This is a genomic window from Palleniella muris (assembly GCF_004792655.1).
Taxonomy (GTDB): Bacteria; Bacteroidota; Bacteroidia; order Bacteroidales; family Bacteroidaceae; genus Prevotella; species Prevotella muris_A.
In genome coordinates this window covers 57672-115342 of the sequence record NZ_SRZC01000005.1, presented here as the reverse complement: position 1 = coordinate 115342, position 57671 = coordinate 57672, and the positions used below count along the sequence as shown (strand labels likewise).

Annotated in this window: 43 protein-coding genes and 2 pseudogenes (2 of these 45 cut by a window edge); 27 read left to right on the top strand and 18 right to left on the bottom strand. The window is 50.7% G+C overall.

The genetic code is table 11. The annotated features are described in order from the left end of the window. The 4 genes from E5358_RS04345 to E5358_RS15270 form a co-directional block, all read left to right on the top strand. Window positions 1-386, top strand: partial view of a glycosyltransferase WbsX family protein gene (locus tag E5358_RS04345; protein WP_135939063.1) — the 3' portion only. It extends 700 nt beyond the left edge of the window; 386 of the gene's 1086 nt are visible here — the last part of the coding sequence; its start codon lies off the left edge, out of view; it ends in the stop codon at window positions 384-386. A gap of 5 nt (window positions 387-391) precedes the next feature. After that, window positions 392-1453 (top strand): glycosyltransferase family 4 protein, encoded by a 1062-nt coding sequence (locus E5358_RS04340; RefSeq protein WP_135939062.1) that lies wholly within the window; start codon window positions 392-394, stop codon window positions 1451-1453. Between the two features lie 3 nt (window positions 1454-1456). After that, complete coding sequence (locus tag E5358_RS04335) at window positions 1457-2215, top strand: glycosyltransferase family 2 protein (RefSeq protein WP_135939061.1); 759 nt, start codon at window positions 1457-1459, stop codon at window positions 2213-2215. A gap of 735 nt (window positions 2216-2950) precedes the next feature. After that, complete coding sequence (locus tag E5358_RS15270; RefSeq protein ID WP_277821158.1) at window positions 2951-4714, top strand: pectate lyase; 1764 nt, start codon at window positions 2951-2953, stop codon at window positions 4712-4714. Window positions 4715-4884: 170 nt separating this feature from the next. Here E5358_RS15270 and E5358_RS04325 read toward each other — a convergent pair whose 3' ends face one another. From E5358_RS04325 to E5358_RS04315, 3 genes are all read right to left on the bottom strand, one after another. Continuing rightward, window positions 4885-6027, bottom strand: coding sequence for an ATP-binding protein (locus E5358_RS04325; RefSeq protein WP_135939060.1), 1143 nt, complete (start codon window positions 6025-6027; stop codon window positions 4885-4887). A gap of 353 nt (window positions 6028-6380) precedes the next feature. Then, window positions 6381-6593, bottom strand: coding sequence for a hypothetical protein (locus E5358_RS04320; RefSeq protein WP_135939059.1), 213 nt, complete (start codon window positions 6591-6593; stop codon window positions 6381-6383). A gap of 166 nt (window positions 6594-6759) precedes the next feature. After that, window positions 6760-9171, bottom strand: coding sequence for a hypothetical protein (locus tag E5358_RS04315; protein ID WP_135939058.1), 2412 nt, complete (start codon window positions 9169-9171; stop codon window positions 6760-6762). A gap of 410 nt (window positions 9172-9581) precedes the next feature. Here E5358_RS04315 and miaB point away from each other — a divergent pair, with 410 nt between their 5' ends. Together miaB and E5358_RS04305 are read left to right on the top strand one after the other, a co-directional pair. Next, on the top strand, window positions 9582-10931 hold the full coding sequence (gene miaB, locus E5358_RS04310) for a tRNA (N6-isopentenyl adenosine(37)-C2)-methylthiotransferase MiaB (protein WP_135939057.1): 1350 nt from the start codon (window positions 9582-9584) through the stop codon (window positions 10929-10931). A gap of 131 nt (window positions 10932-11062) precedes the next feature. Then, window positions 11063-12064, top strand: coding sequence for an aldo/keto reductase (locus E5358_RS04305; RefSeq protein ID WP_135939056.1), 1002 nt, complete (start codon window positions 11063-11065; stop codon window positions 12062-12064). Window positions 12065-12231: 167 nt separating this feature from the next. Here the strand turns inward: E5358_RS04305 and E5358_RS15545 are convergent, their stop codons facing one another. Together E5358_RS15545 and E5358_RS15540 are read right to left on the bottom strand one after the other, a co-directional pair. Then, the gene (locus tag E5358_RS15545; RefSeq protein ID WP_422121060.1) at window positions 12232-12645 is read right to left on the bottom strand and encodes a hypothetical protein; all 414 of its coding nucleotides are present in this window, start codon (window positions 12643-12645) and stop codon (window positions 12232-12234) included. A gap of 93 nt (window positions 12646-12738) precedes the next feature. Beyond that, a pseudogene (locus E5358_RS15540) lies at window positions 12739-12825 on the bottom strand (hypothetical protein); the annotation flags it as partial. Between the two features lie 155 nt (window positions 12826-12980). On the opposite strand from E5358_RS15540, the gene E5358_RS04295 reads away from it, so the two are divergent. From E5358_RS04295 to E5358_RS04280, 4 genes are all read left to right on the top strand, one after another. Then, entirely contained in the window at window positions 12981-15125 is a 2145-nt protein-coding gene (locus tag E5358_RS04295) for a S8 family serine peptidase (protein ID WP_135939055.1), read from the top strand. Window positions 15126-15472: 347 nt separating this feature from the next. Next, the gene (locus E5358_RS04290; RefSeq protein ID WP_135939054.1) at window positions 15473-16438 is read left to right on the top strand and encodes a PCMD domain-containing protein; all 966 of its coding nucleotides are present in this window, start codon (window positions 15473-15475) and stop codon (window positions 16436-16438) included. A 68-nt stretch (window positions 16439-16506) separates the two neighbouring features. After that, window positions 16507-17631: a BamA/TamA family outer membrane protein gene (locus tag E5358_RS04285; RefSeq protein WP_277821156.1), complete on the top strand. Its 1125-nt coding sequence runs from the start codon at window positions 16507-16509 to the stop codon at window positions 17629-17631. Between the two features lie 120 nt (window positions 17632-17751). Then, the gene (locus E5358_RS04280; protein ID WP_135939052.1) at window positions 17752-19431 is read left to right on the top strand and encodes a phosphoethanolamine transferase family protein; all 1680 of its coding nucleotides are present in this window, start codon (window positions 17752-17754) and stop codon (window positions 19429-19431) included. A 169-nt stretch (window positions 19432-19600) separates the two neighbouring features. Here E5358_RS04280 and E5358_RS04275 read toward each other — a convergent pair whose 3' ends face one another. The 3 genes from E5358_RS04275 to ychF form a co-directional block, all read right to left on the bottom strand. After that, window positions 19601-20047, bottom strand: a complete 447-nt coding sequence (locus E5358_RS04275) for a hypothetical protein (protein WP_135939051.1) — start codon at window positions 20045-20047, stop codon at window positions 19601-19603. 13 nt (window positions 20048-20060) lie between these two features. Continuing rightward, window positions 20061-20963, bottom strand: coding sequence for a prolipoprotein diacylglyceryl transferase (gene lgt / locus E5358_RS04270; protein ID WP_135939050.1), 903 nt, complete (start codon window positions 20961-20963; stop codon window positions 20061-20063). A 119-nt stretch (window positions 20964-21082) separates the two neighbouring features. Then, complete coding sequence (ychF, locus tag E5358_RS04265; RefSeq protein ID WP_135939049.1) at window positions 21083-22183, bottom strand: redox-regulated ATPase YchF; 1101 nt, start codon at window positions 22181-22183, stop codon at window positions 21083-21085. Window positions 22184-22585: 402 nt separating this feature from the next. On the opposite strand from ychF, the gene E5358_RS04260 reads away from it, so the two are divergent. Genes E5358_RS04260 through E5358_RS04230 form a run of 7 tightly spaced genes read left to right on the top strand, consistent with a single transcriptional unit; the run spans window position 22586 to window position 29192 of the window. Then, window positions 22586-23203, top strand: coding sequence for a TetR/AcrR family transcriptional regulator (locus E5358_RS04260; RefSeq protein ID WP_168354579.1), 618 nt, complete (start codon window positions 22586-22588; stop codon window positions 23201-23203). Continuing rightward, window positions 23200-24486: a TolC family protein gene (locus E5358_RS04255; RefSeq protein WP_135939047.1), complete on the top strand. Its 1287-nt coding sequence runs from the start codon at window positions 23200-23202 to the stop codon at window positions 24484-24486. Before E5358_RS04260 ends, E5358_RS04255 begins: the two co-directional genes overlap by 4 nt. Then, the gene (locus E5358_RS04250) at window positions 24483-25379 is read left to right on the top strand and encodes an HlyD family secretion protein (RefSeq protein ID WP_135939046.1); all 897 of its coding nucleotides are present in this window, start codon (window positions 24483-24485) and stop codon (window positions 25377-25379) included. Before E5358_RS04255 ends, E5358_RS04250 begins: the two co-directional genes overlap by 4 nt. A 19-nt stretch (window positions 25380-25398) precedes the next feature. After that, window positions 25399-26304: an ABC transporter ATP-binding protein gene (locus E5358_RS04245; protein ID WP_135939045.1), complete on the top strand. Its 906-nt coding sequence runs from the start codon at window positions 25399-25401 to the stop codon at window positions 26302-26304. Further along, window positions 26291-27031: an ABC transporter ATP-binding protein gene (locus tag E5358_RS04240; protein WP_135939044.1), complete on the top strand. Its 741-nt coding sequence runs from the start codon at window positions 26291-26293 to the stop codon at window positions 27029-27031. The genes E5358_RS04245 and E5358_RS04240 overlap by 14 nt, the downstream gene beginning before the upstream one ends. Before the next feature lie 17 nt (window positions 27032-27048). Beyond that, window positions 27049-28107, top strand: coding sequence for an ABC transporter permease (locus E5358_RS04235; protein WP_135939043.1), 1059 nt, complete (start codon window positions 27049-27051; stop codon window positions 28105-28107). Beyond that, complete coding sequence (locus tag E5358_RS04230) at window positions 28104-29192, top strand: ABC transporter permease (RefSeq protein ID WP_135939042.1); 1089 nt, start codon at window positions 28104-28106, stop codon at window positions 29190-29192. The genes E5358_RS04235 and E5358_RS04230 overlap by 4 nt, the downstream gene beginning before the upstream one ends. 95 nt (window positions 29193-29287) lie before the next feature. On the opposite strand, the gene E5358_RS04225 is transcribed toward E5358_RS04230, so the two are convergent. Continuing rightward, window positions 29288-37093, bottom strand: coding sequence for a S8 family serine peptidase (locus E5358_RS04225; protein WP_135939041.1), 7806 nt, complete (start codon window positions 37091-37093; stop codon window positions 29288-29290). A gap of 396 nt (window positions 37094-37489) precedes the next feature. Between E5358_RS04225 and E5358_RS04220 the strand changes: the two genes are divergently transcribed. Then, window positions 37490-37744: a hypothetical protein gene (locus E5358_RS04220; RefSeq protein WP_135939040.1), complete on the top strand. Its 255-nt coding sequence runs from the start codon at window positions 37490-37492 to the stop codon at window positions 37742-37744. 116 nt (window positions 37745-37860) lie between these two features. Next, a complete protein-coding gene (locus tag E5358_RS04215; protein ID WP_135939039.1) occupies window positions 37861-38757 on the top strand; it encodes a hypothetical protein in 897 nt (298 codons plus the stop codon). A gap of 207 nt (window positions 38758-38964) precedes the next feature. Here the strand turns inward: E5358_RS04215 and E5358_RS04210 are convergent, their stop codons facing one another. The 5 genes from E5358_RS04210 to aroQ all read right to left on the bottom strand — a co-directional run bounded on the left by E5358_RS04210 (window position 38965) and on the right by aroQ (window position 42969). Further along, on the bottom strand, window positions 38965-39468 hold the full coding sequence (locus E5358_RS04210; protein ID WP_135939038.1) for a DUF4833 domain-containing protein: 504 nt from the start codon (window positions 39466-39468) through the stop codon (window positions 38965-38967). 28 nt (window positions 39469-39496) lie between these two features. Next, window positions 39497-40540 (bottom strand): YeiH family protein, encoded by a 1044-nt coding sequence (locus tag E5358_RS04205; RefSeq protein WP_135939037.1) that lies wholly within the window; start codon window positions 40538-40540, stop codon window positions 39497-39499. Window positions 40541-40598: 58 nt separating this feature from the next. Next, a complete protein-coding gene (locus E5358_RS04200) occupies window positions 40599-41798 on the bottom strand; it encodes a BaiN/RdsA family NAD(P)/FAD-dependent oxidoreductase (protein WP_135939036.1) in 1200 nt (399 codons plus the stop codon). Between the two features lie 78 nt (window positions 41799-41876). After that, window positions 41877-42557: an O-methyltransferase gene (locus tag E5358_RS04195; RefSeq protein WP_135939035.1), complete on the bottom strand. Its 681-nt coding sequence runs from the start codon at window positions 42555-42557 to the stop codon at window positions 41877-41879. After that, window positions 42550-42969 (bottom strand): type II 3-dehydroquinate dehydratase, encoded by a 420-nt coding sequence (gene aroQ, locus E5358_RS04190; RefSeq protein ID WP_135939034.1) that lies wholly within the window; start codon window positions 42967-42969, stop codon window positions 42550-42552. Before aroQ ends, E5358_RS04195 begins: the two co-directional genes overlap by 8 nt. Before the next feature lie 142 nt (window positions 42970-43111). On the opposite strand from aroQ, the gene E5358_RS04185 reads away from it, so the two are divergent. Further along, window positions 43112-44065 carry a site-specific tyrosine recombinase gene (locus E5358_RS04185; RefSeq protein WP_135939033.1) on the top strand — a complete coding sequence of 318 codons (954 nt, stop codon included), beginning with the start codon at window positions 43112-43114 and terminating at the stop codon, window positions 44063-44065. On the opposite strand, the gene E5358_RS04180 is transcribed toward E5358_RS04185, so the two are convergent. From E5358_RS04180 to E5358_RS04170, 3 genes are all read right to left on the bottom strand, one after another. After that, complete coding sequence (locus E5358_RS04180) at window positions 44037-45296, bottom strand: four-carbon acid sugar kinase family protein (protein ID WP_135939032.1); 1260 nt, start codon at window positions 45294-45296, stop codon at window positions 44037-44039. The two genes, E5358_RS04185 and E5358_RS04180, sit on opposite strands and share 29 nt — an antisense overlap. After that, window positions 45289-46569, bottom strand: coding sequence for an MFS transporter (locus E5358_RS04175; RefSeq protein ID WP_135939031.1), 1281 nt, complete (start codon window positions 46567-46569; stop codon window positions 45289-45291). Before E5358_RS04175 ends, E5358_RS04180 begins: the two co-directional genes overlap by 8 nt. A gap of 125 nt (window positions 46570-46694) precedes the next feature. Further along, window positions 46695-47540, bottom strand: coding sequence for a beta-keto acid cleavage family enzyme (locus E5358_RS04170; protein WP_135939030.1), 846 nt, complete (start codon window positions 47538-47540; stop codon window positions 46695-46697). 267 nt (window positions 47541-47807) lie between these two features. Here E5358_RS04170 and E5358_RS04165 point away from each other — a divergent pair. After that, window positions 47808-48431 (top strand): annotated as a pseudogene (locus E5358_RS04165) (cation diffusion facilitator family transporter); the annotation flags it as partial. 246 nt (window positions 48432-48677) lie between these two features. Here the strand turns inward: E5358_RS04165 and E5358_RS04160 are convergent. Next, complete coding sequence (locus tag E5358_RS04160) at window positions 48678-48947, bottom strand: HU family DNA-binding protein (RefSeq protein WP_135939028.1); 270 nt, start codon at window positions 48945-48947, stop codon at window positions 48678-48680. Between the two features lie 357 nt (window positions 48948-49304). On the opposite strand from E5358_RS04160, the gene E5358_RS04155 reads away from it, so the two are divergent. From E5358_RS04155 to E5358_RS04130, 6 genes are all read left to right on the top strand, one after another. Beyond that, entirely contained in the window at window positions 49305-50210 is a 906-nt protein-coding gene (locus E5358_RS04155; RefSeq protein WP_135939027.1) for a rhomboid family intramembrane serine protease, read from the top strand. A 49-nt stretch (window positions 50211-50259) separates the two neighbouring features. Continuing rightward, on the top strand, window positions 50260-51336 hold the full coding sequence (locus E5358_RS04150) for an endonuclease/exonuclease/phosphatase family protein (protein ID WP_168354578.1): 1077 nt from the start codon (window positions 50260-50262) through the stop codon (window positions 51334-51336). A gap of 296 nt (window positions 51337-51632) precedes the next feature. After that, window positions 51633-54647: a protein translocase subunit SecDF gene (gene secDF, locus E5358_RS04145; RefSeq protein ID WP_135939025.1), complete on the top strand. Its 3015-nt coding sequence runs from the start codon at window positions 51633-51635 to the stop codon at window positions 54645-54647. Window positions 54648-54812: 165 nt separating this feature from the next. Continuing rightward, window positions 54813-56090, top strand: a complete 1278-nt coding sequence (locus E5358_RS04140) for an O-acetylhomoserine aminocarboxypropyltransferase/cysteine synthase family protein (RefSeq protein ID WP_135939024.1) — start codon at window positions 54813-54815, stop codon at window positions 56088-56090. 484 nt (window positions 56091-56574) lie between these two features. After that, a complete protein-coding gene (locus E5358_RS04135) occupies window positions 56575-57375 on the top strand; it encodes a gluconate 5-dehydrogenase (RefSeq protein WP_135939023.1) in 801 nt (266 codons plus the stop codon). 71 nt (window positions 57376-57446) lie between these two features. After that, window positions 57447-57671 carry the 5' portion of a GNAT family N-acetyltransferase gene (locus E5358_RS04130; protein ID WP_135939022.1) on the top strand. Its footprint extends 324 nt past the window's final position, so only the first 225 of its 549 coding nucleotides appear in the window; its start codon is at window positions 57447-57449; the stop codon falls past the right edge of the window.

Genomic DNA, 57671 nt, shown 5'->3' with positions numbered 1-57671 from the left:
AAATACACAATTTCTCATGGTTCCTACGAAAAATTACAAGCATGGTGCTGAGATGTCCGAGGATGATGAAGTATAAGACAATATGGCCACGCCTTATCAGCGACCTTGAACGGCACGACGAAAGATACATACCTGTCATTATGCCAAACTGGGACCATACGCCACGCAGTGGAAGGAACGGTGACCTGTTTGTCGGCTCAACACCGGAAGAATTCAAGAAGCACTGCAAAGATGTGCTGTCCTCCGTAAACGAAAAGAAAACTCCATTATGCTTCATAAAATCATGGAACGAATGGGGCGAAGGCAACTACATGGAACCTGACATGAAGTTCGGCAAAGGATACATCAAAGCCTTGAACGAAGCCTTATCCGAGTTAAAAGACTAACGAATATGAGAATACTATATGACAATATAATCTATGCACTACAACGGTGTGGTGGAATCTCTGTTGTATGGACAAACCTTATCAGCAGATGCTTAGAAAAAGGTAACGACCTCTCGTTCATAGACTACGATAACGACAACATCTCACGGAAACAGGTGGACTTGTCTTCTGCAGAAATCATAAAAGGTCATCTCTCTGTCCCGTCACTGCAACGTCTCATAAACCCATCAAAGAGCATTGTCGACAGTAAGGAACCATTCATCTTCCACTCAAGCTATTACCGCACTCTCGCACATCCTTGTGCCGTGAACATCACCACCGTCCACGATTTTGTGTACTCCTTCTATGAGAAGAATCCGATAAAGAAACACCTTCTCTGCCGTCAGCAGTATGCGGCGATAAGAAAGGCGGATGCGGTGGTGTGCATCTCAGAAAGCACAAAGAACGATTTGCTGAGGCTGCTTCCCGATGTGCCCCCTGAGAAAGTACACGTAATTTATAACGGAGTCGACAACCGTTTCCACAGACTGCCTGGCACAAAGTACAAGGACTATTTCCTGTTTGTAGGCCACAGAGGTGGATATAAGAATTTCGCCGCTATCATCCAACCCATAGCCCAATGCAATTTCGGGCTGAAGATTGTAGGACCGGCTCTGACACATGAAGAAATGGAACTCATGAAGCAGCATAAACTTAATTACACATACTGCGGACGTGTCTCAGATGAAGAGCTCAACAAACTGTATAATGAGGCTTTCTGCTTCATCTATCCATCCTTATATGAAGGATTCGGATTACCTGTCCTGGAAGCTCAGATGGCAGGATGTCCCGTACTGGCGATGAACACATCGTCTCTGCCGGAAGTCATCGGAAACAAGGATTTGCTGCTTGACAACATTACAACCGAGATTCTGCAGGAGAAAATATCACTTCTGAAAGACCCTCTGGCAAGAAAAGGAATTGTCAGTAAGGGACTTGAAAACACTGCCCGTTTTTCTTGGGACAAGATGACAGAGGAATATCTTGCACTGTACCAATACGCCATAGGTGAATTTCATGAGCAATAAGCTATGACAATATCCATTATAACCGCATCCTACAACAGTGAACGAACTATTGCTGACACTATTGAATCGGTGCTTGCACAAACATATAAAGACATTGAATACTGGATTATCGATGGAGCATCCACAGATAAGACCGTAGAGATTGCAAAGAGATACGAACCGCAGTTCGCTGGCAGTATGCGCATCATAAGCGAACCTGACAAAGGCATCTATGACGCCATGAACAAAGGCATAGCAATGGCAACGGGAGATATTGTGGGCATGCTGAACTCTGATGATTTTTTTACCGCCGACGATGCCTTGGCAACAATAGCAGAGACTTTTGACAGAAACGACGATATTGATGCCATATATGGAGACATTCATTTCATCAACGAAGGACATCCGGAGAAGTGCGTACGCTACTATTCCAGTGCGCCGTTCCGCCCATGGATGCTGAGATTTGGATTCATGCCTGCCCACCCGTCGTTCTATGTCCGACGTGATGTCTACAGGAGATGCGGCACATTCTCCTTGGACTACCGCATAGCCTCCGACTATGACCTCTTGGTCCGCCTGATATACAAGCAGCGCATAAAGACAAAATACATAAAGAAGGATTTTGTCACCATGCGCACCGGCGGCATAAGCACAAAGAATATGCGCAACAGATGGTTGATAAGCAAAGAGAATGTCACGGCATGCCGCAGAAACGGACTGTACACAAACATTTGCTTTATCTCACTGAAGTATCTGTACAAGATTTTTGAGTTCAGGAGATAAGCTATTCCGTACATATCATTCAAAAATAGTATATTCCGGAACAGAAAACAAGTTTTTTCTCAATTATCTGTTCCTGAATATACTGTTTTTTTATAAGTAAGCAAGCTCCATTGGCAAATCTATGCTTTGTCATTCTTTCTGTAATATAACGTGAGTTCGACTAATTTGCAATTATCTTTTGAAACTAAGACGCTGCCTCACTCTGCAGAGTCTCTATTGGCATGTTTTTATAATGTGAGGCACCGTTTTACGGTGCTGTCGGAGAGCCTGTATTACCCGGCATGCTGCTTTGGGCAGCATACCGGGTTAGCAAAGAGCCACCGTTTCACGGTGCTTTGGCAGCATTTTATCATTATTGTAGGATAGTAGGCAATTCGTCGAACTCACGTTAATATACTTTTGCATAGGGGTAAATTCTTTTGGAAAGCAGGGGAAAAACATTCATATATAGTAATAATGTGGGCTTAAATTTGGCTGTTTCGGACAAAAGGCATAACTTTGCATAAGAAACTCACGTTCGGAAGACTTCAAACAAGTTTGGTCTCCGCTCACTTAACCGTTTCTTTGCATAAGAAACTCACGTTCGGAAGACTTCAAACAAGTTTGGTCTCCGTTTGTAAAACCATTTCCGGACGACACTGTAATTCCATAAGAACCATAACCGGCAAAATAACAAAACTAAAACATAAAACAAACATCATGAGAAAACTTTTCCCAACACTTCTTCTCGCACTCATGGCTGCAACGCCGTCCGTGGCACAGCAGCCGGCATTCCCGGGTGCGGAAGGATTCGGCATGTACACCACAGGCGGCAGGGGAGGCAAGGTGCTCCATGTCACCACCCTTGAGGACGAATACACAAACAAGGGCTCGCTCCGCTGGGCTGTGGCTCAAAGCGGTCCGAAGACCATTGTCTTTGATGTCTCAGGAACGATAAACCTTAAGGCTCCACTCAATGTGACTGCCAACACAACCTTGGCAGGACAGACAGCTCCCGGCGACGGTATCTGCATAGCAGGATGGCCGGTGACCGTCAAGGGTGACAATGTCATCATACGTTATCTCCGCTTCCGTCTCGGCAATGAGAATGTTGCAAAACATGAAGGGGACGGTCTCGGCGGCATGGACCGCAAGGATATTATCATTGACCATTGCTCTGTCTCATGGTCCATCGATGAGTGCCTTTCCATCTATGGCAGCAAGAACATCACCGTGCAGTGGTGTATCGCCGACCAGAGCCTTGTAAACTCGGGGCACTCGAAAGGCGCGCACGGCTATGGTGGCAACTGGGGCGGCTCGGGAGCGTCCTATCATCACAATCTTATGGCTCACCACACTTCCCGTGTGCCACGCCTCGGTCCGCGTCCCGGAACTCAGACGGATGAGCGCATGGACATGCGGAACAATGTCTTCTACAACTGGGCAGGAGAGGGCTGCTACGGGGGCGAGGGCATGAACGTGAACATCGTCAATAACTACTACAAGCCGGGACCTGCCACAGCGACAGTGGCAGAGGCACGACGCTACCGCATTGCCAACATCGGCATACGCACTGTTGACTACTGCCTTGACAAGAAAAAAATCGCATCAAGCTACACGTCTGCCACCGGCATTGCTGCGACGGACAAGGATGTCAGCGGTTCTGCATCAGGCGGAAAGAACTATGTCACAATCAAGGGCAGGAAATTCGAGATTGACATGGCGACAAACAAAATCGATGTTGACGGCAAGAAAGTTACCATAACATGGAACGACTGGAAGAAGATGCTGCACAAGTGGGGCACGTTCTATGTCGACGGCAATGTGAACCCTGACTACGCAAGCAGAATCACTCCGCAGGACCAATGGACTTACGGCATGTATGCACAGGTTAACACCGGAAAGGTGGACGGCACATTCACCGAGGATGTGAAGAAGGCAATGCGCCTCCAAGAGCCTATCGACTATCTGCCTGTCACCACGCATACTGCGGAGCAGGCTTACACGAACGTACTCGAGTATGCAGGAGCATCGCTGTGGCGTGACTCACACGACACATACATCGTGGGTGACGTGCGCGACAAAAAGGCTTCATACACAGGAAAGGGTCTTGCCTCCGGCTTTGTCAACACTCAGGATGAGGCAGGCGGATTCCCTGTGCTGAAGGAAGAGAAGCGTGCGGATGATTTCGACACGGACAAGGACGGCATGCCGGACGCATGGGAGCTTGCCAACGGACTGAACCCTAACGACGCCGCTGACGGTGCACTGGTGCAGAGCGACGGCTACACAAACCTTGAGCATTACCTTAACTCTCTTGTGGCGCACATCACCGCGGCGCAGAACGCGAATGCCATGACAGGCATCGACTGCATCACGGACAACACGGTGGACGCCATGCCTGCAAACACGAATATATACACCATCGACGGCCGTTGCGTGCGCAGGAATGCTGACAGCCTTGACGGACTTGCCAAGGGTATGTATATCTACAAAGGCAAGGCTGTGGTGGTTGACTAATCGTAACCTTACGGACAGAAAATCAGAAGGTGACCTTTCACACAATGAAAGGTCACCTTTTTTCATATAAAGTGTCATGGTTTACCGGGTGAAAGGTCACCTATATTCCTGTTCTCTTTTCTCAATCCTGTTTCTGTAGGGTTTTGTGTCCGGGAAATAATGTTTCTTTCCTACCACATCATGCCGAGAAGCCACAGAGGAATAGCGTTGCCGGCAGGATAGTCAGTGTTGTCGCGAAGGACATAGTCGGCGTTTTTGGGTTTCTTGCTTTTCCCACCGACCTCCAATGTAATTGAGTTCTTGCCGAGTGCGGCAATGTAATCTCCTTCCTTCTCGTTGCGCATGGCGGAGACAGAATAGCCGGCTTGGGTGAGGCAATTGACAACGTAAGCTTCTCTTTCTGTATCTTGGTGAGCATCCAAAACCATGTACGCACATGGATCGGCAAACAGCATTTTTGCTCCGACACTTCTTGCTTTTGTATCATTCTGCAATCTGATTACTCTCAGTAACTCAACATTCTCCATAATAAAGATAAGCTGGTAAAGCTTTTCTGCTCCGATTCCCCAGTCCGAGCATAAAGATGATACCTGCACACGTGGGACAGAACTGTCAGACAGTGTTCCGATTATCGCACGCATGACACGCAAGTTATTATCCGAAATGCTTGGCAGGAAGAAAGGGATGTCATTGCTTAGAATCTTATCAATTATTGCCATATAGCGAGCCTCGAAATTATTCTCTTGATAAAATGGACGTGTGCCATGACTGCGGTAATTGCGGAAGTGGTTAAGCAGTTCCGCATCCGGTTGCACAGGCAATAAGGTGTCACCTATATTGTATTTGTCATATTTTTCTCCGGTTTCAAGATGCATATATTCACGGAAAGACATCAAAGGCATTCTGATAGGGACATAACGGCGCGAAAGGTCTCCGGTCCCGGTCCGTAACACTAACGAAGAAGAGTCCGACACCCAAATCTTTTTGTTGGGAAAATCATCATACAATGCTTTCAGGTGTATGCTCCACTCTGATGCATAATGGATTTCGTCAATTATGACACCCTCATATCCCTGCATGAATATGTCGTTGACAAGGTCATAGAGAGGTGAGGTGATTACTTTAGGATTATCGGCTGAAAAATATAACATCCTCTTGCCTTGTGAGTGTTGGCACAAGCAAAGATGCTGCCCAATGTGAGAGATTATCCCCTTTCTTGTGTATGTCTCATGCAGACAAAAAAAATGCGCACCCTTATCGGCCGTCACGGCTTTGGGATGCGCTTCCTCTCTCTTTCTCACACTATAAACCATTTTATAAATTATTGTAGGATGCGGACAAATACCGTGAACTAAGCCTTAAAAGGCGAAGCCCACGGAATATATGTTTCTCATGATATAAGATAATGTATTGCTTCATTACAGTCCTGCGGATGTCCGCAGAACGGTGCTTCGTAACGTTTGTTCTTCCACTTATCCGATGTAATACACGTATTCCTACGGTTTGTGTCGCAGAGAGATGCTTCCCGGCTTATGCAGTCATGCATAGGCACGGAAATATGTGTGCAGGAATGTCTTACGCTCTGTCATAAGATGAGGGGATTGTCTGCTTATAGGTCTTTCGGATGATAGGCGACATTCCTGCTTCCACATATATGTGTTTGTTATTACAAATCCAGTTCCCAAGGCCCTGAGAACGGGTTTTCCTTGGCTCCGCCGGATTTTTCTCCCGGGTTGCCCTCTATGACACTGCCACCATCGCCGGTAGGGTTGCCCTCCTCATCATAGACATTCCATGATGTAGGATTACCCATGAGGTTTTCCATGTCCATGGGGATTATTTTTATTTCGGGAGCTATATAAGGTTTTTTCTTTTTCATTGTCTTTTCTTCTTTTGTTGTTTTGTGTTCCATAGTTTTCTGATAAGTAACTGTTGCAAATTACTTTATATTTAAGTTGTGTTTTAGTATAAATTAATTTTCAACAGTTACTTAAGGATTTTTCATGAGGATGCGCCATGAGGGCACATCCTCATATTATAGGTGATTATCTTACAGAAACCTTCTTTCCGTTGACGACATATATTCCGCTTGGGAGGCCGCTGAGGTCTGTGGTGCCTCGGCGGACAGCCTGTCCCCAGAGGTTGTACACAGCCGCAGTGCCACATACTGCGGTGCCGGCAGTGATGCCTTCTATGACCGTCGTGTTGTCAATGATGCCGCCAATGCCGAATGCCAGAGAGTGGCGCTTCGCAGGAGTAGTGCCCTGATCCTGGTCCACTATCCACCAGCTGTAGCCTGGGACCGGGAATGGTGAGGTGAGGTGGTAGATGTCTCCTCCGTAGAAGATGTAGGAGTTTGCAGGTGCGTCTGTCGAGCCCTCGAAGGTGGCGTAGATGTCAAGACGGCAGTTCTGGAATTCTGCACCCTTGAGTCCGTAGGACTTGTCGTTGACGTACTTTCCTCCTTCGTAGTCAAATGCGTGGAATCCCTTAAGATTCTCCGGGTTGAGATTCAGAACGCTTTCAATCATATTGTTTTTGTTGAGCGAAACCTGGGGTATGATGTAGTATGGCGGAGCAATGTTCGACAGATTGACGTCACCGACATCCGCTGTCCCCTCGGTTATGACGCTTCCCTCGCCCGGATTGATTATGTAGCACTCACCGCTCTTCATGACAATGTCGTTGTCTGCTTTTTCGTTGAGGGGCACGAGTGAGAACTCGATGCGTCCGGCATGCTCGGAAGTGTGTGTGCACTCTGTCAGCTTTGCCAGCTTGACATTCACGGAGAATGCTTTCTGCAGCTGCCATTTCTTAAGGTCTACAGGCAGGCAGATGCTGTTCCACTTGCCAGTGGTGAAGGTGCGCTTGAAAATCAGGGCTTTGTTGGCATAAGATGCCGTGTAGTCCTCCTCGGACGTATTGTTTCCCGGTTTCTTGAAGTTGTTCCAGTCCTCGCTGAGTGCGAAGCTCTCTCCAAGGTATTTCAGGCGGAAGTCGTCGACATAGATATAGTCGTTTTCAGCAGCATCGGCATTGTCGGTGTTCGGGCTCACCATGTCTTTTGTCATCTCAATGCCGACTTCAAGGACTTTGCTCTTGCCTTCAGGGATGTTTGCATAAATCATGACAGAGTTCGGGTAGAGTCTTGAATAGAACAGCACTCCCGCCTCTACCTTGTTGGACACTTTCCCGTCACTTATGTCATCGGCAAGGAAAGCATTTCCTTTATAAACGACTGCCTTGAATGTCTCTTCATTGAAATCCACCTTGCCCAGTCTTTCTGGAGCCTCTCCATATGACTTTCCGAGCAATGGGGTGGTTGCCCATGCTGCCGAGCCTTTCACTGGGTCTTTTCCGTTGTCGTCAAGGAATTTCGCATACAGGTTGGCATAAGGAGCCTGTTTGTTCTCGTCATTGAAGAATCCCTGGCATTCAAGCATGTACCATCCTGTTTTGCTCAGTGTGACAGTCTGGTAGAGCTTGTTCCCCTTCTCTGCCTTTCGGAGTCCGGCACACTGGAACATGCCGAAATTAGGTGCCAGCTGCGCAAGAAAACCGCCTGTGTCTCCATTATGGATATGTGCAAAGGCTTGTTCGTATCCTGTAACATATTCAACCTTTCCTTCTGTCCGCCATCCTCTTCCGTATACAGTCTTGTATTCATTGTAGATGTTCGAGATGTTGAAGCCCTGTGCACGCATGAGGAAAGAGGCGTCGGCAAGAGTGTTCATCTTTCCTTTGTAATCCTCGGTGAACAGTGCTTCCATGTTCTTGTCAGAGACAATTTTCCAATACGTATACTCTTCAGCGATTCTGAGGTTCTGGCGTTCTGATTCCGTCAATGCCCTGACAAGGTTGTTGTTTCCTTTTTCGAAGACATTGACAATCATCGGGCAGTTTGCACAAAGGTAGTATTTGCTGTAGTTCTGCGAGATGTATATCCTGTAGACATTGTCATCAGTGACTGAATTTACCTTTTCAAAATAGAAGTCAGGGTTGTTCAGGGAGGTATAGTTTACGTTTCTGTCATAGTACAGTCCTCGTCTGGTAAGGCTTTTGTCGTTCACAAAAGCCAGGACGGAACCGGTAGCATCGCCTCGCGGATTGGCGAATGGGCCTCGGATGTAGTAGGCACTGCTTTTTTTGCTTTTTGAGAAAATAAGCGGCAGTCCCACTGTGAATGTCGCAGTACGTGTGCCCCAGTATCCTCCGGCATTGAGGAACATGTCCTTGCCAACGTTGTAGAGGAGGATTCGGGTTGCTTGGGTGTTGGTGATGTCCGGTATGTCGTCTGCCCTGTTGGCTAAAGTCACTTCACTAAGTGCCATGCCTTTTCCCTTGTAGTCTGCTGCTTCGGCATCACCTTGTGCAGCCAGGCGTTGTGGAATGGCAATGGATAAGAGGCACATGAGACAGATGCGGATGAATTTCTTGTGGGATACATTTTGTTTCATGATAATCCAAATTTTATTTTGTTATTTATATGATGTTGTTCAATAAAGGCATTTATGTATTAGTATTCTTTCTCGCTCTTTCCACTTGCTGCATAGTGTTAATAATCAGCATTTGTGGCAATGCTTTTATTTTCATTTTGTAAAGGTAGCAATTCTTTTGACTATTCTTATCTTCTTTAGGGGGGTAACAAATATTAACAAACAAGCCTTGTAATTTATATTAATTAACAATACGGTGTCTGCTTTTGGTACAATGTCATGCTTGAAGTAATATCATGGAATTTATGTCTGGACTGCTGCCTTTTATTTCAGGATTTGATGTGCCATGTTGAAAAAAATGTCGGAGGTGTGTGTATTATCGGGAAAAATGATTACTTTTGCAGATGTTTCCAAAACTTATAGAACAAAGTATGAAGAAATTATTCATTGAGACCTACGGCTGCCAGATGAATGTGGCAGACTCGGAGGTTGTTGCCGCTGTCATGGGAATGGCAGGCTACGAATTGTGTGAGTCGGTGGAAGACGCCGACGCGGTGTTCCTTAACACGTGCTCCGTGCGTGAGAATGCGGAGAACAAGGTGCTGCATCGTCTGGAGACGTTGCACAACATTTATTGCAACAAAGGGCGCAAGGTCATTCTCGGTGTGCTCGGCTGCATGGCGGAGCGCATGAAGGAGGAACTGTTGGAGAAGCATCATGCCAGTCTGGTGGCAGGGCCTGACTCCTATCTCGCCCTTCCCGACCTCATCGCCCGGTGTGAGTTGGGGCAGAAAGCCATAGACACAGAACTCTCGCTGACAGAGACTTACAAAGACATTCTCCCTCAGCGCACCCGCGGACAGCGGTTGTCAGGCTTTGTGAGCATCATGCGCGGATGCAACAACTTCTGCCATTACTGCATCGTCCCTTACACCCGAGGCCGTGAGCGCAGCCGTGAGGTGGAGTCCATCCTCAACGAATGCCGTGACCTCAGTGAGCGCGGGTTCAGGGAAGTGACGCTCCTCGGGCAGAATGTGAACTCCTATTGTGCGGAGAACAATGGCGAAACGGTGGCTTTCCCGCAGCTTCTTGCCATGGTGGCAGAGGCTGTTCCGGGGATGCGTGTGCGCTTCACGACGTCCCATCCGAAGGACATGAGTGACGAGACATTGGAGGTTATCGCGAAATATGCTAACGTTTGCAAGCACATCCACCTGCCTGTGCAGTCGGGTTCCGACAAGATACTGAAGCTCATGAACCGCAAGTACACTCGCGCATGGTACCTTGACCGTGTGGCAGCCATAAGGCGCATAGTGCCGGAATGCTCCATAACGACGGACATTTTCGTGGGTTATCATGATGAAACGGAGGAGGACCACCAGATGAGTCTCTCGCTGATGAGGGAGGTGGGCTACGACTCCGCATTCATGTTCAAGTATTCGGAGCGTCCGGGGACATACGCCAGCAAGCACCTTCCCGACAACATCAGCGAGGAGGAGAAGATACGCCGCCTTAATGAGATGATACGCCTGCAGACGGAAATCTCCGCCGAGCAGTACCGCAAGGACATAGGCAAGACCTTCGAGGTGCTTGTCGAGGGGTACAGCAAGCGTTCGCGCGAGCAGCTTTGCGGCCGCACTTCGCAGAACAAGATGGTTGTCTTCGACCGTGTGGCGACGGATGCTGAGGGCAGGGAAGTGGCGTTCCATGCGGGCGAGTATGTCAATGTGCGCATCACTGAGTCGTCAAGCGCAACGCTGAAAGGCACGGTAGTGATGTGATTAATGTCACGCAGATTCCGCAGATAGCCGCAGATGGTTTGGTATAAACAGTCTTTTTAAATCTGCGTGTATCAGCGAAATCTGCGTGGAAAACTAAAGACAAAGCATGAGAAACAAATAAAACCGTAACTATGATACCACCTATTTACAAGGCATCCGACAGCCGTTATGAGGCAGGGATGCAGTATGTGCGCTGCGGAAAGAGCGGTGTGAGACTGCCGGCAATATCCTTGGGACTATGGCATAACTTCGGCGGTGTGAACAACTTTGAGAACTCACTGGCAATGGCGCATTACGCCTTTGACCACGGAGTGGTGCATTTCGACCTCGCCAACAACTACGGCCCTCCTTACGGCTCGGCGGAAGAGACCTTCGGACTGATGATGAAGAAATCGTTCCTTCCCTATCGCGACGAGATGTTCATATCCTCAAAGGCGGGTTATGACATGTGGGAAGGCCCTTACGGTAACTGGGGCTCAAGGAAATACCTTATGGCAAGTCTTGACCAAAGCCTGCGGAGGATGAACCTTGACTATGTCGACCTGTTCTATTCCCACCGTTACGACCCTGAGACACCGTTGGACGAGACCCTGCAGGCGTTGGTGGACATCGTGCGCCAAGGCAAGGCACTGTATGTCGGCATATCGCGGTGGCCCCTGGAGGCTGCGGACTACGCTTTCAAGTACCTGAAAGAGCGTGATGTACCGTGCCTTATCTATCAGGGCAGGTACAGCATCCTTGACAGGGAAGTCGCCACTTCAGGCATTCTTGACAAGGCTTGCGATGCCGGAGTGGGCTTCATCGGTTTCTCGCCGTTGGCACAAGGGCTGCTGACCGACCGCTATCTCAACGGCATACCCTCCGACTCGCGCATGGCTGTCGGCAATCATCTGAAGCAGGATGTCCTTTCCGAGAAGATGCTTGCGACGATAAAGACGCTCAACACGATTGCAGGACAGCGTGGCGAAGCCCTTTCCGACATGGCTCTGGCATGGATTCTTGCCGACAAGCGCGTGACGAGTGTCATCATCGGCGCAAGCTCTGTCCCACAGCTGGCGACAAACCTCAAAGCCCTCTCTTCCGCTCCTTTCACGCAAGAGGAACTGGAAATGATTGATGCGGCATGCAGGTGAAGGAATTGCTACATGACACTATTAATTCGGTTTATGAGGTCTGCCGGATGGGAATCCTCCAACAGAGAGAAAGCAAACCATTTCTTGCCCAGGTCTTTGATTGATGCACCGAAATGATAAACATTGTCATCGATGCAAAGAAAACGGTCATGCGAACGCTTGTAAACTTACACATCAATGGGGTCATATTGGCTGTTATGCTGTGTGATGTCCAATTGAAGCTGTTGGCTGATGCGGTCGGTGTAGACTGTGGCTTTCACATCGGCGGCTCTTTTGCTTAGTAATGTCAGCACAGTCTCATCCACATAGTTGTCTATCAAGACAATATTTGCATTTGCTTGTCTTATAAGTCCTGATACAAACTCATAGGCATTATATGTCTGACCATCGTAGAAAATGCCCTGCTTGTGTTGCTCAATGCCTGCATCCAACCGCTTGAAGACTTCTTCTATCTTTGTGTCAGTTTCCTCTTGGCGCTTCTTCATCTCCAATTGATGATACTCTATGGTTTCTATGCGTTGGAACACTTGGGCATTTAATGTAATGACGCGGCGCATGGCTGTAAACGCACGCATAATCATAATGTTTATATTGATTGCTGTTTCGGAACGCAGGACACTGCTCAGCATAGCGATACCGTTCTCTGTAAATACAAATGGCAAATATCTGAGTCCTCCTCTGTTTGAGGTCGCAATTTGCGACCTCAAACGATTATCTTGCTTCAGAAAAGCAGACAGTTCATCTTGTGTCAACTGAAACATGAAATCAAGATGTTTTTCATTTTTTCTGCCAGCCTTTATGCCGTCAGTGCAAATTAAACCTCAAAATTCTTGCAGATTATGAGAAGATAAAATAACTTTGCAAAAGTCGGGCTGCACCTCGGCAGACATGAACAATCAGCAATAACCGTAACTATATGTCATACAGAAACATACTGCATACACTGCTCCTTATCCTGCTCTTTCCCACCGCAATGCTGGGACAAAAAGAGAAGATGTCATCACTCGTGAGAAAGGCATGGCTTGAACATTCCGCCACAATGCGCTCCAAAGGAGAGAGGGGAGAGACTGAGAAACAACGGATTACGGCATTCGTGAAGACCGCTTCGGGTGTCGTTCCGGAGGGCTGCAGGGTGCTTGCGGAGTTCCCGAACAACCTCTTTATCGCGTCAATACCGCTTGCAAGACTCGGCGATATGGCACGCCGCAACGATGTCGTGCGCATAGAAGCCGGCATGCCGTGTACCGCTACCAACGACACTGCGGCAGTGGTGACGCGACAGGGGCTCGTTTGGGAGATGCCGAGGGAGGAGCAGCCAATGCTCCATGGCTACACAGGCAGGGGTGTCGTCGTGGGACTTATGGACATCGGGTTTGACCTTACCCACCCCACATTCCTCACCGGTGACGGCAAATCGCTGCGCATCAGGGCGTTGTGGGACCAGCTTGACAGGACGGAAAGCGGACTACCCGTCATCGATGCGGACACAGTGACCGTCGGCAGGCAGTATGTCGGCGATGATGCTCTCATGGCAAAAAGCCACAGCACAGACGCCACATTCATCTCCCACGGCACGCATACGGCAGGCTCTGCGGCAGGTTCGGGCCGGAATGGCAGCGGTATGACGCCTTACAGGGGTATGGCTCCCGATGCGGACATCTGTCTTGTGGCAAACTACACCTCGGACAATCACGCCATTGTCCCTGAGGAAGAGCGGTACAGATACACTTCCGCTACGGACATTCTCGGTTTCAAATACATCTTCGACTATGCCGCCTCCGTGGGCAAACCGTGTGTGGCGTCGTTCAGCGAGGGCAGCAGAATGGGATTCTACGGTGACGACATCCTCATGCAGGAGGCTCTTGCGGCACTGCAAGGGGAGGGAAGAATCATTGTCGCTTCGGCTGGAAACGAGGCGATACACAACACTCACATGCTCAAAGCGGCAGAAAAACCGTCGGCAGGGGCGTTCATACAGACCGCACAGCGGCCATGCTACACGTTCCGCTCCACAGGAAGCATGACCATCCGCCTTACGTTCTACCCTGACGGCATGCCACCTGTTGCCAAGGACATCACGACGGAAGAGATACTCACATGTGAGGACGGCTTTCTCACCGACACAGTCCGCCTTGGAGGAATAACGTTCCCTATTGCCGCCGCAGCTTACTCTTCGGCATACAACAATGGGGAGACAGCCACCGAATTCCTTATCTCACGCACCGACAACGGCTTTGTCGGACGCGACATAAGTGTGTCACTCGAGCTCATCGGTGAGGGGACGGAGATAGAGGCGTATTCTCTTGGAGGGTATTTCACGGCAAACACACTCAATCCTGCGCTTGCCGATTGCGACAACACGCATAACATCCTGTCGCCCGGAGGGTTGGAGGGCATCCTCTGCGTGGGTGCTACAAACGCACGCAACGGCTATCACAACCATGCCGGAATATGGCAGACCTACAACTACGGCGCGGCGGAGCACCGTGCCGACTACAGCAGTATCGGTCCCACGGTGGCAGGACTCGTGAAACCGGACGTATGCGCTCCCGGAACCTACATCAAGTCTGCGCTTAGCGGGACATACATCGCCAATGGCGGAGACCTCCGCACATGCACCGAACAGTTTGCCTTTGACGGCAGGACCTACGGCTGGGCAGCGTTCACAGGGACATCGATGTCCACGCCCGTCGTCAGCGGTATCGTTGCGACATGGCTTGAAGCGTGCCCCACACTGACGCCGCGGCAGGTGACGGACATCATCGCGCACACCGCCAACCCAGTCCCCTCGGACAGTCAGTCGTCACGGAATCCGCTCACTTACGGTGAGTTGCGCGAGAAGAATGTCATGGACGGCTACGGCGTGATAGACGCTTATGCCGGTCTGCGGTACATCCTTGACGGCAACGCCACAGGTATCCGTGACATCGATGCACAGGGAAAGGGCAACGGTGAGTGTAATGGCAGTGGTGTGGTTTATGACCTTCACGGACGGCGTGTCGTCACACCTGTCCCCGGACGGATATATGTCAGGAACGGCAGGAAAAAGATTTTCAAGTGATTTTGTATATAACTGAATATCAATAAATTGTGCATTGCATAACAGAAGGTTACCTTTTACATTGTGAAAGGTAACCTTTTGTCGTGTCAATCGTAACCTTTTGCATGGTGAAAGGTTATCTTTCGTTTTCCCCTCTGTGACGTATACTGCAACGAGGTGTGGCATACACCAAGAAGATATGGCACTTTCTTTCCCGAAAAACGTGCCGATTCCATGGAATAGTGTTAATTTTTATGAATTTGTCGGGTTAGAAAACTTATTTTTCACAAATAGTTTTCTAATTCGTTTTTATTGGTTTACCTTTGCACAACGTAATGCAACGTTACTATTCAAAAAACCGTAAAGATATGAAAAAGACTATTCTTCTTTCAGCAACACTTGCTGCAGCCTTGCTTTTCCATGCAGCAAATGCGGTGGCACAGCATACTGAGAAGATGCTGCACTATGGTGACATGAACCAATGGGTGATACGCAATATCCACGAATCGGCTGTCATCGGAGGAAAGACAAAGACGCTCTATGAGGTGGGACCTAACCGGACAATCGACGGGAACAAGGCATATAGCAACGCAGGCGGTTCGCCTTGGGGCACGTCGAACGTCATGGCGAAGGTCATGGGAGTGGTGAAGACCAACTGTTCCGTGACGCGCGACAAGCGTGACTCCGGCTACTGCGCCAAGCTGACGACGCACATCGAGAGCGTGAAGGTGCTCGGCATGATGAACATAAAGGTGCTTGCCGCCGGCTCTCTGTTCCTCGGCGATGTGGCGGAGCCTATCACCGGAACGAAGGACGGTCCGAAGAGCATCAACTGGGGCATACCGTTCACGCAGCGCCCGAAGGCTCTGAAATATGATTATAAGGTGTATGTGACAGGCGAAAAGAACCGTATCAGGCAGACCGGATTCAGCAGCAAGAGCACTGTCCCCGGGCAGGACTATTGCATCACAGTGCTTTTCCTGCAGAAGCGCACGGAGGATGCTAATGGCAACATCACCGCCAAGCGCGTGGGAACAATGGTCGTGAAGTACGGCAAGAGCACCAACGGTTGGGTGAACGGTGCGACTTACGAGATTCTCTATGGGGACATCCGCAACAATCCAAAGTATGATGCAGCGCTGATGGGTCTTCGCAGCATCGACTATGCACGCAACAGCCACGGCAAGAGTGTGCTTGTCAAAGAGACAGGATGGGCTGCGGCGAACGAGAAACCGACGCACCTCTCCCTGCAGTTTGCGTCAAGCCATGGCGGCGCTTTCATCGGTACGCCAGGCAACACGTTGTGGATTGACAATGTGAAACTTGTTTATTGAACCGGACAAAACTCACTGACAAGATGACAAGACTACTCCCGGCACTGCTTTTTGCCCTGCTGCCTGCCATGGGAACGGCGGCAATGGAACGTCCTGAGAGCACGGATACTGTGGCTCTCGGTGACAGTGTGCCCAAGAAGCGCGGACTCGTGAAGCGGTTTCTTGACTATTTCAATGATGCCAACAAGCCGAAGGAATACAAGAAATTCGACTTCAGCATCATCGGCGGGCCGCATTACAGCACCGACACAAAGTTCGGTCTGGGACTTGTGGCGGCGGGGCTTTACCGCACGGAACGCAATGACACGCTGCTGCCACCGTCGAATGTGAGCATCTTCGGCGATGTCTCCACCGTGGGATTCTATATGCTCGGAGTGCGCGGAACGCATATTTTCCCGAAGGACAGATACCGCCTTGACTATACGACTTATTTCTTTTCCTTCCCAAGCAACTACTGGGGCATAGGTTACGAGAACGGCAACAACGATGCCAACAAGAGCGAAATGAAGAGGTGGCAGGCACAGATTCAGGCGAATTTCATGATTCGCATAGCCAACAACACTTATGTCGGACCGCTTGTAACGTTCGATTATGTGAGTGGAAAGGACATCGAATGCCCGGAACTTCTTGAGGGTATGGACCGCCATGTGTGGAATCTTGGCGCGGGATTTGCCTTCAGCTACGACTCGCGTGATGTGCTCACAAACCCTAAAAAGGGAATGTATCTCAACATATCGCAGATATTCCGCCCGAAGTTTCTTGGCAATGACTATGCTTTCAGCACGACAAACGTGCGCTTTGATGTCTACAGCCGTCTGTGGAAAGGTGGCATCTTTGCAGCGGATTTCCGCAGCGAGATGAACTTCGGCAACCCTTCGTGGGGCATGATGGCAAGGCTTGGCAACTCCTATTCCATGCGAGGCTACTATGAGGGGCGTTACCGTGACAAGCACAAGATAGAGGTGCAGGCGGAACTGAGGCAGCATGTCTGGAAGCGAAACGGCATAGCTGTGTGGGCAGGAGCGGGCACGGTGTTCGACAAGTTCAGTGCGCTCCGGACTCGCAAGATACTCCCGAACTTCGGCGTAGGCTACCGCTGGGAGTTCAAGAAGGATGTCAATGTGCGCCTGGACTATGGCATAGGAAAGGGCGGACAGACGGGCTTCATCTTCAATATCAATGAGGCTTTCTAAGGAAAGGCGATAACAATACGGACAGTACTGTCAATAATGTCATTACTGTCAGTACTGACAGCCGGGTCAATACTGACATAATTGTCAATATTGACCCGGCTGACACAACAAAACAACGCAATGAAAAAACTTTCTCCACGCCACCTTTTCGCCATCATGGTGATAGTGCTGGCAATGCCAAACATAGCCCTTTGCTTCACCGAGAGCATGTCCTTGCCCGGCAAACTGGCGAACATTCTTGTGCCAGTCGCTGCCGTATGGCTTGCGATGACTCTCTCACGCCGTCCGGGAAGGATGGTGTGGGCACTCTTCCCGCTTATCTTCTTCGCGGCATTCCAGATAGTTCTGCTCTACCTCTTCGGACGTTCCGTGATAGCAGTGGACATGTTCCTAAACCTTGTCACCACCAATCCCGGTGAGGCTCTTGAGCTTCTTGACAATCTTGTGCCGGCTGTAGCCACGGTGGTTGTCGTCTATATCCCCGTACTTGTGCTTGGTACGTGCTCCTTAAGGCGGAAAGAAACACTCGAAAAGGCGTTCATCCGCCGGCAGCGCAAGCTCGCTTCTGCCTTGCTTGCAGCAGGAGTGGCGGTTCTGGCAGTAGCTTATGCCACCGATGAGGATTATAGGATAGAGAACGATATGTACCCTGTGAATGTCTGTTACAACCTTGTCCTTGCCGTGGAAAGGTCTGATGCCACGGCACATTATGCAGAGACTTCGGCGGGATTCACCTTCAACGCCAGACCTACACATGCCAAAGACAGCACGGAAGTCTATGTCTTTGTCATAGGAGAGACGGCACGCGCCATGAATTTCGGTGTCTACGGATATGGCCGCAACACAACTCCAAGGCTCTCAAAGATGCAGGGAGTCAGTGTGTTCACTGACGTCCTCACACAGTCAAACACAACCCACAAGAGTGTGCCGATGCTCCTCTCTGCCGCTTCTGCAGAGGATTATGACCGCATTTATCGTGAGAAGAGTATCATCACGGCATTCCGCGAAGCCGGTTTCCATACCGCCTTTTTCTCCAACCAGAGACCGAACCGTTCGTTCATCGACATCTTCGGTATGGAGGCGGATGAGTGGAAGTTCATCAAGGACGGAGCAAAGGATGCGGAGAACATCTCCGATGACCGTCTGGCGGACATGGTTGAAAAGACCATGACAAAGGGCTACAGGAAGCTGTTCATTGTCCTTCACACCTATGGCTCGCACTTCAACTACCGCGAACGCTATCCGCGCAATGCGGCAGTGTTCCGCCCTGACGATGCCACGGAAGCCATAGCGTCCAACAGAAGTGAACTTGTGAACGCATACGATAACACCATCCGGCAGACGGACAAGTTTCTCTCGTACATCATCGGACTGCTCGAAAAGAGCAGAGCCGTGTCTGCCCTGCTCTATACCTCTGACCATGGCGAGAACATTTTCGACGACAATCGCGGGTTGTTCCTCCATGCCTCACCTGTGCCGTCCTATTACGATATGCATGTGCCGTTCATCGTCTGGACATCACCAGCCTATCGTCAGGCTTTCCCAAGCGTGCCGGCTGCACTCGCTGCCAATGCGCGTAAGAGTGTGGCAAGCAACGCTGTAGTGTTCCATACCCTGCTTTCCATGGCAGGCATCGCCACCCCTTGCCGCAATGACAGTCTTTCCGTGGCAGGCGGAATGTACACGGAGACGCCTCGCCATTACCTCAATGATCACAACAAGCCTGTCCCTCTCGACAAGATAGGGCTTGATTCAGAGGACATTGGCATGCTGCGCCAAAGGGGAATGCGCTACCCATGACAATTCTGCACTATATAAGTATGTATGCAAGATTGCACAATGTCAGGTGTGGTGTATGGGGCACGGCAAGGTGATTCTTATGCCATTATTCCTGTGTTGTTGCTAAAAAAATCTCCAACAGTTGCTTGTAAGTAACATACATTATAAGCAGTTGTTGGAGATTTGTGTATTATTGGTTGCTGTCCCGGTTTTGGAACAGGTTGTTCATGCGTGTCGACTCAAGGATAGGGAGGTTGGTCTCGGTAGGCACATAGATGACGGTCTTGTTGCTCAGGTCCGACTGCTGGCGCACCCAAAGGTACTGGATGTAGGTCGGAGTGATGCTTCCGTTCTCTATCCTTATTGCCTCGGCAGCACCTTTTGCGCGCTCAATCTCCGCCTGGGCATTGAGTTTCTCAGCCTCAAGGTTGGCGCGTGCTTCCTCAATCTTTATCTTGCGGTTCTGTTCTGCCTTGGCGAACTCCGCCTTGCCTTCCATCTCCTGTGACCATACGTTGTACCACGGGCGGATGAATGCCATACTGATTGTTACCACTATCACTGCTCCTATTCCCCAAAGGACGTTCCTGATGACGGCGGGAGTGATGTTGAATTCGTTGCTGTTGTAGTTTGTCATGATTGTTTTAGGATTAAACAGTATGTGGCTGCTGTTGTTTTCTTAGTCCGCGGAGGATGAAGAATGCTCCCACGAGAATGAACGGAACGGAGAGCAGTTGCCCCATGTTGAAGAGCATGCCGTTCTCGAAATCCACCTGCTCCTCCTTGGTGTACTCGATGAAGAAGCGGAAGGTGAAGATGGCAAACAGGAGTATGCCGAAATAAAGTCCTGAGCCTATGAAATGCTTCCTTCCCTCTTTCTTTGCCGTTATTGCGAGCCTGTCGTTACGGCTGTAGATAGTCCACAGGATGAGGAAGGTGAAGGCGTAGAAGAGAGCCTCGTAGAGTTGTCCCGGGTGGCGTGGCAGCATGTCTACGCGCTCAAAGACGAATGCCCATGGTAGGTCTGTCGGCTTGCCTATGATTTCGGAGTTCATGAGATTCCCGAGGCGTATGAATGTTGCTGTTATCGGTGTGGCTATTGCGACCATGTCGAACACAGAGAACAGTTTCATGCCCATGTGCCGGCAGTACATCCATATAGCGAGGAGTACTCCGATGGAGCCTCCGTGGGATGCGAGTCCTTCGTATCCGGTGAATTTCCATTGCCCTGTGGAGAAGGAATCTATGATGCCGTCTCCGAAGAGTCGCACGGGGATGAACATTTCGAACACGCCTTTTGCCGATGCAAGGAAATAGTCAGGCTGATAGAATATGCAGTGGCCGAGGCGTGCTCCGATGATTATTCCGCAAAAGCAGTATAGGAACAGCGGCTCGAACTTCTCTTCGCCGTACTTCTGCTGTATGTAGAGCCGTCTGACGCATAGGTATGCCCCCAGCAGTCCTATAAGCCAGCAAATGGAGTACCACCTGAAGGACAGCGGACCGAGGTGGAGTGCCACGAGGTCAGGATTCCAGTTGATGAATAGATTCATGGTTTTGTTTTTTATGGATGTGATGCGGCATGATGAATCATGACAAAGTATGTTGTATCATGATTAAACATGTCGCATCATGATTCGTCATGTCATGCTTCGCAATGTTTCCTCTGCAACTAAACATTGAATCGGAAGTGCATGATGTCACCGTCCTGCACGACATATTCCTTACCCTCTATGCCGAGTTTCCCGGCTTCCTTTATGGCAGCCTCCGACTTGTAGTTGATGTAATCCTCGTACTTTATCACCTCGGCGCGGATGAAGCCCTTCTCAAAGTCGGTGTGTATCACTCCGGCACACTGTGGAGCCTTCCAACCCTTCTTGTATGTCCATGCCTTCACCTCCATCTCTCCGGCTGTGATGAACGTCTGGAGGTTAAGCAGGGCATAAGCCTTTTTGATAAGGCGGTTCACTCCGGACTCCTCCAGTCCGAGTTCTTCAAGGAACATCTGCTTGTCCTCGTAGCTCTCGAAGCCCGCGATGTCCTCCTCTGTCTTTGCCGCGACAATCATTGATTCCGCTCCCTCCTCCTTTGCGAGAGCGTCAACCTTGCGTGTCCATTCGTTGCCGTCCTTCGCTGCTGTCTCGTCGACGTTGCAGACATAGAGCACAGGCTTTGAAGTCAGCAGGAAAAGGTTCTTTGCAGCGTCCTGCTCCTCCTTGCTCTCGAAGGTTACTGTACGTGCGTTGCGCCCTGCCTCAAGGCATTCCTTGTAGGCACTCATCACGGTGAACTCCACCTTTGCGTCCTTGTTGCCCGTGGAAGCCATCTTCTGTGTCTTTGCATACTTTGCTTCTATGGTCTCAAGGTCCTTCAGTTGCAGTTCGGTGTCTATGATTTCCTTGTCACGGATAGGGTCGATGTTCCCGTCCACATGTGTGATGTTGTCATCCTCGAAGCAGCGGAGCACGTGTATTATGGCGTCCGTCTCACGGATGTTGCCGAGGAATTTGTTTCCGAGACCTTCACCCTTGCTTGCACCCTTGACAAGTCCCGCGATGTCTACAATCTCGCATGTTGCCGGTACGATACGTCCCGGGTTGACAATCTCCGCGAGTTTTGTCAGTCGCTCGTCCGGTACGGTAATCACGCCCACATTAGGTTCTATTGTGCAGAAAGGGAAGTTTGCCGCCTGCGCCTTTGCGCTTGACAGACAGTTGAAAAGTGTTGACTTGCCTACGTTAGGCAGTCCTACTATACCACATTTTAGTGCCATTGATTCTTATGCTTTATAATCTTTAATTTCATTTTAATCTGCAAATATAGGCAAAAATAGTCAGACAGGCAAATTATTTGCAATTATTTAAGCTAAAAGCAAAGATAATGATGGTGACAGGCATAAAGGAGTCGTTTTGTAGTGGTGGAAGAGTGACGAAGTGAAAGGTAACGATTCGCATGGCGAAGGGTTACCTTTTGTGGTGTAAAAGGTAGCCTTTGGCAGCATGAAAGGTAACCTTTCGTTATGCCGTCCTTTACGGCGGTGTTTTCTTATCGTTATTTATCCTCTTTCAAACTGAAATGCAGCGAATTGACAAAAGTTAACCGAGAATATTTGGAACGTGGGCTTCAACTGTGTAAATTTGCACTAACAAAATTGTTAAACGAAACAGATAGCGATATGGACAAGAGCGAAAAGGACACAGAGCAGCGCATTCTGGAGGCTGCGATAAAGGAGTTCAGTTTGAAAGGTTTCGACGGTGCGCGGACAGCGTCGATAGCTGCGGAAGCCGGTGTGACACACGCCATGCTCCATTACTATTTCCGCACTAAGGAGAAGCTCTTTGAATGCGTGTTCAAGGATAAGATGCAGTATGTCCTTGACATGGTTCTTGTGCCGATAGTCAGGGCGGAAGGCAGCATAAAGGAGAGGATATGCAAAGGCATAGAGGCGCATTTCGATTTCCTTATGGCCAACAAGGATTTGCCGTTGTTTGTCTTCACGACCCTCCATTCCCGCCCCGAGATGTTCAGGGAAGCAGTCAATGGATTGGCGCCGGTGTTCCGCGAGCAGCTGAAAGAGGTGCAATGCGAGTGCGACAAGGCACACGAGGCGGGCGAGATAGGCAGGGTTGACGTCCCCATGCTGCTTTGCGACATAGCCTGCCTGAATGTCTTCCCGTTCCTTGCATCCCCGATGATGATGGTCGTTGCGGGCTATCCGCAGGAGCGTTACGGCGAGTTTATGGAGATGAGGAAGAGGGAAACGGTAGAGACAATATTAAAACGTATACAATGAGAAACAGGATTTTTTCTTTTGCCATAGCCCTCGCGCTGTGCATTCCGGCAGTGGCGCAGAAGATGACAATCGGCGAATGTGTGCGTCTTGCCACCGACCGGTATCCTGAAATAGCCAACTATGGGCTGTTGGACAGGATAAAGCATCTCGACCTCTCCAATGCGGCGAAGGTGTGGCTGCCGCAGGGGACGGTGGCAGGACAAGTGACGTGGCAGAATGAGGTTGCCGCCTTGCCCGACATGCTGACGCAAATTCTTTCCCAACAAGGCGTTGGTTATCCGGGACTTGCCAAGACCCAGTACCGCATAGGCGTGGATGTCACGCAGCAAATCTGGGACGGCGGGATGTCAAAGGCTGACCGCCGCTCGGTAAGGAGTGCTTCGGAGGTGGAGAGAAGCAGCCTTGATGTCAGGCTTTATGAGGTGGAGGAAAGAGTGGAAGAGCTGTATTTCTCCATTCTGTTGCTTGAGCATCGCATTGCCGCCACCGACAAGTCTACAGCCCTCGTAGACTCTACGCTGCAGCAGGTGAGGGCGATGTACAGGAACGGTGTTGCCATGCGGAGCGACTGTGACCAGATAGAGGCGCGGCTGTTTGCCTTGAAGCAGCAGCGAACCCGGCTCGTTGCGACAATAGGAAGCTATCGCCGCGTTATGGAAATCTTCACCGGTGAACCAATGGCTGCACGCACCCTTGTCCTTCCGGAAGAGGGCTTGGAAGTGGCAAAGAGGACTATACATCCGCAGATGCGCCTCTTTGACGCACGCAACAGCCACCTTCTGTCGCAGCAGTCGCGAGTGAAGGCGTCGGTGATGCCGCATGTCGGAGCGTTCATGTCCGGCTACTATGGCTATCCGGGGTATGACATGTTCAAGAACATGCAGTCGCGCGACCTGTCGTTCAACTTCATGGCAGGAATAAGAATGTCGTGGAATTTCGGTGCATTGTACACTCGCAAGAACTCCCTTTCCAAGATTCTCCTCCAACAAGAGCAGGTAGAGGCAGACCGCAAGGCGTTCACCTTCAACAACAGTATTGCCGAAAGGGAATGTCTCGGAAGGATAGAGGCGCTGAGGGAGATGATGGACAGCGACGGAAAGATTGTCGAACTGAGGAGGAATGTGACATCGGCAGCCTGCGCACAGTTGCGCAACGGAGTCCTTGACGCAACATCCCTGCTTCAGAAAATCACCGACGAGGAACTTGCGGAGAATGATTTCATGCTCCATAAGATAGAGCTTTTGAAGGCGATTTATAATCTAACACACATAAGGAACAAATGAAAAGCATAGTAAAGACAGCGGTTCTCGCAATGGCTGCCATGGCATTGGCGGCGTGTGGACAGAAAGAACAGTATGACGCATACGGCAATTTCGAGGCTACAGACCTCACTTTGTCTGCCGAAACGTCAGGAAAGATACTTGAGTTTGGCGTTGCCGAGGGCGACACCGTCACCGTTGGCGAGGCGATTGCCCTCATAGACACGACACAACTGCACCACCAGCTCCGGCAACTGGTGTACAGGCAGTCGGCTTCCAATGTCTCGCGGCCGGACATCGCATTGCAGCTTGCAGCGTCGAAGAGGGAGCTGAAGAAGCAAATCCATGAGCGTGAGCGTGTGAAGAACCTTCTCGCCGAAGGTGCGGCAACGCAAAAGCAGCTTGACGACATCGATGCCGGAATAGAGGTTCTTGAACAGACAATCGCCGCAAAGCATTCGGCATTGAGGACAAACACTGCTTCCATTGACGAGTCGTCGGCAGCCATTAACGCACAGATAGAGCAGGTTGCCGACCTCATCGCTGACTGCCGGATAAGTTCGCCCATAGCCGGAACGGTGCTGACAAAGTACTGTGAGGCAGGGGAATATGCCGTGCCGGGAAAGCCTCTGCTGAAGATTGCCGACCTGAGTAGAATCTATCTGAGGGCGTATTTCACCTCTGAGCAGCTGGCAGGGATAAAGCTTGGGCAGAAGGTGACTGTTGTTGCCAACTTCGGCGGTGAGGAACTCTATGAGTATCCGGGGACTGTGACATGGATTTCTTCCGAGAGTGAGTTCACTCCGAAGAACATCCAGACGCAGGATTCGCGCTCCAACCTTGTCTATGCGGTGAAAATCGCGGTGGCAAACGACGGCAGGCTGAAGATTGGCGGATACGGGAACGTAAGGCTGTAAACCACAGGAATTTATCATTATGGACAGTTTTGCGATACATACGGAAGGCATAACGAAGAGTTTCGGGGCGTTGAAGGCTCTCGACAGTGTTAGCCTTGATGTGGCGCGCGGTGAGATTTTCGGGCTCATAGGACCGGACGGAGCCGGCAAGACCACCCTTTTCCGCATACTCACCACCCTTATGCTGCCTGACGAAGGGCGGGCGGAGGTGTGCGGTTTCGACATCATCGGCAATCCGCGCGCTATCCGCTTCCGGGCAGGATATATGCCCGGAAGGTTCTCACTCTACCCCGATCTCACCGTGGAGGAAAACCTTCGGTTCTATGCTTCGCTGTTCGGAGGGCGGGTTTCCGACAATTTCGGCATGGTGGAGCCTGTCTACAGGCAGCTCGAACCATTCAGGAACCGTCGTGCAGGCAAGCTCTCCGGCGGCATGAAACAGAAACTCGCACTCTGCTGCGCGCTGATTCATAAGCCCGAAATCCTCTTCCTTGACGAGCCTACGACGGGTGTCGATGCCGTCTCGCGCAGCGAATTTTGGGACATTCTCTCGGGAATAAAGCAGGGCGGCATGCCGATTATCGTCTCCACTCCTTACATGGACGAGGCTTCGCGGTGTGACCGGATTGCGCTGATGAATGCCGGACGCATCCTTGAGACAGGCTCTTTAGATGAGATACTGTCACGCAACGACATGCCGGTGTATGCCGTGCGTGGCGAGAACAATTACCGCACATTGCAGAACCTGCGCCATGCGGCAGGAGTGCGTGACGCGGTACTTTTCGGCGAGTATATCCATGTCTTTGCCGAAGAGCGGCTTTCCGCCTCAGTCCTCGCCGCTGTCTCAGGAGTGGCTGAGGTCAAAGGAATAAGTCCTAATATAGAAGATGTGTTCATAAACATTATGGGTCATGGAAAGAAATGACGTTATAACCGCCGACAATCTCACCAAACGGTTCGGCGATTTCACTGCCGTGGATGCTATAAGTTTCAGTGTCCGTCGCGGCGAGATATTCGGATTTCTCGGTGCCAACGGAGCAGGGAAGTCCACAGCGATGCGCATGCTCTGCGGACTCAGTGTGCCTACGTCGGGTCATGCCTCTGTGGCAGGCTGTGATGTGGCGAGGGAAAGTGAGAAGGTCAAGCGCCATATAGGCTACATGAGCCAAAGGTTCTCTTTGTACAATGACATGACCGTCAGGCAGAACATCGCACTTTTCGCCGGCATCTACGGGCTGTCGTCATCGCAGATAAAGGAGCGTTGCCGTGAGCTTGCCGAGACTCTCGCCTTTGAAAAGGAGTTTGACATGCCCGTTGCCGTCCTTCCTTTGGGACAGCAGCAGAAACTTTCGTTCGCGGTGGCGACAATCCACAGTCCGGAGGTGGTGTTCCTTGACGAGCCGACAGGTGGCGTGGACCCGCTCACACGGCGGCAGTTCTGGGAGATGATTTACAAGGCTGCCGACGAGGGCACCACTGTTTTTGTCACCACGCACTATATGGACGAGGCGGAATACTGCCACCGTGTCTCCATAATGGTTGACGGAAAGATAGAGGCTCTGGGCACTCCCGGCGAACTGAAAGCCATGTTCAACGCCGCAGGAATGGACGAAGTGTTCCGTTTCCTTGCACGAAGAGCCACACGGCAATAACGTAAAGCCACACGACAATGAATAGAAGTTTTATCGCTTTTGTAAGGAAAGAGGTGACGCATATTGTCAGAGACCCTCGCACAATGCTCATCGCGCTGCTGATTCCCGTAGTGCAGATGATTCTTTTCGGTTTTGCCATCTCCACGGAACTCAACGATGTGGAGGTAGTTGTGGCAACACCCAAGATGACTCCTGCCATAGAGTCGAAGGTCGCGCAAATGGCACAAAACCCGTACATCACGTTCCGTGGCTACATCACCACGGACAAGGTAGACCATTGTCTGTCCTCCAACGAAGCACTCGCCGTGGTCGTCTTCAGCAGGGACTATGACAGGAACGGCAAGTTCCAGATAGTGGCGGACGCGTCGAACACCACCACGGCACAGACTGCGACGGGCTATCTGACGAATATACTGTCAGAAAGCAAAGCTGCTGTGGCACCGAATGTTAGAATACTTTTCAATCCGCAGCTGAAGAGTTCGTACAACTTCGTGCCGGGAATCATGGGGCTTATCTTCATCCTCATCTGTGCCATGCTCACCTCAGTGTCCATTGTCCGCGAGAAAGAGACTGGCACAATGGAGGTGCTGCTTGTCTCCCCGATACGCCCGGTGATGATAGTTGTGGCAAAGATGATTCCTTATTTCGCCCTTGCCTGCATAGACCTGGTGTCCATACTCCTCATTTCGCGCTATGCCCTCGATGTCCCTTTGTCAGGCTCTATGACGGCACTGTTCGCCCTGTCTTTCGTCTACATCATCCTCGCCCTTGCCTTGGGACTGTTCGTTTCCACACTCGTGGAGTCGCAGATGGCGGCACTGCTCATCTCGGGAATGGTGTTCATGATGCCCGTAATCATGCTTTCGGGCATGATGTTCCCCATTGAGAACATGCCCACGGTGCTCCAATGGGTGTCGAACATAGTGCCAGCGCGGTGGTACATCCCTGCCATGCGCAAGATTATGATTGAGGGGCTCGGCTTCGGTTATGTGGCAAAAGAGGGCTTGGTGCTGACCTTCATGGCTGTCGCCTTAGTGGCAATTTCCGTCAAACGCTTTAACAACAGACTGCAATGAGAACACTCCTTATACTGCTGCGCAAAGAGTTCATCCTCTTTTGGAAGAACAAGTTCATACCAAAGGTGGCTTTCATCTTCCCCTGTGTCGTCATCCTTATCATCCCGTTGGTGACGACAATGGACGTCAGGCATGTCGGTGTGGCAATCGTAAGCCATGATAACAGCCGACTGACGCAGAACATAATCACCGACCTTGGTGCAACTTCGTTCTTCACCGTCTCAAGGTCAGGGAGTTATGCCGATGCCATGGAGATGGTGAAGGATGGCGATGTGGACGTGATTGTGGAGATTCCGAAGGATTTTCAGCGGTCGGTGGAGAGCGGCAACCCCATTATGCCGCATATCAGTGCCAACGGTGTGAACGGCACGAAAGGCTCGCTTGGCTCGGGCTATGTGGCAGGTTCGGTGATGAACACTGTCGCACGGTTCAGGGGAATAAAGCCGGAAGAGAAGGCAAGTGTGCGGTATCTCTACAATCCCACGCTTGAGTACCGCAACAACATGATACCCGCCTTGATGATAATGCTGCTCATCATGATATGCGGCTTCCTCCCTGCCCTCAACCTTGTGGGCGAAAAGGAGTCAGGAACGATAGAGCAGATGAATGTGACGCCTGTGAACACAACGGTCTTTGTCCTTTCAAAAGTAATCCCTTACTGGATTATCGGACTGTTAGACCTCACCGCTGCCATGCTGATAGCCGCCGCTGTCTATGGCCTTGTGCCGGTGGGAGCGCTGGCAGCGATATACGTTGCGGCGGCATTGTTCATCATTCTTATTTCGGGGATAGGCATAGTCATCGCCAACCGTTCGGAGACAATGTCGCAGAGCATGTTCCTGATGTTCTTCATTGTGCTCGTCTTTGTACTCATGAGTGGTCTGCTGACGCCGATTTCCTCCATGCCGCATTGGGCGCAGGCTATCACCTACGCACTCCCTCCGCGCTATTTCATTGAGATAATGCGCTCCGTCTACCTTAAAGGTACTGACATGTCGGCACTCGGAATGCAGTACATCCTCCTTGCTTTCTTTGCTGTTCTCACAAACACCGTTGCCGCCCTGACTTACCGAAAGCAGCAGTAAGCGAGGGGATGGATTCCCCTGTTTGGAAACACAAAATAAAGCCGTACCCGGTATGGGTACGGCTTTATTTTATAATATATCATGCAAGACTTGGCTTATCGCTTGATGAAGCGGTAGGTTTCTGTCTTGCCTGCGGATGTCACATGGAGGATGTAGACACCGTTGGCATTGCCACCGAGGGCAATACTGTAGGCGTTTCCTGCTGCGACATCAAGGTCGGAAGCGTGTACGCACTGACCTGCCGCATCATAAACCTTGGCAGAGAGGTTGCCGCTTACGAGAGACTTGAAGTTGAGTGACTCGTGGAATGCGGAAGCTGAAAGGCTTATCAGACCATCGCCTGCTGTCAGTTCATCGATGCCTACATTGTCACTTACGGTCACGTTCACCTTCACAGAAGCAGAGAGACCCTCACTGTCAGTAGCGGTGATTGTGCCGGAAGCTGTTCCGAGGCTTCTGCCGTGGAATACCACACCTGTCGGTGTAGTGAATGCATCGGCAACTGCATTTGCAGGGAAGTTGAAGCTGTAGGTCATCTCATCGCCGTCAGGGTCAGTGAAGATTGTCGCGAACTCAGTCACCTTTGACAGTTCACCGAGTTTGACAGTGATGTCCAGGTCGCCTTCCGCCTCAGGAGCACGGTTCACATTCTCCACCTCATAAGCCTGTGTGACAACAGAGGTATGGCCTGCATTGTCGGCAGCAACGAGTGTGAAGATGTATGAGCCTTCCTGCCCGAATGCAGGAGTAAGAGCGACATTGACATTGACAGGCATTGTAGCCCCCTTGACGGTTACTGTGCCGTCCTCAGCCTTGTCGACTGTGATGTTGTCACCTTCGGAAGGAGTAACCTCGCTGATGGAAGCTATTCCCTCGCTGTCTGCAAGTTTCAGAGTGATGTCGTCCCCGTCCTCGTCGAACACCGTGAACGGAACGTTTGTTGTCTGACCTTCCTTGGCATAAATCTTTCCTGAAGGAGCGCCGATGACCGGTGCGCCGTTCTTGTCAAGATATACAGGATAGTTGACGAGAGACCGGTCAGGGTCATTGCTCTTGATTACGATGACCGCCTTGTTGTTCTTCTCAAGACGTGCGGCAGCAGCGTTAATCTTAATCTTTATCTCCTTCGATGCGCCGACGGCAAGCTCACCTTCAGTCTCCTCTGTGGCGAGACTCACCCAAGGCTCTCCAGGAACAGTCTCAAGACAAGTCAGAATGTAGCCGATAGAGCCATACTGGTCTTCAAATAACTGTGACACGTCGTACCATCCGGCATTCTCTGTCCATCCGAGATAGCGTCCTGCCTTGACAGGCTCTTCCTTCACACAGAGATATGACGGTATTTTCAATCCTTCAGGATAAGTGACCACTACATTGAATTCCTCGTCAGGGTTCATGTAGACAGGCTTCTCAAGAGGCACGACATAGAACTGTCCTGTGTATGCTCCTGTTTCCGGATGCTGCGGCTGTGACTCTATGAAGAGGTTTCCACGTCCGATTACATCGCCATTGTCCTCAGGGGTAGAGCCGGTGAGGAGTTCAATCTTGACATTGACGTTCTTGGCATCCTCTACCAATACAGGAATATAAATATGTGAAATGTTTATACCTGTCTTAGGAGCCTTAAACGACACTGCTTCCTTATAGACATCGAACAGGTTGTTCGCGCCATAGTTATAAGCAGCGTTGTTGCCAGGCATTGACTCATAGTAGAGAGCGTTGGTGTAGTCAAAGTTTGTAGGAAGCTCATAAGGGTTGGCATCCTTCTGGCTACCGTAAGCCTTAATCTCCGACAACATGCCATCATAGAGGTCTGAGGATACCTCACCGTTTGCAGCGAGAGCCTTTGTGAAGGCTGTCGGAGCAATGCCGCCGCCTGTGTCCTCAACAGTCTCTCCCACACCTGACGGGTCAAGATAGAATGAGTAGTCCAGCTTGTACTCGCCCTCGTTGGTGATTTTGAGAGTCTCTACGGAATTATGGTCGTCAGCAGCATTGGCGATGCGTATCTCCTCCTTGTCAAAAACCATTGCCGGAGCTGGTGTGACGGTAAACTTGACATTCACTGTCTTCTGCTTTGGCTCACCATTGGCAGTGTAGCTTATTGTCACAGGAATCTCATAAGTGCCCGGTGTCATCCAGAATTCACACTCCTGCATTGGTACTGCGAACTCCAGAGGAGCCTTGCCTACAGTCTGAGGCATGAAGAAGTCCGGCTCTACAATCTGCCATGCATATTTTCCGGTCGGCTCGCCTGTAATCCAGTCGAGTTCCGGAAGTTTGGCAAGAAGCATAAATGCCGGGAATTCACCGAACATAGGGTCTTCAATCATCGGAGATTCATAGTTTACTCCTGTAACCTGGAACTCTGCCGAGCCCTCGTTGGCAACAGAGAAGTATGCACTGTAGCACATGCCCTGCTGCACCATAGGGTCAGACATATCCATGCTGCGGTAGCCAAGCACGTTCTCCACATTCACTTCATCAGCGATTACAGGTTTCGCCTCACCTGTGACGGTTACGCTTACAGGAATCTCCACAGTTTCCTTTGAAGGAACGTTTGTTGCTATGGAGATTGTGCTCTGGTAGTCGCCTGCCATACGGTCGGTGTTGACAGTGATTGCCACTTCTTCCTTCTCACCCGGTGCCATAGTGTTCTTTATGACAGGAGTGAATGTCACGGCATTACCGAAAGCTATGTAACGCTCCGGCAGACGGATGGCATCGGTAGCGTCCTCGTTACATGTTCCGGCAAGACCGAATGCCGACATGATGTTGGAATTCTCGTCATAGCCCTTGTACTGGAACTTGAAGCTGCCGTTCTTCTCCATTATGAGCTGGTAACATACACCATAGTTCATTGAGTTGCCGTACTCCATGAATGAGACAACAGCGCGGTCCTCTGTGACATAATGGTATGTACCGCCTGTCTTTGTAGTGTTCATGGAATGGAGACCCCAGTAAGGTGCAATGATGTTGTGGAACACTGTTCCCGCAGGGAAGTCGCCCGGCGGCTCAGGCCATATCTTGTCATCGCGGCGTTCTGTGAACGATACGAAACCTGTGTTGTAGACATACATCTTGTTGTACTTCTTGCCGTAGAATGGGAATTCAAACGGCAGCTCCACCTCAATGTAGTCATGGTTCATATAATAACGGTAAGGATTCTGCTCTCCGAGACCGTTGTCAACGATGTCCACCCAGTCATATTCCGCCTTGTTGTCAACGGAAGCTCCGTAGACATAGGAAACTTCAGAGTTCTCCTTCTCAGGAACTGCAACCTTGACATTCTCGTCAGTAGAGAATGCGTATTCGAGAGGCTCGTTGCCGTTGTTGGAGATTTCAAGAGTCTTGGTGAGTGGCGTACCGCTCTCCAAAGTCTCGTTGATGTTGTCAAATGAGAGTCCCAGCTCAGGACATCCGATGACAGTGCCCTTGACGGACACGCTGAGTACACCGGCATCAGTGGTGAGTGTAAGTTTGTCGGCAACGTCACCTTCCTTATCTGTAGGAACATTGACAAGGATATCCACAGAAGAACCCGGCTTCACTTCGACAGGGAGTTCGTTGGAAATGGTGAGTGAGTTTTTCTCGAATGCAGCAGCGGTGAGCTTCATAGCCTTGTGACCATCGTTCTTCAGAGCCACCGGAAGTATAAGCTTCGATGTGCGGAACACCTTGCCAAAATTGATATTGTCATTATCCACGACAGCAAGAGGCTTCATGCCTTCTTCGCTGATGACAGCATTGAAGCGTACTGCGGAAATTGCTGGAGCAGGGTCGTTGGTCACGATTGTGAGATTGTTGTATGTCTCTCCCGCATTCATGTCATCGCTGACGCCTACGGTAGTCTTGACCTCTACGGACTCTCCCGGGCTGACAAGGCCGTAAGCAGGTTCGAGTGAACGTACGAAGAGTGCGCGCGGTGCCTCGAACTTCACGGCTGTTCCGTTTCCGAACAACTGATACCGTGAGTTGTCGGCCGTCGGCTCTTCGACACCGAAATAGTCAGCCATCTCTGAGGAAGTGACTGTCACACAGTCCGTCATGTCAGGGTCGGCGATACCGCAATAGAGTGAGCTGCCGCTCTGGAACATATTTCCAGGGTTGTACTCATCATAGAATATCTCCACGCTGCCGTCAGGAGCAAGTGTCATGTGGAAAGATATAGGAGCATAGTCCTTATCATAGACAAGGGCGAGAACGTTCTTGAAGTTGATGACAAACTTACCGTCCTTCTTTCCGTACTCCACCTTTGACTCAGGAGCCATCTGCAGCTGGCGTCCGTAAGCCATTATGGCTCCTGTGCCGACGAGTGATGTCGACCCCTCATACAGCGGGCCGCGGAGCATCTCCTGATTAGGAGCAAAGAGGACACCGCCGAAAGATGTGATGTACACCTTGTCATAGCTCTTTCCATAGAATGGGAAATTGAATCCGAGTGCCACAGGCTTTGTCAGGTAGACAACATCATTGAAGGTTGGAGTAACATCCGTCGGGTTGATAAGCTCAGGAGCAGGCTCATAAGCAAATTCATTGTACCCTTCAAGAGTAGACCCTACGGCATATCCGAACTTATGGAGATTTGCCGCCCCCTCCACTGTCTGTGAAGAGAATTTCGGGAAGACATATTCCAAAGGATACTTTCCGTCATTGGTGATGGTGAAGGACAGTGCTTTAGGAGCTTCTCCGAGAGTGAGCGTTCCTGCCTCAACCTCCTGCGGAGTGACTGTAAGGCGTGCTGGGTCGGTCGCAGAACCCTGAACCATGATTCTCACAGTCTCACCCTTATCATTGCTGAACGTGATTGTTCCACTGTGGGAACCTGCGCTCTTAGGACGATATGTGAGTTCAAACTTCGTTGTCGCACGTGCAGGGAAACCACTGCTGACACCTTCCGGACAGGAGAAATACTCAGAGCTTGAGGTGATGTTCTGTCCATCATAGAGACCTGGGCCCCACTCCGAACCACGGAAAGAGCCATAACCCTTGTTGTAAACCTCCACTGTCATTGTCTTGGACTCTCCGGTAAGGAGATTGCCGAAGTTCACTACTTTAGGCACCTCAACGGAAGGCTTGTTGCCGCTGACATCAAAGGTCACAGGAACCTTAGTCACCTTATTGCCTGTCTCATTGGATGCAAGATTGATGTTGAATCTGTAATTACCGTTGACAATATTTCTTCCATCAACCTTGATGCCGACAGTCTGCTTCTCGCCCTTCTTCACCTGACCTGATGCCGGATTGAGCTCAAGCACCCCGCTCCAGTCAGGGTTGAGAGAGCGTGCGCGTATAGCCCATACAAACTCTGAAGCCATGGACTCGTAGCTGCTGCCTTTCAGTGCGGTGGACAGCTGTACCCATGTCTTTCCGAGGTCGTTACTCATGTAACTGTTGTTGGAAGAGGCATCAGGCTGCGACGTGTGACCCATGCAGAGAGGGAAGCCTTCCTGATTAGCGTCAAAATGCGCCACAATCCAAAAAGACTCTCCTGGAGCGAACCATATCTGTTCCTTGAGAGGAATGTCATAGTTGTAGGTGAAGAACATGTAATCCACCTCCTGGATAAGGGAGGCACTTGATATTCCGACATCACCCTTGTAAATCTCAAGTTTAGGATTCGCGCCGAAGACTCCGTCTGTCGGAGCTTCAACCCACAATGAAGTGAGGTTGAATCCGTCAGGATATTTCTCAGGATCAACCTTGAACCACTGTGCCATGGAGTTAGGGAGCGATTTGTCAGTCTCGCCAATCATGGCATACAGCTGCTCCGACCATGTCATGTTCTTAGGGTATTCGTCAGCATTGTACTCCGGAGCTGCTGCCACAGCACGGCGGCTTGCCTCCTTCATGGAGAGTTTTCCCGCGAAAGGAACCACCTTGCCCGGCATAGGACGCGCAGACTTCATCTGTGCGGAGACGGTGCGGTGGGTTGCCTCCCATTTGAGGACACCTTCTGCCTCGTTGTTGATGGTCAGACGTGAGGTTGCCACAGGGTTCGCCTCGTCTGTTGCCATAGAGAGTTCTGTCTCATCCACACTGAGCTTAGGACCGGCATTTGTGGTCACACTCTTTACAGGTGATATTTCTGAAGCCCTGCCCCAGCGGTTGACAGCCTGTATCGCCACGTAGTATTCGGTAAGGTTGTCAAGGTTATTGATTTCCGTTGTGTAAAGGTCTCCAGAATTGAGGAACTTTGTGTCAACCATCACACGAGGGAGCTTTGTCAAGTCATCAGAGGCAGTGAACGGAGTCTTTGAGTAGTAGATGATATGGTTGTTGACGTTATTGTCGGAAGATGCAGGGATTATCCATGAGAGAGTGATATAATCCTGTGCTGCTATAATCTCAAAGTCCTTCACGCTCTCCGGTCTGCCGGTCTCATCCATCTGCAGAGCTTTTGCAGCATCAATGTATCCTGAGCCGTAAAGACCTTCGTACTGCTTGTTGTTGCCGTAGCTGTAAAAATCTTTTACGGAAGTCAGGAGCTGCGTACGGAGAGTCTCGTTGAGGAATGTCGGTGAGCCATAGCGTGACAGCACAAGTGCTGCAATGCCTGAGACATGAGGCGTAGCCATGGATGTTCCCTCATTATAGCCGTACTCATTGCCAGGGAGAGTGGAGAGCACTCCCTGTGCCTCGCCATAGTCAAGCAGACCGCCCGGTGCGATGATGTCCGCCCACCCGCCGTAGTTGGAGTAGCTGGCAGGGGTCAGCTCGGAGGTCATTGAAGTGACTGCCACACATTTGGAGTAGGCGGCAGGATAGTAGTTGCCTGTCTTTCCGTCATTGCCGGAAGCAAAGATACATAGACCGCCGTTCATTTTCTCGGAGCGTGCCTCGGCCGTGAAGTAATCAATGGCGTCAAGGACGGCCTGCTCTTTGTACTCAGGAGAACTCCATCCCCATGAACACTGGGCGATGGTGGCGCCCTTCTCCGCTGAATAGATTATGGCAGCGGCAAAGTCACCGTCAGCAGTACCGGAACGGGAGTCGAACACCTGGCATGAGAGCATGCGCACACCGGAGCCAGGAGTGCCGTTTCCGCCTGCCACGCCTCCGACACCGATGCCGTTGTTGTTGACGGCTGCCACAGTGCCTGCCACGTGCGTGCCATGGCTGTGAGGATAAACCTTAGGCTCGTTGGTGCAGAAGTTCCAGCCGTAGATGTCGTCGACATAGCCGTTGCCGTCGTCATCGACACCCTCCTTGCCGTTGAGCTCGGCGGTGTTGACATACATGTTCTGGTTAAGGTCCTCATGAGTGTAGTCCACACCGCCGTCGATGATAGCCACAAGGACGTCATTGGAACCAGTCGAGGTCTTCCATGCGTTGAACAGGTTGATGTCGGCACCCACCACACTGTAAGGGATTGTGCCGAAGTTCTGATAGTGCCACTGCTGCGGAAGGAAAGGGTCGTTGAAAGGCATGGTCGCCGCAGGAGCGGTAAGCACCTTGCTGCGGTCAAGTTTCCGGAACCCTTTGTCACCCTCTTTCAGGGACATGGGAGTCACGACTTCCGAAAGTTCCACACCTGCCGTTGTCGCAAACACCTTGCGAGCCTCAGCGGAGGAAACCGACTCGTCGAAAGTCACCACATACCAGCGGTCGAGTCCGTACTTCGCCCTCTGCTTCGCGAACTTCGCGGAGTAGGGGAGCATCGGACGGATGCTGACAGCTTTCACATTGCGGGCAGCCCTGTCGAGAGGACGGATGCCGGTGGTCACCACGCCGTTGGTGCGCATGCGGGGGGCTGTGCCCACCTGCAACGCCACTTCAGGCTGCAGCTTCACACGGATGACACCCTTCTTCGGGGCAATGTTCTCCGCTTGTGCTTCCATGACCATTCCACCCACAAGGAACGTGAGGACGAACATGGTCCGAAGGAAAAATTTCTGCATAAGCTTTTGTTGTTAAATTAATTAATGATATTTATGTATGAAAAATATGCTATCTGATGATGAAAAAACATATACCCTGCATAAAAAATATATTACCAATCTGCAAAATTACAAAAAATCACACATATTTTATTACATTTCAAATAAAATTCGCAAGAAAACACAAAAAAAATATATGAATCATCATAAAAAAGTTGCAAACAATAAGTTGGTTCGCAGGGTAAGACGGACATTATGACGTATGGGACACTGTTTCGATAACCCCAAAAGAATGGTCGCTGACAGTGTGCAGAGTGAAAGGTAACGGTTTGCATGGCAAAGTGTTACCTTTCACCAGGCAAACCGTTACCTTTTGCACTGTGAACCGTTACCTTTCGTAATACCATCTGTACTTTAATGTTTGTTAAGATTTCAGTTTATCAAAAACACCGAAATACCTGTCGTTTTGCAAGCAATCGCCTTGCTATGGTTGCAAAATGGCAAAATAATGGAGACGCCGACTTTAGAAATGTGCCTGCTTGCCAACGGCTCATGTGCCTACAGCCGTTTCGCGGAAGAGCAAAAGACATGACATGGCAGGTGAAAAACAGGCAAGAACAATCATTTTTATGGCTTTCTGAACTTTTCTTGCTGATTTTCTTGCATTTATAAAGAAAAAGATGTATCTTTGTTACCGTATATTAATGACAGTTGTCGGGAATGATGTACCATGGCTGTCAGATTATTCCATAACCCCATTTTTTTTTATTTATCAAACTTTTACCATTATGAGAGAAATTGTAACCAAATTCCTTTTGTCAGCCTTCGTATGCGTTGGCGCGTTTTCATTGGTGTCATGTGACAGCGACCGGTTGTCTGCCCGTCTGGCGAAAAAAGCCGTGGAAGAGCATACAGCCTTCCGTGACAGCAGTCTGACAGTACAGTTCAATGTCGGCTACTACGAGGTTTCGGAGGACGACATCGCACAGCTCAACCAGTTGCAGAAAGCGAACGTGATAACATTCAAGACCGAGAAGGTCACTGAGAAGAAAAAGAGATGGAGCTACTCTTGGTACAGCTCTTCCTCATACACTGAGAACATCGAGCACACTTTCGCCGATGTGAAACTCACGGAAGAGGGACGCAAGTACCTTGTCAGCGAGAAGCCTGCCATGCGTGAGGACTGGGAGAAAGTCCTCCGTAAGCTTGAGAAGAAGTACAAGGAACTGAAAGAGCCTGACTTCATGAACCTTGAGGCAAAGGCTGGTGAGAAACCGGAGAAGAAGGAAGAGGCGGTTCCCGAGAAGCCGGAGAAGGAAGACGAAGTGATTGACTCTGCGGAGGTTGCCGAGGCTATGGCTGAGGTGGCTGCACCTATGGAGGAGGAGAAGCCGGCAGAGACCACCGCTTCTGCAGGTTCCTATGAAGCAGCCGTGGAGAGGGTTAAGGTGGAGACCTGTAACATGCTTGCCGGCAAGCTGAAGGTTGTCGAGGTTCTCGATGTCTTCTGTCCGGAGGAGTATGTGAAGAACGGCAAGGGCGAGTGCAGTGTTGTCTATGAGATAGAGGACAGGACACCGTTCGGCTGGGTGCTCTATAAGAGCGAGAACTATGGCGTGATGAATTTCAGGCTTCTCCATACAGAGGACAATGGCTGGGTTGTGGCCAAAGCCAATAATGATTGATGCTCTTTCTCCGCATGGCTTCACTCTGTCCCGGGGCACATCCTCCCTTTGCTTTGAGGACAGGATGCCGGGAGACCCCGTAAACAATAACTATTGATGGCAAAAACTGTCGGAAACTCATCTGCAGAAACCGTCTTGAAAGAAGACTGTACCCTGCTTGCAGATGAGTTTCCGGCAGCTTGTTTGTTTTGTTGGATTAACTGTTTCCTATTTGTTGTATATCTTCTCAGCCTGCTTGGAACCGTCGTTTGCAGCGATGCCCGATAGTTGGAAATAGACCACACTGAGAGGGTTCTTCGGCTTCAGCTGCACATAGATTTCCTTCAGGATGCACCGCCTGCCGTTGATTGTGCACAGCGCCACCCATTTGCCTTTGTGCTTGCATATCTGCAGGTTACGCTTCTTGTAGGCGGTAAGGCGCACTTCCGCCTCTTGGTTGCCGCGCTTCAGGACTTTCACCCCATACGCCATCTTGCGCTGGAAGAATGACAGTTCGTTCTCATGTCCCGGGTTGTCGGAGTTGTTGTGCCAATAGACGTGCACGGGGTCGTCCATGTTGAGTTTGCCGTTCTTCACCCTTGCATCGTAGCATACCCAGTTTGGGTTGAGGCTTCGTGCTATGTGGAACAGCCGTTCATCGGCATTTGCCTTGGTGGCGAGTGCCGACAGGTGGAGTGTGAGTATGAGGATTAGTGAGAAGATATGCTTCATTTGTCAGACGATTGACGGTTTGTTCGGGTTATGCAAGGCATTTCACGAGGAAGAAACCGCCGACAACAAGCCATACATAAAGCACGCCGGCAAGGTAGAACGGTTTTGCTCCTGCCTGCTTGAACTTGTCGATGCATGTGTCGCTGCCGAGGGCTGTCATGGCGAGTGTGAGCATGAAGGTGGAGACAATCTCCACTATTTTCAGGCTGTCGGTGAGCCATTGCCGGTCACCGAACATGGCATGGAGACCGCTGTTGACGCCTATCATGAGCAGGAAGACGAAGGCAAACCATGGGATGTTTATCTTGTTTTTCTTTGTTTCGCAACTGTTTGCGCCGCTTTCCCTGCTGTCTTTTTTCCTCAGAAGCCATGACATGGCGATGAGGACAGGCACAAGGAGCATGACGCGCACCATCTTGACGATGAGGGAGTCTGTCGCTATTTGGTCGCCCATGGCATTGCCTGCACCTACAACGTGTGCCACTTCGTGGAGCGTCGAACCTGTGTAGATGCCCATTTGCTGAGGGGTGAGGAGGTCGGCGAGACCGCTGCGGTACATGATAGGGTAGAGGAACATGGACAATGTGCCGAAGATGACCACCGTGCTGACTGCCACCGCCGTTTGGTGGGGCTTGCCTTTGACGATTGATTCTGCACCGAGGACTGCCGCCGCGCCACAGATGGCGGAGCCGGTGGACGTCATGAGGGTTGTCTCGCGGTCAATGCCGAGCTGCCGTCCCATCCATACGCCGAGGAGAATGGTCACGATGACCACGATGCAGTCTATCAGGACGGCTTTCGGTCCTACGGCAATGACATCCTGGAATGTGAGGCGGAAACCGTAGAGGATGATGCCCAGTCGCAGCATCCGTTTGGAACAGAACTTTATTCCGCCGTCCCATTCCTTCGGTTGCCTGTTCCTTAGTGTGTTGGCGTAGACCATACCGATGAGTATGCCTATGATCAAGGAACTGAAGGACAGTGCCTTTACTGCCGGAAGTGTGGCGATGTACCATGCCGCAACGGACATCGCGGCGATGACAAGGAATCCTTTTACTGAATTGCTGTTCATCTTTTTCTGTATAATGTTTGTTGTTTGTTATGGTGATATTGCTGACTTTGTGCTGTTGTCAGGCTTGTTTTTCTTTGTTTTCTCTGCCGATACTGTTGGCGACAATATAACCCATTGTCCATGCAGCCTGCAGGTTGAAACCTCCCGTGACGGCGTCCACGTCGAGGACTTCTCCTGCAAAGTAGAGTCCTGGATAACGGCGCGATTCGAGAGTGCCGGGGTTTATGTTGCTCAGGGCTATTCCTCCGCAGGTGACAAACTCCTCCTTGAACGTGCCACGCCCTGCGATGTGGTGCGTGTCGCTTGTCAGTACGGTGGCAAGCCGGTTAAGCTGCTTGTCGCCAACCTCCGTCCATTTCTTTGTCGGAGCAAGCCCTGCGCGTTGCAGAAGGTAGCACCAAAGGCGCTGGTTCAATGCAGTATGGTAGACGCTTGACAGCTGTTTTTGGCGGTTGTTGTCACGGTAGTTGCGCAGTTCTGCCACCGTCTCCTGCTCTTTCTGCTCACCAAGCCAGTCGATGCAGACATCCGCCTTGTAGTCTTTCTCTGCAAGAAGTCGCGCACTGTAGGACGAAAGGCGCAGTATGGCAGGGCCGGAAAGTCCCCAATGGGTTATCAGCAGCGGCCCTGAAGACTGGAGTTTTGTGCCACAGAGCTTGCACGTGGCATGCTCGACGACGGTGCCCATGAGCTCGTGCAGTGCCTTGTCGTCAACGTTGAAAGTGAACAATGCCGGCACGGGAGCAACCTTTTCGAGTTCGAGGGAGTCAAGAAAGGACAGTCCGGAAGGCTTCGGCGCGCCGCCGGTTGTTACGACCACGTTGTCATACTCTGACATGATGTCCTGCAAGTCAGTGACTCTGTGGTTTGGAATCAGCTTCACTCCGAGGTTTTCCATAAGCCTTGTGAGCGTCAGGACAATCTCCATTGCGTCCTGAGAGGCAGGGAAGACACAGTTGTCTTCCTGCACGACAAGGCGCACTCCCTCATCCTCGAACCATTGCATGGTGGCGTTGTGCGAGAATGTTTTCAAGGCTCTTTTCATGAGCCGTGCACCGCGAGGATAGACACTCTCCATGCTTCGCACGCCGGAGAAGGAGTTTGTGAGGTTGCATCTGCCACCGCCCGTTATGGCAACCTTTGCCAATGGGCGTGTGCCGCTTTCGTAAACGCACACCTCAGAGTCGGGAAACCTTCGCTTGAGGGTTATCGCACAGAAGCAGCCGGCGGCACCGGCTCCGATGATTGCTGTTCGCATGGGTTGTTGGGTTATAAGGTTTTGGGGTCAGTATTTTCAGTACTGACAGAATTGGCAATACTGAAAATACTGTCGGGATTATTGATTCTTGCGGATTATTGTAAGACCGTCGCGCAGGGGAAGGATGACGCGTGTGACCCTGTTGTCTGTTGCAATGTGGTCGTTGAAGGCACGGATGCCTTGCGTCTGTCTGTCGCGTTGGTACTCCGGGTCTATGACATGGCCGTCCCAAAGAGTGTTGTCGGCAAGGATGAACGCACCCGGTGACATCAGCGGAAGCAACGCTTCGTAGGTCTCGATGTATGTGCGCTTGTTACCGTCTATGAACGCCATGTCGAACATCTCACCCACTTTCTGCGCCTCTGTGGCAGCATCGCCGATGATGAACGTCACCTTGTCCGCCCACGGCGACTGCTCTATCCACGGGCGGGTGAAATCCTCCTGTTCGTCGTTTATCTCGAATGTCCACAGATGTCCTTCCGGATCAAGCCCTTCCGCCATGCACAAAGCGGAGTAGCCAGAGAATGTCCCCACCTCGATAACCCTCTTCGGGCGGACCATCTGCACAAGCATTTTCAGCAGTCTGCCCTGCAAATGCCCGCTTGCCATACGCCCATGGAGCATGTGGACATTAGTGGCGCGCCACAGCCGGTAGAGATATTCCGGTTCCGGGTCACTGTGTCCTATGACGTAACTGTCAAGAGCCGCCTCGCCGTCGAGAGTTGTATGGTTCGGGTCTTGTGTCTTTGACTTAGCCATTTGCGAGTGCTGAGATTGCGAGACGATAGGAATCGAGTCCGAAACCGCATATTACGCCCTTGCAGGCAGCGGAAATCATGGAGTGGTGGCGGAACGTTTCGCGAGTGTGGACATTGGAGATATGCACCTCGATGACCGGAGTTTTCACGGCGCGGATGCAGTCGTGGAGAGCCACGGAGGTATGGGTGTAGGCGCCGGCGTTGAGCACTATGCCGTCGTAAGAGAAGCCCACCTCCTGGATTTTGTCAATCATCACGCCCTCGATGTTGCTCTGGAAATACTCCAACTCTATGTCCGGAAACATCGATTTGAGTTTTGGGACATACTCTTCGAAGGACATGCTGCCATAGATTCCCGGCTCACGCACACCGAGAAGATTGAGGTTCGGACCGTTAAGAATAAGGATTTTCATCTTTTTTATTATCTGCGGAGTTTGTTTTATGACTTATTTTTTGTATTTTTGCATTATGTTTCGGCACGTGCCACATCACGGTCATAAGGCAAATATGACGACACCGGCACAACATAATCTTTTTGCAAAGGTAATAAAATAAATGGAAAAAGCAAACAATAATAAAGAAATAACGAAACGTTTCCGCCGTTATCTTCGTCTTGAGCGTTCATATTCAGAGCATACGATGGATGCTTACATGAGGGATATCGACAAACTTCAGTCTTTCATTTCATCAGAAAAAGGCGGTGAAGGAGCAGCGGAAAGCAAGTCGTTGCTGAAGGTCACGCTGCAGGACCTTCAGGCTTTCCTTGCCTCATTGTTTGACCTCGGCATCTCAGCGCGCTCACAATCAAGGATACTCAGTGGCATACGGACGTTTTATAAGTTCCTTTTGCTTGACGGATTCATCATCCAAGACCCTACGGAACTTCTTGATTCGCCCACTCAGGGAGAGCATCTTCCCGAGGTGCTTAGCGTGGAAGAGGTTGATATGCTTGAGGCTGCCATCGACCTTTCGCAACCTGAGGGGCAGCGCAACAAGGCGATTATCGAGATGCTTTTCTCTTGCGGACTGCGCGTTTCGGAACTTGTCAATCTGCAGTTGTCCAATCTTTACCTTGACGAAGGTTTCATCCGTGTCATCGGAAAGGGTGACAAGGAACGCCTTGTGCCTATCTCGCCGCGTGCGATACAGGAGCTAAGGTATTGGTTCATTGACCGTAACGCGATGAAGATAAAGCCCGGCGAGCAGAACTATGTGTTCCTGAACCGTCGCGGCGCGCACCTTACGCGCACCATGATTCTCATAATGATAAAGCGACTTGGCGTGGAAGCCGGAATAAAGAAGACCATTTCCCCGCACACTCTGCGCCATTCCTTCGCCACATGCCTGTTGGAAGGCGGTGCCGACCTCCGTTCCATACAGGCTATGTTGGGACATGAGAAGATTGGCACCACCGAGATTTACACGCATCTTGATATGTCACGGCTGCGCGAGGACATAATAAACTGTCATCCGAGAAACATCAAATACTCTCTGGGCGAGGGGCTTTGAACTTCTCATGTATGTAAAGCAGGGACTTTTCTCCTCCCACATTGCCGGGGAAAATGATGTACCCGAACTTCTCTGCCATGACACACGGGACACTGTTTATAGCTTGTCCCATGACCCTGCCGACCTTTATCGCAAGACCTTTCGTGAGGATGTCATGACTTGTTATGCCGCCTTTCGCCACAAGATAGGCAGGGGTGAAAGGCAAATTGCGCACGATGTCTACAAGGAAGTCCGACACTGTCCGGCCGAGATGCTGTCGCTTCTCCGGGTCATCGGTGCGCACTTCCTTCCTTGCGGTGAAGACAACAGGCGTCTTGCCGTCACGGAACACGGCGGACATGGTGCCGATTGTCTCTGCCATAAGCCTTTCCTTGTCGTCCAGGATGCGCTCTATCGGCAGCTCAATGCCACGGACAGTGTCGGCGGTGAGCAGATTCTCCAGCTGTATGGTGGTCTTTCTTACATGCGAACCTACTATGAACACTCCGGGAGTGTCACCCTTTATGCCGAGATCCTCACGTGAAAGGTACGGCTTGTCACAGATTCCGGACATCGAACGTGGAAGAGACGACGAAGAACGGATGACCACCGCACCGTCAAAATCCTTTGTCTCTGCAAACAGTTTGTCACGGAAAGCGTCAAGCTCCGCATAACTTTCTGCATTGACAATCTCGTAATCGTCCGGATTTCCGCCTTTTTCCTTAATGTATTCCGTGAGCGCGGAGTTCTTGTACCCAAAGACATTATCACGCGCAAACTCCGTTTCCGACACAGGGACAAGCGTCTCTTCGACCGCCATGCCTGACGCTGACGGCACTTTCATGTAATGAACGCCCTCTATGGTCACCCTTCCGCTCTCGATGAACGCAGGGCAGAACGGTGTGCGCTGCCATACTTTTATGCCGTGCTTCTCCAGTGTGCGCCGGATGATGTCAGTCTCCAACGGAAAATGACCGCGGAGACAGGAGTCGCTGCGCGACACGCAAATCAGTCTGTAACCTAACTTTTCGTTCACTCTGAGCACAGCCTCCACGGCACTTTCCAGCACACTTTCCGCCTCGGAGGCTGTCAGTGCGCGAGTGTTTGTGAGCACATAGAAGAACGGTTCACTGTCGTTCATCGCCTCGATGATGTTCTCCTCGCTCCAGTCGGTGACGAGAAGGCAGCCGTGGACTGTCTGTATGCCTGTCGGGTCGTCGTCGAAGACAACCATTTTCGTATTTTTATTCATCTTCCGTGACTATTGGTTTTGAAGGGTTTATGAATGCAAAGAGTGTCGCACTCAGCAGAAGCATCGCGGCAATCATGTACAACGGCAGATTGTAGTTGCCTGTGGATTTCAGCAGATAGCCGAACATCAGCGAGCAGCAGAAGCCTCCGAGGTTGCCGAAAGTGTTCATCGCTCCCGAGACAAAGCCTGCATAATGCTTGCCGAGGTCAATGCACAGTGCCCATGCCGACGGGAGCATGAGGTCGAAAATGCCGAAACAGAGTGACAGGAACACAAACACAGCCACCTTCCCCGGTATGAACGCGGCGAGAACCATGCACACGGCAGACACCGCAAGGCACACTGTGCCAAGGGCTTTCCTGCCCACCTTTATGCCAAAACGTGCCGTAAGCCTGTCCGTAAGGTAACCGCCGGCGATGTTGCCGAACATGCTCATTATGAAAGGTATAGCCACAGCATATTTCAATTCCTCGGCAGCGAAGCCGCGTCCCTGCTTCATGAACTCAGGGAACCATGTGAAAAAGAACCACGATCCGAAGGCGTAGAAGAAGTACATGCCGCAGATTATCCAGAACTGGCGGTGGGAAGCGATGTCGCGCCAAGGGATGTCCTTGCGCTTCTCCTTTATGATGTTCTTTGCCTGTTTCGCCTGTTCCGCACCGACATGCACCTTCTCGTTTGCCTGATGCAGACGCTCACGGACGGTGCGGTGGGGATGAGTCTTGTCGCGGTAGGTGTAAATCCACACCAGCGCCCATATTGCTCCGATGCCTCCGAGCAGATAGAACGAGAATCGCCAGCCTTGGTTTGCCACAAGAGGGATGACAAGGAACGGCGCGGCTGCTCCTCCGAGGCGTGTCGCTGCCCATACGAAGCCCTGCGCCTTGCCCACCTTTTCTTTCTCAAACCAGCGGCTTATGACACTCGTGGAGCATGGCGATGCGCCCGCCTCGCCTATGCCGAAGCAGAAGCGTATGGCGAGCATGGACATCAGTCCGCCTGCCATGCCGGTGAAACCGGTGAACAATGACCACCAGAGGACTATCAGTGCCAGTACCCAACGGTGACCGACTTTGTCGCCAAGGGCACCCAGCGGTATCTGCATAAGGCCGTAGGAGAGGGTGAAGATGCTCATCACCCAGCCCCAGCCGCTCTGGTCTATGCCGAGGTCCTCCTTGATTTCCATGGAGGCGAAAGTGATGCATGTGCGGTCAAGGAATGTTATAACGCTCAGCACTACAAGGAGCACCAAGATGATGTTTTTCTTGCTCATAACTCAAGATTGTTGCTTTTTTTGGAAAAAGGGAATAAACGTCATTATTGACAATATTGTCATTACTGAATTGACAGTATTGACATTACTGACAATATTGACCCAAATTTTTATGCCAAGTTGAGTTATTTGTTCCAGTAAGTGCCAATTTCCAGCATCTCGCGCGCCTCTGCCGGAGTAGCCGGCTCACAGCCCATGAGGCGGATTAGCTGCACAAGTCGCTCTACAAGTTCGGCGTTTGTGTGCGCACGCTGTCCCGGTGCATAGTAGAAACTGTCCTCGAAGCCTACGCGCACGGCGTTTGCTCCCATGCCTATGGCACAGGCAAGCATTGAGAAATCCTTCATGGAGTCGTGGTTTATGCCCCATGATGAGCCCGGTTCTGTCAGCGCATTGAGCAGCGCAAGGTTGCGTCCTGTGGCAGAAAGGTTGCTGCTTGCACCCGGTCCGACACAGAAATTATAGTGTAGAGGGCGGCGTATCACTCCCTCGTCGGCAAGGCGTGAGCAGCATTCCACGTGCGAAAGGTCGAACAGTTCCATTTCAGGAACCACGCCGGCATCCTTCTGACGCTGAGCCCAATAGCGCAGGTCAGGGTTGGTGTTGACATAGACCGTCTCGCCGAAGTTCACGGAACCCATGTTCAGGGACGCGATTTCCACCTCCGGAACGTTAAGGCTCACGCAGCGCTGCTCGAGGGAAAGCGTGGAGAGTCCTCCCGTGGAGCCTTGGATGATGATGTCCGGAGCCTGCTCGCGAATCATGCCTATGGTCTTGGAGAACACGTCAAGCTCGAACGTAGGGTTGCCTTCGAGGTCGCGTGTGTGCAGATGCACCTGGCACGCCCCTGCCTTGTAGCAGTTGACGACGTCCTCCGTAATCTCCTCCGGTGTCAGCGGATTCTTGCACTCTGATGGGATTTCCTTGCCCACATGGCATACCGGGGCGACGGTAACGATGATTTTTCTCATGTTTTTAGGTTAGTGGTTGTAGGTTATTGATTCAGGGATGCCATTATCTTTTTCCCCTTGTAAGTTAGTGGTGGCAAAGGTAATGAAAAATTATGAATTATCCTGCAAAAAAGGAAAGAAAATCTCAAAAAAGTACTATGTGGCATGAGTTTGCATGACCTCATCATCAGAGACTTATATAAATAATGTACGTCAGTGGGGCATTCCGTTCGGAGATTTATGCGAAGGAACACATTAAAAATAATTAAAATCCATGTATCATATATCTTATTCGGTGTGGGACTTGGTATTCTTTGGAACGGAGCAACATCTGTCCGGGATTATTTGCAGGGAAAGCCATTGGAAGAACCTGGTATGTTGGCACTTTGGGCGGCTATCCTGTCTATTGTCATCAAAGAGATACTTTATCAATACACAGCATTTGTGGGCAGACGGGTGGATTCAAAAGCTGTGGTGGCAAATGCTTGGCATCACCGGAGCGATGCTTTCTCGTCCATCGGGACAGCATTGGGCATCGGAGGAGCTATCCTGTTGGGACCGCAATGGCATGTGCTTGCCCCATTGGCGGCAGTTGTGGTGAGTTTCTTTATAATGAAGGTGGCATACAAACTGGTGGTGCCTTGCACTGAAGAACTGATGGAGAAATCCCTGCCGGAAGAAGTGGAACAAGAAATTGAACGGACACTGACATCAGTTCCTGGAGTGAGCGAGCCACACAACTTGCGTACACGAAAGATAGGAAACCGCAGTGCAGTGGACGTGCATGTAAGAATGGATGGCAGCGTGACCGTAGCCAAGTCGCATGAATCGACAAAGCTGTTGGAAGAACGCATACGCATAATTTTGGGTGCTGATGCTTTCATCAACATACATGTAGAACCTTGTCGATAATCCCGAATTTGTTGTAGGATTCATGCTTTTTAGTCAAGAAGCCTGACTATTCAACGGAGAAGGATGCAAATGATAATGCACTGCGAGGCGGTGCCTCACACAAGATCCCATTAAAAACGTAAAAAGAGCAACATGTTTGTTCCGTTCATGACAGGCGCAAAGCCTTCATTATGAAGCAAAAGGCACTGCCCCAGGATATGGGACAGTGCCTTTGCATTTATCTCTTGTATTGATAAAATCCAAGGATTAGAGAGCAGCGTTGAGCTCTGCGCCAGCCTTGAACTTTGCAACCTTCTTGGCAGCAATAGTGATTTTCTCCTTTGTTGCAGGGTTGATTCCCTCACGAGCAGGACGCTCGTTAACAGAGAATGTTCCGAAACCTACGAGAGCAACCTTGTCATTTGCCGCGAGAGCCTCCTTGATAGCGTCGAGAGTAGCATCAAGTGCCTTCTTTGAATCTGCCTTTGTGAGACCTGCAGCTGCTGCAACCTTCTCAACCAATTCTGTCTTGTTCATAATTTGCTATTTATTTAAATTAATACTGTCCTTTATCGCTTAAACACAAGTAAAATAGGGGTTTGCGACAAAAATATTCGGCAAATTTAGTATTTTAGTTTCAGAAAACAAACAAATTTGTCAAAAAAGTTATTAAAATCAACGAAAAAAAAAGCTTTTCGGGCTGTTTTTACGGCTTTTCGCTCTTTTTTTTGTACTTTTGCGCCCGAATAAAGAAAAAGACAGGAATGTTAATGCTCCGCTCTTCCGGAATGTTCTCAGACTGTGCCGCTTGTGGCAAAAAAACGCATTTTGAAGCAAAAAACAGGCGGCAGGAAAACCAAGATAACAACATTAATAGCAAAAAAACAGAAAAACATGCGACAGATACCACCTATCACAAAGAATCTCCTCATCATCAACGTACTGGCATTTCTTGCCAGTCTTGTCATGGGTTCAAGGGGCATAGACCTTAATGACATCTTCGGACTGCACTTCGTCATGGCGGAGGATTTCGCTATTTACCAGCTGTTTACGTATATGTTCATGCATGCGAATATCACCCATCTATTCTTCAACATGTTCGCGTTGTGGATGTTCGGATGCACTGTGGAGAACGCATGGGGACAGAACCGTTTCCTTTTCTACACCCTTGCATGCGGAATCGGTGCGGGATTGTTCCAGGAATGTGCACAGTTTGTCTCGTATGCCGTGGAGGGCTTTGCCGCCTATGACAGTGTCAACATCGGCGGAATGATAATGCCTATGGGGGAATTCCTGAACAACTGGACCACAGTGGGCTTCTCGGGGGCTGTCTACGGCATACTCCTCGGATTCGGAATGACATACCCTGAGGAGCGGATCTTCATCTTCCCTCTGCCTGTCCCTATCAAGGGAAAATGGTTTGTCTGCATATATGCTGCGATAGAGCTGTTCTCCGCGCTTGGCACTTCCAACGACAATGTGGCTCATGTGGCACACCTCGGAGGCATGGTGATAGGCTATTTCATCATACTCTATTGGAAGAACCGGTACAACAGGCAATACCGCTTCCAGGGATGGGACGGATATGAAATAAGGGACAATGACGGTTTCTTCGACAAAGTCAAGGGATTCTTCTCGAAAATGAAAGAGAACGACTCACGCAAGGATACTCCGAAGGACAAGAATGACGAGGAGCGCAGGCGTCAGGCGGAGATAGACCGCATACTCGACAAGATAAAGCGTTCGGGCTATGACTCCCTTACGACGGAGGAGCGCAAGAAACTTTTCGACAGGAAATGACGCTGCCGGAATACAGGAAAAACAGATTTTTCAGGATAGAGACATGAAAATGACAATAGTAAACATGCTTCTTGTCGCCAACATCATTGTCATTGCAATGCTGCTTGCGACAGGATTCTCGGGCTACCTCAACCCGGAGAGGTTCAACCGTCTCCACCTTATCGGGTTCGCATTCCCTGCGTTCCTGCTTGCCAACGCCCTCTTTGTGGCGGTATGGCTGTTCGTTGACTGGCAGAAGGTGTATGTCCCTGCATTGGGATTCCTGCTTTCCTATTCGCCGGTGATGACGTATTTCCCTTTGAACATGTACAAGGAAGTGCCGGAGGACGCCATAAAAGTGCTGTCGTTCAACGTCTTCAATTTCAACAAGACAAACATTCCGGAGGATGAACCGAACCCTATACTCGAATACATGGCCCGGTCGGGAGCGGACATCGTGTGCATACAGGAGTTCTCCGATGTCCCCGGACAGGACTCCTTGTGGCAGGAGATGCGCCGCGAGTATCCGTACCATGACTCCATGAATAACGGTTCCAGCGGAAGCAGCACCATCGCCATGTACAGCAAATTCCCGATAAAGGCGAAGGAAATGCTGCCAATCGTGTCGGAAAACAACCTTGCCGGGGTTTTCACTGTTGAGATAGGCAATCGGGAAGTGAAGGTCATCAATGCGCATCTTGAGACTGTTGGCTTCTCCGTGGAGGACAAGAACAAGTTCAGCAAAATGGTTCACGGCGGCACAAACCGAAAGGGGATTAAAGAGGACTCCAAGGATTTGCTCTCCAAACTTGCCCATTCGGCTGCGAAAAGGGCAGCCCAGGCAAGGGTGATTGACAGCTATGTGCGGGAGAACCGTGACATACCGGTCATCTTCTGTGGAGACATCAATGACCATCCGCTGTCTTACGTGCACAACACCATAGCGAAGAACCTTAACGACTGTTACCGTGAGACGGGGCATTGGGCAGGTTTCTCCATGCATTACTATTCCATGCATGTGCGCATAGATAATATAATGTGCAATGACCATTGGGACATATACGACTGTGTGGTGGATAATTCCGTCAAGCATTCCGACCATTATCCTATCTTCAGCCACATAAAACTGAAAGGTTCAGGCAAATAGTGCAATGCCGTACATGAGGGGAAAAGAAGGTTTGTCCCACATGTACGGCATTGTTTTTCTGGCAGCCATGCCGGTAGACAAGTGCCTTTGAAATGCCACGAACCATGCAATTGTTGCCGACAAGACACAGGTTTTGCCACGTTTTTGAAAAAATAACCGACTTTTTTCTTTTATTTGGATAAAATTAATTAACTTTGCACGCGTATTGTGTATAGCCCCCATTGGCTCCATACCTTAACAGGGACACATGCATACATGGCAAGCACGAAAATAAATAACAAAAAATAAATAAAAAAATGCAAAACAAAGGAATTGTAATTGTTACAGCAGTCCTTCTGACTCTGGCAAGTATCTTCTACCTTTCCTTCTCGGTGGCAACAAGCTACTATGACGGCAAGGCAAGCGAGATAGAAGACCCTATCGCCCAGCAGGACTACAAGGACTCTGTGAAGTACCTTGGCGTCTACACCTACCAGAAGTGTCTCGAGACACAAATCGGTCTCGGTCTTGACCTTAAGGGTGGTATGAACGTGATTCTCGAAATCAGTGTTCCTGACGTTATCGACGTGCTCGCCGACCACAAGTCTGACGCAGCCTACAGAAAAGCCCTTGAAGAGGCAAAGAAAGAAGAGGAGACAAGCCAGTCGGACTTCATCACCCTCTTTATCAACGCTTACCACAAGGCTGCTCCGGGCCACCGCCTCGCAGAGGTGTTCGCCACACAGCAGCTGAAGGGCAAAGTCTCCACACAGTCTACTGACGCAGAGGTTGAGAACGCACTCCGTGCGGAAGTGCAGTCTGCCATAGACAACTCATTCAACGTTGTGCGCAACCGTATCGACAAGTTCGGTGTCGTACAGCCTAACATCCAGAAACTTGAAGGCCAGGACGGACGTATCATGGTCGAGATGCCGGGTGTGCGTGAGCCGGAGCGTGTCCGCAAACTCCTCCAGGGTTCTGCAAACCTTGAGTTCTGGGAGACATACAACGCAGCAGAAGTCCTTCCTTACCTCCAGCAGCTTGACCAGCGTATCGCCAATGGCGAGACTGCTGCCGACACAACAGCAACCAAGGAAGTTGTTGCCAAGGCAGAGGTTGCCGAGGACACAACAAAGGCTCCTGAGGCTCAGCCTAAGTTCCAGTTGAAGAAGAACGAGGCAAAGGCTGATGCGGGAGTGGCGGCAAACAGCGCAAAGAACACTGACAAACTCATCGCTGAGGCCAAGAAAAAGAACCCTCTCTTCGCTGTCTTCCAGCCAACAGGAGGCCAGAGCCTCTCTGTTGTCGGTTACGCAAACGCACGTGATACAGCATACATCGCACAGCTCCTCAACTCTCCTGAGGCAAAGCAGATTATCCCTTCCGACGTGAAACTCCTTTGGTCTGCGAAACCTGCTGACGGCATTCAGGCTAAGAACATCTATGAGCTCCACGCCCTGAAGGTCACAACGTCCAACGGACGCGCACCGCTTGAGGGTGACGTCATTGTTGATGCAAAGGACGATTTCGACCAGTACGGACGCCCATGTGTGTCAATGCAGATGAACTCTGAGGGCGCACGCCTGTGGGCACAGCTCACAAAGGCTAACGTAGGCAAGGCTGTCGCTATCGTGCTTGACGGCGTTGTGTACTCCGCTCCACGCGTGAACGGCGAGATTGCCGGCGGCGACTCACAGATTTCCGGCAGCTTCACTATCGAGGATACAAAGGACTTGGCAAACACACTCAAGTCCGGTCGTATGCCTGCTCCTGCACGTATCGTACAGGAAGAGGTCGTAGGTCCTACACTCGGTGCACAGTCAATCCAGCAGGGTCTGACATCATTCGTCATCGCATTCGTGCTCCTCTGCGCGTATATGATTATGATGTACGGCTTCATCCCAGGCGCAATGGCTGACGGAGCCCTCATCATCAACCTCTTCTTCACAGGAGGTATCCTCGCATCCTTCCAGTCTGCATTGACAATGCCAGGTATTGCAGGTATCGTGCTGACACTCGGAACGGCGGTGGACGCCAACGTGCTCATCTACGAGCGTATCAAGGAAGAAATGAAGCGCGGTCTCGGAATCAAGGAAGCACTCAAGGCCGGTTACAGCAACGCCTTCTCCGCTATCTTCGACTCTAACCTTACGTCTATCATAACAGGTGTAATCCTCCTCACAATCGGTACAGGTCCTATCAAGGGCTTCGCCACAACATGGATTATAGGTATCGTCTGCTCATTCTTCACAGCAGTGTTCCTCACACGCCTGATTTATGAGAACCGTCTTGCAAAGAACAAGTGGCTCGGTCTGACCTTCACAACAGGCATAAGCAAGAACATGCTTCAGAACACGAACATCCACTTCATATCAATGTGCAAGAAGACATTCGTGGTCTATGGGATATTCGTTGCAGTGTTCGTCGTGTCATTCTTCGTGCGTGGTCTGTCACAGTCAATCGACTTCACAGGCGGACGCAACTATGTCGTTGCATTCGAAAAGGCTGTAGAGCCTGAGAGTGTGCGTCCTCTCCTCGCAGAGACATTCGAGGGAGCAAACACCTCCGCACTTGCCATCGGTACTGACGGAAAGACTCTCCGTATCTCAACAAACTACAAGATTGAGTCCAACAACCCTGCTGTGGATGACGAATGCGAGACAAAACTCTACAATGCTCTGAAGAAGGCGGGCTTCGTAAACCAGAAGGATGTTACGGCATTCAAGAACCCTGACATACGTGAAGGCGGCTCTATCATCTCTTCCACAAAGGTAGGACCTTCTGTAGCGAAGGATATTACTTATGGAGCCATCATCTCCGTGCTCGTTGCCCTCGTCGCAATCTTCATCTACATCCTTGTGCGTTTCCGCAACATGGCATTCTCAATCGGCTCTATCGTGGCTCTCGCCATCGACACTGTCGTGGTTATCGGCTGCTACTCTGTGTTCTACGGAATACTGCCGTTCTCTCTCGAGATTGACCAGACGTTCATCGGTGCCATACTTACCGTGATTGGCTATTCCATCAACGACAAGGTGGTTGTGTTCGACCGTATCCGCGAAAACCTCGGATTGCATCCTAAGGCTGACCTGCAGAAGATGTTCAACTCTTCTATCAACCAGACTCTCGCACGTACAATCAACACATCATTCTCCACACTCATCGTGCTGCTCTGCATCTTCATCCTCGGTGGTGACAGCATCCGCAGCTTCTCATTCGCGATGATTCTCGGCGTTGTGTTCGGTACATTGTCATCTATCTTCATTGCCGCACCGGTGGCTTACGTCACTCTTGGCAAGAAGGTAAGAGACCTGCGCACGGAAGAGGAGTAAAGATATGTCCGTAAGCGAAGGATGAATCTTTACACTGAAGCATGAATCCTTCCTTGCCATAACATACAGAAAAAGGCTGCTCCCTGCAAAGGTGGCAGCCTTTTTGCTTATACAGGAACACAAGTAAATAGATATTTTTCAGTTTAACATCAACATTTTCCCACAATGAAAAAGAACCTTGAGACACTCTGCATCCATGGAGGATGGAAAGCAAAGAAAGGAGAGCCGCAGCAGCTGCCTATCTACCAGTCCACTACATTCAAATACGAGACCAGCGAACAGATGGCACGCCTCTTCGACCTTGAGGACGAAGGCTATTTCTACACCCGTCTCGCCAACCCTACAAACGATGCGGTAGCGAAGAAAATCTGTGCCCTTGAAGGCGGCGTGGGAGCTATGCTCACATCCTCAGGACAGGCAGCCAACTTCTACGCTGTGTTCAACATCTGCCAGGCAGGAGACCACTTCATCACCTCCAACAGCATCTATGGCGGCACATACAACCTCTTCGGAGTGACCATGAAGAAGCTCGGAATAGAATGCACCTTCATCGACCAGGACTGGACTGACGAACAGATAGAGGCTTGTTTCAAGGAGAACACAAAATGCTTCTTCGGCGAGACAATCTCCAATCCGGGCGGAAACGTCTTTGACATAGAACGCTTTGCCAACATAGCACATAAGCATGGCGTGCCGCTTATCATCGACAACACCTTCGCAACACCGGTAAACTGCCGCCCGTTTGAGTGGGGCTGCGACATCGTGACCCACTCCACGACAAAGTACATGGACGGCCATGCCACACAGGTGGGTGGATGCGTCGTGGATTCCGGCAATTTCGACTGGGACAAGTATGCCGAGAAATTCCCGGGACTGACAACTCCTGATGAGTCGTACCACGGACTGACCTACACAAAGGCGTTCGGAAAGTTGGCTTACATGACAAAACTCGTCGCACAACTCATGCGCGACCTCGGTTCTATCCCTGCCCCTCAGAACTCCTTCCTGCTCAATCTCGGACTGGAAACCCTCGCCCTCCGCATGCGCCAGCACTGCGAAAATGCACAGAAAGTGGCGGAGTGGCTTGAGAAAAACCCGAAGGTCAGCTGGGTGAACTATTGCGGACTGCCAACAAACAAGTATCACGCCCTCGCACAGAAATATTTGCCTAACGGCTCCTGCGGCGTGATTGCCTTCGGACTTGACGGCAGCCGTGAGGAGGCTATAAAGTTCATGGACAACCTCGACTTCATCTCTATCGTCACCCACGTTGCCGACACACGCACCTGTGTGCTGCATCCTGCGTCACATACCCACCGCCAGCTCTCCGACGAACAGCTCCGTGAGGCAGGCATCGCGCCTGACCTCATCCGCCTTTCCGTAGGCATCGAGAATGCCGAGGACATCATTGCCGACCTCGAGCAGGCTATGGCGAAGATGTAAAACATCAGCGTTCAGGCAGCGGAAAGCATGCAATCCATGCGACATAAACGGACAACCCGACAGGAAGCAGCATGGATGTTTCCTTGCTTGTTAATACATTGTAAACCAACAGACTACAAAATGCTTTATGAAAGGTCACCTTTTGCCATGCGAAAGGTGACCTTTTGGCATGCCAACCGTCACCTTTCACACACCCAACCGTCACCTTTTGCAACACGGCCCTCCATGCATCGCAACACAGACGGCCGGCAGTCATCTCGAAAGCCCTCTGCGGCATATCCGCGAATCCTCTGCGTGACCCTCCGGCAGCCTGCGCCTCCATGGCCGTCGGTTTGGTTAATGTATTATAAAAACTGACGGAAATCAAGTCATATACAAAAACTTTTTATTAATTTTGTACCAAAGATGTTGTCGCCGGAAAACATGGAAAACGGCTGCCAACACAAAGAACAGACATAAACAACTATCATAAAAACAAACTACTATGGCAAATCCATTCTCACTCGAAGGTAAGAACGCCTGGATCACCGGCGCATCTTACGGTATCGGTTTCAACATCGCCAAGGCATTCGTTGAGGCAGGTGCAAAGACAATCATCTTCAATGATATCAACGAGGCAGCACTCGAGCGCGGTCTCGCCAACTATAAGGAAGCAGGCATAACAAACGTGAAAGGCTATGTTTGCGACGTTACTGACGAAGAGGGCGTTAAGGCTCTCGTGGAGAAGATACACGAGGAGGTTGGCCAGATAGACATCCTCGTAAACAACGCCGGCATCATCAAGCGCATCCCTATGCACGAGATGAAGCGCGCAGAGTTCCAGCAGGTCATCGACATCGACCTCGTCGCACCATACATCTGTGCCGCTGCAGTGCTTCCGGAGATGATGGAGCGCAAGGAAGGCAAGATCATCAACATCTGCTCAATGATGTCTGAGCTCGGACGCGAGACAGTTTCTGCTTACGCAGCAGCAAAAGGCGGTCTGAAGATGCTCACACGCAACATCTGCTCCGAGTACGGTGAGTACAACATCCAGTGCAACGGCATCGGTCCGGGCTATATCGCCACTCCGCAGACTGCTCCTCTCCGCGAGCGTCAGGCAGACGGCTCACGCCATCCGTTCGACTCATTCATCTGCGCAAAGACCCCTGCAGGACGCTGGCTTGACCCGTCAGAACTCGGCGGTCCGGCTGTATTCCTCGCATCAAAGGCTTCTGACGCAGTGAACGGCCACGTGCTCTACGTCGACGGCGGTATCCTCGCTTACATCGGCAAGCAGCCTTGATGACCATGCCGTGCGGGGCATCCTGGCACGCTGACAAATACAATGTATAACACACTTGCTTACTTTTCTAAATGATAACATTCAGAAAAGCGACACAAGCGGACGCACTCTTCATAGCCAAAGGCTTCCATGCGGCAATGCTCATGGAGGACGCTCCTGAAGAGCGCATCCGCTTGTTTGCTGAAAAAATATGCAGCCGTGACGATGTGCTCTACAGCGCACGCAACACGACAATAGCGGAACTTGATGGCAAGCCAGTAGGCATGCTCACAGCCTACGACGGCAGCCGCTACAGA

Excerpts from the sequence above, each read along its gene's own strand:
- E5358_RS04340 (WP_135939062.1), top strand. The coding sequence starts at position 392 with ATGAGAATACTATATGACAATATAATCTATGCACTACAACGGTGTGGT.
- E5358_RS04335 (WP_135939061.1), top strand. The coding sequence starts at position 1,457 with ATGACAATATCCATTATAACCGCATCCTACAACAGTGAACGAACTATT.
- E5358_RS15270 (WP_277821158.1), top strand. The coding sequence starts at position 2,951 with ATGGCTGCAACGCCGTCCGTGGCACAGCAGCCGGCATTCCCGGGTGCG.
- E5358_RS04325 (WP_135939060.1), bottom strand. The coding sequence starts at position 6,027 with ATGGTTTATAGTGTGAGAAAGAGAGAGGAAGCGCATCCCAAAGCCGTG.
- E5358_RS04320 (WP_135939059.1), bottom strand. The coding sequence starts at position 6,593 with ATGAAAAAGAAAAAACCTTATATAGCTCCCGAAATAAAAATAATCCCC.
- E5358_RS04315 (WP_135939058.1), bottom strand. The coding sequence starts at position 9,171 with ATGAAACAAAATGTATCCCACAAGAAATTCATCCGCATCTGTCTCATG.
- miaB (WP_135939057.1), top strand. The coding sequence starts at position 9,582 with ATGAAGAAATTATTCATTGAGACCTACGGCTGCCAGATGAATGTGGCA.
- E5358_RS04305 (WP_135939056.1), top strand. The coding sequence starts at position 11,063 with ATGATACCACCTATTTACAAGGCATCCGACAGCCGTTATGAGGCAGGG.
- E5358_RS15545 (WP_422121060.1), bottom strand. The coding sequence starts at position 12,645 with ATGATTATGCGTGCGTTTACAGCCATGCGCCGCGTCATTACATTAAAT.
- E5358_RS04295 (WP_135939055.1), top strand. The coding sequence starts at position 12,981 with ATGTCATACAGAAACATACTGCATACACTGCTCCTTATCCTGCTCTTT.
- E5358_RS04290 (WP_135939054.1), top strand. The coding sequence starts at position 15,473 with ATGAAAAAGACTATTCTTCTTTCAGCAACACTTGCTGCAGCCTTGCTT.
- E5358_RS04285 (WP_277821156.1), top strand. The coding sequence starts at position 16,507 with ATGGGAACGGCGGCAATGGAACGTCCTGAGAGCACGGATACTGTGGCT.
- E5358_RS04280 (WP_135939052.1), top strand. The coding sequence starts at position 17,752 with ATGAAAAAACTTTCTCCACGCCACCTTTTCGCCATCATGGTGATAGTG.
- E5358_RS04275 (WP_135939051.1), bottom strand. The coding sequence starts at position 20,047 with ATGACAAACTACAACAGCAACGAATTCAACATCACTCCCGCCGTCATC.
- lgt (WP_135939050.1), bottom strand. The coding sequence starts at position 20,963 with ATGAATCTATTCATCAACTGGAATCCTGACCTCGTGGCACTCCACCTC.
- ychF (WP_135939049.1), bottom strand. The coding sequence starts at position 22,183 with ATGGCACTAAAATGTGGTATAGTAGGACTGCCTAACGTAGGCAAGTCA.
- E5358_RS04260 (WP_168354579.1), top strand. The coding sequence starts at position 22,586 with ATGGACAAGAGCGAAAAGGACACAGAGCAGCGCATTCTGGAGGCTGCG.
- E5358_RS04255 (WP_135939047.1), top strand. The coding sequence starts at position 23,200 with ATGAGAAACAGGATTTTTTCTTTTGCCATAGCCCTCGCGCTGTGCATT.
- E5358_RS04250 (WP_135939046.1), top strand. The coding sequence starts at position 24,483 with ATGAAAAGCATAGTAAAGACAGCGGTTCTCGCAATGGCTGCCATGGCA.
- E5358_RS04245 (WP_135939045.1), top strand. The coding sequence starts at position 25,399 with ATGGACAGTTTTGCGATACATACGGAAGGCATAACGAAGAGTTTCGGG.
- E5358_RS04240 (WP_135939044.1), top strand. The coding sequence starts at position 26,291 with ATGGAAAGAAATGACGTTATAACCGCCGACAATCTCACCAAACGGTTC.
- E5358_RS04235 (WP_135939043.1), top strand. The coding sequence starts at position 27,049 with ATGAATAGAAGTTTTATCGCTTTTGTAAGGAAAGAGGTGACGCATATT.
- E5358_RS04230 (WP_135939042.1), top strand. The coding sequence starts at position 28,104 with ATGAGAACACTCCTTATACTGCTGCGCAAAGAGTTCATCCTCTTTTGG.
- E5358_RS04225 (WP_135939041.1), bottom strand. The coding sequence starts at position 37,093 with ATGCAGAAATTTTTCCTTCGGACCATGTTCGTCCTCACGTTCCTTGTG.
- E5358_RS04220 (WP_135939040.1), top strand. The coding sequence starts at position 37,490 with ATGTTTGTTAAGATTTCAGTTTATCAAAAACACCGAAATACCTGTCGT.
- E5358_RS04215 (WP_135939039.1), top strand. The coding sequence starts at position 37,861 with ATGAGAGAAATTGTAACCAAATTCCTTTTGTCAGCCTTCGTATGCGTT.
- E5358_RS04210 (WP_135939038.1), bottom strand. The coding sequence starts at position 39,468 with ATGAAGCATATCTTCTCACTAATCCTCATACTCACACTCCACCTGTCG.
- E5358_RS04205 (WP_135939037.1), bottom strand. The coding sequence starts at position 40,540 with ATGAACAGCAATTCAGTAAAAGGATTCCTTGTCATCGCCGCGATGTCC.
- E5358_RS04200 (WP_135939036.1), bottom strand. The coding sequence starts at position 41,798 with ATGCGAACAGCAATCATCGGAGCCGGTGCCGCCGGCTGCTTCTGTGCG.
- E5358_RS04195 (WP_135939035.1), bottom strand. The coding sequence starts at position 42,557 with ATGGCTAAGTCAAAGACACAAGACCCGAACCATACAACTCTCGACGGC.
- aroQ (WP_135939034.1), bottom strand. The coding sequence starts at position 42,969 with ATGAAAATCCTTATTCTTAACGGTCCGAACCTCAATCTTCTCGGTGTG.
- E5358_RS04185 (WP_135939033.1), top strand. The coding sequence starts at position 43,112 with ATGGAAAAAGCAAACAATAATAAAGAAATAACGAAACGTTTCCGCCGT.
- E5358_RS04180 (WP_135939032.1), bottom strand. The coding sequence starts at position 45,296 with ATGAATAAAAATACGAAAATGGTTGTCTTCGACGACGACCCGACAGGC.
- E5358_RS04175 (WP_135939031.1), bottom strand. The coding sequence starts at position 46,569 with ATGAGCAAGAAAAACATCATCTTGGTGCTCCTTGTAGTGCTGAGCGTT.
- E5358_RS04170 (WP_135939030.1), bottom strand. The coding sequence starts at position 47,540 with ATGAGAAAAATCATCGTTACCGTCGCCCCGGTATGCCATGTGGGCAAG.
- E5358_RS04160 (WP_135939028.1), bottom strand. The coding sequence starts at position 48,947 with ATGAACAAGACAGAATTGGTTGAGAAGGTTGCAGCAGCTGCAGGTCTC.
- E5358_RS04155 (WP_135939027.1), top strand. The coding sequence starts at position 49,305 with ATGCGACAGATACCACCTATCACAAAGAATCTCCTCATCATCAACGTA.
- E5358_RS04150 (WP_168354578.1), top strand. The coding sequence starts at position 50,260 with ATGACAATAGTAAACATGCTTCTTGTCGCCAACATCATTGTCATTGCA.
- secDF (WP_135939025.1), top strand. The coding sequence starts at position 51,633 with ATGCAAAACAAAGGAATTGTAATTGTTACAGCAGTCCTTCTGACTCTG.
- E5358_RS04140 (WP_135939024.1), top strand. The coding sequence starts at position 54,813 with ATGAAAAAGAACCTTGAGACACTCTGCATCCATGGAGGATGGAAAGCA.
- E5358_RS04135 (WP_135939023.1), top strand. The coding sequence starts at position 56,575 with ATGGCAAATCCATTCTCACTCGAAGGTAAGAACGCCTGGATCACCGGC.